Here is a 55,938-nt window from a genome sequence, read left to right on the forward strand (position 1 = left end):
CCCGCAACGAAGGTGGAGACGGTGGTCGATACGACGGGTGCCGGCGATCTCTTCGCTTCCGGCTTCCTCTTCGGTTACACCAATGGCCGAAGCCTGGAGGATTGCGCCCATCTCGGATGTTATGCCGCCGGCATCGTCATCCAGCAGATCGGCCCGCGTCCGATGATGTCCCTGCAGAAGGGTGCCGCGACAGCAGGCCTTATTTGAAGGCCTCGCCCGGATAGGCGCCCCAGATCTCGTTCTGCGAGACCCAGCCGCTGACGCCGCCCGTCTCGGCGCTGCACCAGTTGCCGTTGCATTCGCCGAGCTTCAGCACGACGCCGGGTTCGAGCTTGGCGATGACGGCTGCCGAAGAATTCGAATCACGCCGCATCATCACATAGATGTTCTCGCCATTGCCGCGCATCCACGGCGCAGCGACCGCCGTGCGCTCGCCCGTCAGCAGAGACTGGCTCACCCAGCCCTCGGTCCCATCGGCGTCCCGGATCTGGCGCCAGTTTTCGTATTCGCGGATGATCTCGACCGGCAGGCCGGATTTCAGATAGCGCCAGGACACCGCATAGTCGGTGCTCGGGCCGATACGGAGATTGACCCGCTCCGCCTTGAGGCTGACAAAGCGTGGCAGCGGCAGGCCGGTTGAACCCTTGGTCGTGGATTGGGCATGACCGGCGATCGGGCCAGCCGCGAGAGACAGCGCAAGGACGCTGAAGGCTAGGCTGGCGCGGCACAGATTATGAAACATGGTCATTCCGGGCTAAGCTGTGGAAATGAAGCGCTTTCTGACCGCCCCGTCACGCGTCACGCGAGTTCCGGACAAATCCGCCGCGAGCCGACGAGTTTTGTTTGTCTTCGCCGACGGGTTTGGTAGAAATTGCCTTCCTGAGAAGCGAAGTATCCCGCGACTTGGTTAACGAGTTCTGAAGAAGGCATCGGTCCGGTCCATGACAAACAGGAAAAGACCCAGGGTCTACATCACGCGGAAACTGCCGGATGCCGTGGAAACGCGCATGCGCGAGCTGTTCGATGCCGAGCTGAACGTCGAAGACGGGCCACGCACGCGCGAAGAATTGATCGAGGCCGTTCGCACGGCAGACGTTCTGGTCCCGACTGTCACCGACCGAATCGATGCCGCTCTCATTGCCGAGGCCGGCCCGCAGATGAAGTTGATCGCCAGTTTCTCGAACGGCACTGATCATATCGACATCGATGCGGCGGCGAAGAAGGGCATCACCGTTACCAATACGCCGAACGTTCTGACCGAAGATACCGCCGACATGACCATGGCGCTTATCCTTGCGGTTCCGCGCCGCCTCGTGCAGGGCGCGCGTGTCCTGATGGACAAGCCGGGCGAATGGGAGGGCTGGTCGCCCACCTGGATGCTCGGGCGCCGCATCTGGGGCAAGCGCATCGGTATCATCGGAATGGGCCGCATCGGGACGGCTGTTGCCCGCCGCGCCAAGGCTTTCGGCCTGTCGATCCATTATCACAACCGCAAGCGGGTCAATCCGGCGACCGAGGACGAGCTGGAGGCGACCTATTGGGACAGCCTCGACCAGATGCTCGCTCGCGTCGACATCGTTTCGGTCAACTGCCCCTCCACGCCGGCGACCTTCCACCTGCTCTCGGCCCGACGCCTGGCACTGCTGCAGCCGACCAGCTATGTGGTGAATACGGCCCGTGGCGACATCATCGACGAGGATGCGCTTGTCCAGGCACTGCGTACCGGCAAGATCGCCGGCGCCGGCCTCGACGTCTTCGAGAACGAGCCTGCGGTCAATCCGAAGCTGGTGAAGCTCGCCAACGAAGGCAAGGTCGTGCTTTTGCCGCATACCGGCTCGGCCACCATCGAAGGCCGCATCGACATGGGCGACAAGGTGATCATCAACATCCGCACCTATTTCGACGGCCACCGCCCGCCGAACCGTGTCCTGCCGAGTAGGAGCTGAGGGCCGTCAGGCCAGCGACTTCTGCATCTCGATGAAGGTGGGGCGGTCATAGCCGGCATGGCTTCTCTCGGCGGTGCGGACAAAGCCCCAGGCGGCGAAGCGTCGGTGATTGCCTGTCAGTTCAATTCTTGTCTCGAGCCGGAGTCCCGGCTTTCCCAACTGCCGGGCGATGACTTCGCTCTCCGCAAGAAACCGGGTGCCGATACCGGTGCCCTGGGCTTTTGCCGCGACCGCCAGTTTGCCGACATAGAGGAACTCCGGTTCCGGGCGCAGAAAGGCGCAGCCGGCCAGCCACCCGTCGATTTCAGCAATCAGCCCGATCTCGTCCCTGATCTTGTCCTTGAGCGTGGCGACGGTCAGCCGATGCGCGGAGGAGGGCGGGTCGATCACGCCGTCCATGTAGGCGAAGGAGCCCTTGATCAGCGCCAGCATTTCCTCATGACGCGCAAAGCGCTCGTCGATCCGGCGGATGGTCACGCTCATGCGCCAGCCCGTCGCTTGTAGCGAACCGTGTCGAAGCGGGCCGCCAGCCCGTCATACAGCAACAGGCGCCCGACCAGAGGTTCGCCTATCCCGGTGATCACTTTGATCGCCTCCATCGCCATCAGTGTGCCGATCACGCCGGTGAGCGCCCCGATCACGCCCGCTTCCGCACAGGCGGGTACAAGGCCTTCCGGCGGCGGTTCGGGAAAGAGATCGGTGTAGCGCGGATAAAGCTGCCCATCCGGCGCCGCTTCATACGGCTTGAGCACCGTCACGCTCCCGTCGAACCGCCCCACAGCGCCCGTCACCAGTGGCACCTTCGCCAGCTCCGCGGCATCAGCCGCCGCGTAGCGCGTGGAGAAGTTGTCGGACCCATCGATCAGAAGCGTGTAGCGCGGCAGATAATCCCGTGCGAAGCCGGCATCGAAGCGCGCCTCATACCGCATGATCCGGCAATGTGGGTTGAGCCGCGCCAGGGCCTGGGCGGCACTTTCGGTCTTTCTCTCGCCGAGTGTTCCCGTGTCATGGATGACCTGCCGCTGAAGGTTGGACAACGACACCCCGTCATCATCGACGATCCCGAGCGTGCCGACGCCTGCAGCAGCCAGATATTGCAGCACAGGCGAGCCTAGCCCGCCGGCACCGATCACCATCACGCGCGCGCCCTTGAGCAATTGCTGCCCATGGCCGCCAACTTCCGGAAGCAGGATATGGCGGTGATAGCGAGAGAGTTCTTCGGGTGACAGCGGATCCATGGACGTCACCTTGCCATTCGGGAAAACAGATGAAAAGGCGTCTCAGCCATCGATGTTGCCATCCCGTACCGTGACGAACTGCGCCCGGTCGCCGAGCGCCGAGAACATCGCCTTGTCTGTCCCCGTCATGAAGGCCTGGCCGCCGAGCACGTCGATCCGTTCGAAAAGGGCCGCCCTCCGTCCTTCGTCCAGATGCGCGGCGATCTCGTCGAGCAGCAGGATCGGTGCAAAGCCCGTCATCGTTGCCACCAGGCGCGCGTGGGCGAGCATGAGGCCGATCAGGAGTGCCTTCTGCTCGCCGGTCGAGCAGCGTTCCGCATCCATGTCCTTCTCGATGTGCCGGACGATCAGATCCGCGCGGTGCGGCCCGTCCAGCGTGCGTCCTGCCGCAGCGTCCCGGTACCGCGACTGGGCCAGCAGCTCTATGTAGCGTTCCTCGAACTCGAAGGCCGGCAAATCGGCCAGATCGTCGAGGAAGCCTGTCAAAGCGAGAGAGGCGGAGGGGAAAGCGGATGTCTGCCTGTCCGCTTCGATCAGCCCCGAAAGCAGACCGAGCATCTCGCGCCGGGCTGCCGCCATGGCAATGCCAAGCGCTGCCATCTGCTGCTCGATGCCGGAGAGCCAGGTCGGGTCGAAGCGTCCCTCCGACAGGAGCCGGTTGCGGCTGCGCATGGCCCGCTCGAAGTCGCTTGCCCGCCGTCCATGGGCGGGGTCGAGGGAAAGCACGAGGCGATCGAGAAATCGGCGGCGATCCGCCGAAGGCCCGGTGAAGAGCCCGTCCATGGATGGCGTCAGCCAGAGGATGCGCAGATGATCGGTGAGTTCATCGACCGATTTCGCCGGTGCGCCGTTGATCCTGAGCCGCCGGACGAGATTGCCTTCTTCCGTGGTCTCCGTACCCGTGCCGATATCGGCCTCACCCGCCATCCCGTCGATCGCGGCGAAGACCGTGAAGCTCCCCGAAGCCCCGAGCCTTGGAATGTCGGAGAGCACCGCACGGCGAAGGCCACGCCCGGGGGACAGGAAGGAGATCGCTTCCATGAAGTTGGTCTTGCCCGCGCCGTTGTCGCCGACCAGCACCACATGGCGCCCGTCCAGCGTCAGGCCGGCCTGCGTGTAGTTGCGGAAGTCGCTGAGTTTGAGCCTGTGGATCTGTGTCTTTTGGGTCATCGGTCGGAATCGTTGTCGCCATGAGCTAGGCCGATTGATCGTCGATGGCAAGGCGCAAGCGCCAATCCCTGGTCGTTGGGGGCATGCGACGCTTGGCGACATGGAACTGTACGTTGAACCTGCTAGTTTGAAGGGATCGCCGAGCCGGAGGCCGAGCCATGTCCCTGCATCCTGATGATCTGACACCTGAAGAAGCCCGCCGTGACCATTGGGAGATGCTGGGCTTTCTGGCAATCAATGCCGGTTTCGGCGCGGGCCTTGGTCTCCTGGTCGCCTTCGCCATCTTCTGGTTCGATCTCGGCGGTGTCGGCGCCTCGCTCTCCCGCTCCAGCCGCCCGGTTCTTCCTGCGCTCATGATGGCCGTGCCGCTTGCCCTGACCTTTGCCGCGGCGGTAACGGCATCTGCCGTCATGACCATGCCCTATCGCCGGAAAAAGCAGCGCTGAAAGCATCAAGCCGGACGGCGTTTGACCGCGCCCCCGTCTTGCGGCATCTAGGCCGGATCGAGACGATGGAGAGAGCCATGGACACGCAGGACGAACGCATCACGCGTCTGGAAGAGACCGTTGCGCACCAGACGCGTGTGATTGAGGAACTGTCGGACCAGCTGACGGAACAGTGGAAAGTGGTCGAGCAGACCCGAGCCAAGCTGGATCGGCTCACGGAGCGCTTCCTGTCCCTGGAAGAGCAGGGCCTCGAAGCCCCCGCCATCACCCGCCCGCCGCACTACTGAGCGTGGCTCTCCTTTGATGCGAAGCCTGTCAGCACCGCGTCGACCAGGTGGGCGAGCTGTGCCCGTGATGCATCAAGCCGCCCGGTGAGCAGTCGCTGCCAGCAGAAGCTGGAAAACAGCTCCATGACCAGTGGAATGTCGAGATCGGCCCGGATCTCGCCGCGCGTCACGCCCCGTTCCAGGATGATGCCGCTTGCCCGGCAGCGCGTGACTGCATAGTCCCGCAGCGCCTCCAACGCCGCTGGATCGCTCTGCGCCTCGGCAATGACCGACCGGAACACCTCTCCGCCGTTCTTCTTCCAGAAGCCGAGCAAGCTTTCGAGAAAGGCGATCAGATCGACCCGCGTATTGCCTGTATCGGCATAGAAGGTCTCGCCTTTCTGCCGATGATAGACGTCGAGCAGGAGTGCAGCCTTGGAAGGCCACCAGCGATATATGGTTGGCTTCCCGGCCTTGGCCCGTCGCGCCACCGCTTCGATCGAAAAGGCCGCAAGGCCGCCCTCCGACAGGAGTGCGCCGGCCGCGGTGAGGATGGCTTCCTCGCTGGCGGGGTTCCGTTGCGCGCCAATCGAGGTGCGCTTTGTGATGTCGCTGGTAGTCTTTGTCACATCAGATGCTCCTGTAATTACCTCCTAGCAGAAAAGACTATTGAACGGAACGGCCCGTTTCAATATAAACGAAACGTACCGTTCTGATGGAGTCCCCCATGTCTCAGATTTCCGCATCCCGCCCGACACCGTCCAAGCATCGGCTTGCCCTTTTGATGCTGCTGGCGATCTACCCCTTCGTGACCGCCATTCTCTACGTCCTCATGCCCCTGACCGAGGGCTGGCCGATCTGGGCACGCACGGCGCTTCTCGCGCCGATCATGGTCGTCTCGATCATCTATGGCATCGCACCCACGATCCAGAAGCATTTCGCCTGGTTCATCCTGCGTCAGCCACGCCTGATCGCCTGACGGACATGCAAAAAGGGGCGGGCCTTATCAGCCCACCCCTTCGCATTCTTGATCTCACCTCGCTCAGTCGCTGAGCGTGTCAAAGAAATCCTTCATCCGGGCGAAGAAGCCCGTCGATTCCGGATTGTTCTCCTTTGAAGACAGCTCCTCGAACTCCTGCAACAGTTCGCGCTGCCGCTTCGTCAGCTTCTGCGGCGTTTCGATCTGGATCTGGATATAGAGATCACCCACCTGCGTCGAACGCAGAACCGGCATGCCCTTACCCTTGAGGCGGAACTGCTTGCCGGGTTGCGTACCGTCCGGAACCGTCACGCGAGACTTCGTGCCGTCAAGCGTCACCACGTCGAAGGTGCCGCCGAGCGCGGCCGTCGTCATCGATATCGGCACGGAGCAATAGAGATCGGCCCCGTCACGCTGGAAGAACTCGTGCGGCTTCACCGACAGGAAGATATAGAGGTCACCCGACGGGCCGCCGCGCAGCCCGGCCTCGCCCTCGCCTTGCAGGCGAATGCGCGTGCCGTCTTCGATGCCCGAGGGAATATTGACCGACAGCGACCGTTCTTCGGTCATCCGGCCCTGACCGTGGCACTTCGTGCAGGGATCGGTGATCGTCTGTCCGCGGCCATGACAGGTCGGGCAGGTGCGTTCGATCGAGAAAAAGCCCTGCGCGGCCCGAACACGCCCGGACCCCTGGCAGGTCGTACAGGTCTTGGGCTGTGTGCCGGGCTTGGCGCCCGAACCGGTGCAGACATCGCAGGTGATCGAGGTCGGGACCCGGATCTGAGCCGTCTTGCCGGTATAGGCCTCTTCGAGGCTGATCTCCATATTGTAGCGCAGGTCGGCTCCGCGTTCGCGACCTCCGGTCGAGCGGGCCCTGCCGCCACGACCGCCACCCATCATCTCGCCGAAGATGTCCTCGAAGATGTCGGAAAAGCCGCCGCCGCCGGCAAAGCCACCGCCACCACCGAAGCCACCACCGCCCATGCCGCCCTGTTCAAAGGCTGCATGGCCGAAGCGGTCATAGGCCGCGCGTTTCTGGGGATCTTTCAAGGTCTCGTAGGCCTCGTTGATCTCCTTGAACTTCTTTTCGGCTTCGCTGTCATCGGGATTTTTGTCCGGATGAAATTTCATCGCCAGCTTGCGGAAGGCGCTTTTCAGCTCCTTCTCATCCGCAGTCCGGCCGACCCCGAGGGTCTCATAATAATCTGCCTTTGCCATGGTCTTACAAAGCTCTCAAAGCTTTCCCAACGCTCGTGTGGCTGCCCGTCGCCTTGCCGGCCTGCTTGTCACAGGCCTGCATGTCTTTCTGGAAGTCGGATGCGGCGGAGACTGCATCCTGCATCAGGAGCTTGCGCGCATCCCCCTTGCTGATCAGAGCATCGGCCGATGTGACCGCCGCAAATGCCAGAGAATGGGCCGCCATGTCGCAGGAAGAGACTTCGCCACCGCTCTCGCGCCGCTGAAGTGCCGCTTCGATGATGCTGCCGAGTTGATTGCCGAGGCGGGAAAGGGAGTTGCTGTCCTTAGCGGAGATCGCCTTGGCCACCTTGGCCTCGGCGGCACCCACCTGGCGGTGGACGGCGCTGACCTGCCCCTTGTCCTGCGCCATGGCGCCGGTCGTCAGCATCAAAAAAATGGCGGCTGGCCCAAAGGCCAGCCAGCACGTGGAACGGCGTTCGAAGCGACCCTGCATCAGGCCGACTTCTTCGCGTCTTCGTCCTTCACTTCTTCATAATCGGCGTCGACGACATTGCCATCCTGGCCGTCATCGGCGTCGGCTGCGCCACCCTCGGCCTGTTGGGCCTCGTAGATGGCCTGACCAAGCTTCATGGAAACTTCCATGAGGGCCTGCGTCTTGGCGGTGATGTCTTCAGCGTCAGGCTCGGAAGCCTCGGTTGCGGCCTTCAGCGCGGCGATTGCATCTTCGATCGCCTTGCGGTCGGTTTCCGAAACCTTGTCGCCATATTCCTTGACCGACTTCTCGGTGGAGTGGACGAGGCTTTCGGCCTGGTTCTTGGCTTCAACCACGGCACGACGCTGCTTGTCGGCCTCGGCATTGGCTTCGGCGTCCTTCACCATCTTGTCGATGTCCGCGTCGGACAGACCACCGGAGGCCTGGATGCGGATCTGCTGTTCCTTGCCAGTGCCCTTGTCCTTTGCCGAAACCTGAACGATGCCGTTCGCGTCGATGTCGAAGGTCACTTCAATCTGCGGAACGCCACGCGGCGATGGCGGCAGGCCGACGAGATCGAACTGGCCGAGCAGCTTGTTGTCTGCAGCCATCTCGCGCTCGCCCTGGGAAACGCGGATCGTCACGGCCTGCTGGTTGTCGTCGGCGGTCGAGAAGACCTGGCTCTTCTTGGTCGGGATCGTCGTGTTGCGATCGATCAGACGGGTAAAGACGCCACCGAGCGTTTCAATGCCGAGCGACAGCGGTGTCACGTCGAGCAGCAGGACATCCTTGACGTCACCCTGCAGAACACCGGCCTGGATGGCGGCGCCAAGCGCGACCACTTCATCCGGGTTCACGCCCTTGTGCGGCTCCTTGCCGAACAGCTGCTTGACGACTTCCTGCACCTTCGGCATGCGGCTCATGCCGCCGACGAGGACGACTTCGTCGATATCGGCAGCCGTGACGCCTGCATCCTTGAGGGCTGCCTTGCAAGGCGCGATCGTGCGCTGGACGAGATCGTCGACCAGGCTTTCGAACTTGGCGCGGGTCAGCTTCATCGTCAGGTGCTTCGGGCCGGACGCATCTGCCGTGATGAAGGGCAGGTTGATTTCGGTCTGCTGCGAGGACGACAGTTCGATCTTGGCCTTTTCAGCGGCTTCCTTCAGACGCTGCAGGGCAAGCTTGTCGCCCTTCAGGTCGATGCCCTGGTCCTTCTTGAACTCGGCTGCGAGATATTCGACGAGACGCATGTCGAAGTCTTCACCGCCAAGGAAGGTGTCGCCATTGGTCGACTTCACTTCGAAGACGCCATCGCCGATTTCCAGAACCGAGATATCGAAGGTACCACCACCCAGGTCGTAGACGGCGATCGTCTTGCCTTCTGTCTTGTCAAGGCCATAGGCAAGAGCGGCAGCCGTCGGCTCGTTGATGATGCGGAGAACTTCAAGACCGGCGATGCGGCCGGCATCCTTGGTCGCCTGGCGCTGCGCGTCGTTGAAGTAGGCAGGAACGGTAATGACGGCCTTTTCGACCTTTTCGCCGAGATAGGCTTCAGCCGTTTCCTTCATCTTCTGGAGGATCATGGCAGAGATCTGCGAAGGCGAATAACCCTTGCCCTGAGCTTCGACCCAGGCGTCGCCATTGTCACCCTTGATGATCGGGAAGGGAACGAGGCCCTTGTCCTTTTCAACGGTCGGATCTTCGTGACGGCGGCCGATCAGGCGCTTGACAGCGAAGAGCGTATTGGTGGGGTTGGTGACCGCCTGGCGCTTGGCCGGCTGGCCGACGAGGCGTTCGCCATCGTCCGAAAATGCCACCATGGACGGCGTTGTACGAGCGCCTTCCGAATTCTCAATGACCTTTGCATCCTTGCCGTCCATGACGGCGACGCAGGAATTGGTCGTTCCAAGGTCGATACCGATTACTTTTGCCATGTCATTCTCTCCTTGAAGCAGGCCGTCGGAACCCCAATCAGGCATTCCTGATAGCCCCTCGACGTGGATGGTCTGGGATATACTGCAGCGCCGCTGCGGTTATGTCGCGTATATAAGAAGCGGATTTTCCGACTGCAAGGCTGGAAATCCGCCGAAAACCGGTAAAAAAGAACAGATTGGCGCGGCGTGTTGATGTGTTTTGCGCCGCCTGTCCGTTCTTTGTTCGACCGGGTATGCTAGTCAGCCGGCCTTGCGTCAGGCCGACGGCGTCTTGCTGCCCACATGTGGGCTCTATTGTCCGAGGATCAAGTCGAGAAGCGTGGTGCGTCGCGACCCCTGTGCCCCGCCGACATCGGCTGGAGGAACCGGGCCTTGCGCGCCGTTGACGTCCCCAGTTGCCGAGGGTTCCGCGGGATACTGATCCGCATAGACGGGATCCCCGGAATAGCGTTCTTCGCCTCCGCCCTGCAACACGTCGGAGATGATCGTGCCGATCGTCATCGGGTCCTGGGCGGGCGCCGGCTCGATGAAATCGCCGCCCGGGAGCGGGGCAGGGGCAAGGCCCTGATGCGCCGCCGTCATGAACTCATGCCAGGCCTTGGCTGGCAAACCGCCACCGGTGACCTTCTTCATCGATTGCCCGTCGTCATTGCCGAACCAGATGCCGGTGGTCAGATTGCTCGTATAGCCGACGAAGAGGGCGTCGCGGAAAGACTGTGTCGTACCGGTCTTGCCGGCCGCCTCCCAGCCGGAAAGCCGCGCATTCTTTCCCGTGCCGTGGTCGATGACGCTGCGCATCATGGTGTTCATCGCAGCAACCACCCCGTCGTTCAGCACCTTTGGTGGCTCGAGATAATTGTTCTCGTAGAGCAGCGTTCCATCGGCTTTGGAGATCCGGCGCACGATGTGTGGAGTTGCCTTGTATCCGCCGTTCATGAAGGGTGCATAGGCTGCCGTAAGCTCGAGCAGCGAGACTTCCGAAGTGCCGAGTGCGATGGAGGCATTGTTCTGCAACTCCGACTCGATCCCCATGCGATGCGCGACCTTGATCACCTGATCGGGCCCGACTTCCATGACCAGCTGGGCCGCGATCGTATTGAGTGATTCGGCAAGCGCCTGCGTCGCTGTCACCTGTCCCCGATACTTCTGATCATAATTCTCCGGCGTCCAGGAGCCGATCCGGATGGGCGCATCGTTGCGCAGGGAAGTCGGGCGAAGCCCGTTCTCCAGCGCAGCCGCATAGACGAAGGGTTTGAACGCCGATCCTGGCTGGCGCTTGGCCTTGACCGCACGGTTGAACTGGCTCTCCGAATAGTCGCGCCCCCCGACGAGTGCGCGGATCGCGCCCGTCCCGTCGATGGAAACGAGTGCCGCTTGCGAGGCGTTGACCTTTTCGCCCTCCGCGGCCAGCGATTCCGTCAGCGCGGCTTCCGCCTTCTTTTCGAGCGTCATGTCGATCGTGGTCTCGACGAGGATATCTTCGGTCACCTTGCCGATCAGCAGGGTCACCTCGTCGCGCACGAGGTCGGCGACATACTGGCCGGCACCGCTCCAGTAGCGCTTGGCCTTGGTCGGTGGCTGCGACATCGCTGTCGTGATCTCTTCGTCGGTGATGTAGCCCTCTTCCCGCATGGCCTGCAGCACGACCTGCGCCCGCGCCTCGGCAGCTTCCGGATCGCGCGCCGGCGACAGCCGCGAGGGCGCCTTGAGAAGCCCGGCCAGAAGCGCTGCCTCACCCAGGTTCACGTCACGCGCCGACTTGTTGAAATAGCGCCGCGCTGCTGCTTCCACCCCATAGGCGTTGGACCCGAAAAACACCCGGTTCAGATACATCGCCATGATCTGGTCCTTGGTGTATTTCTGCTCCAGCCAGAAGGCGAGCAGCACTTCCTGCACTTTGCGCTCGATGGTGCGTTCCGGCGAGAGGAAGAGGTTCTTGGCCAGCTGCTGCGTGAGCGTCGAGCCACCCTGCACCGCGCGACCGCTGGTCACATTGGTGACGACGGCGCGCGCGAGACCCAGCGGATCGACACCGAAATGGGAGTAGAAGCGCCGATCCTCGATCGCCATCACCGCCTGCGGGATGAAGGGCGACATTTCCTCGAGTGGCAGTGCCTCCCCGCCGGTCGCTCCCCTGTTGGCGATGACGGTGCCCTCGACGGACACGATCTTCATGTTCGGAGGCCGTTCGGGGATCGACCAGCTGCTGGCACTCGGCATCTGCGAGCCGTAATAGGCGACAAGTCCCACAATGCCGATGCCGCACCAGATGGAGATAACGAACCCCCAGTAGATCAGCCGTCCGAGGCCGAAGCCGCCGCGGGCCTTATCCTTCCGGCCTCTGGCGCTTGCCGGCTTTCCACGCTTCGCCGTCGCGCTGGCGCGCTTGGCACCCGTCCGCGCCTGGCGGCTACCGATCACGCGGTCATCTGCGTCGAGGCGCAAATCCTCGTCTTCGCGATCTTCGTCGAAGCTCGGCTCGATGCGGTCTCGGGATTTTCCTCGGCTCACCATTCCGGTGGTCTTGCTCCAGCTATTCGTTGTGAGGCGCCTGCAGCGGCATGCGCGTAAATCGCTTCGAGAAATTGCGATCGGTCGAACTGGCGCCCGGATGGATGATCGCGCAATTGCACAGTAAATGCGGCGATTTAAGGGGTGGTTAAAGCCCCGTAAACAAGCTTTGCAGGGATCCCGCGGTTACTGGCAGAGGTCTGCCCACTCGCCGTTGACCAGCGAAAGCAGGCGTTCCGGGGAAATTCTCACGGCAGCGTTTGTCGCGCCTCCGGCCGGCACCACTTCGTCGAAGGCCTTCAGCGACAGATCGCAATAGACCTTGAGCGGCGAGGGCAGGCCGAAGGGGCACACACCGCCCACGGGATGGCTCGTTGCCTCGACCACCGCCTCGGCGTCCAGCATGCGCGGCTTCACACCGAAGCGATCCTTGAACTTGCGATTGTCGAGCCGCTTCGTCCCCGCAGTCACCACCAGCACCACGTCATCGCCGATCCGAAGGCAGATGGTCTTGGCAATCTGGTCCGGCTCCACGCCATGCGCTTCGGCCGCAAGTGCCACGGTCGCGGAACTCGCTTCGGTGACGATGACGGAGATATCGGGAGCGTGTTCCCGAAGGAACTGGCGGACGGATTCGAGACTCATGAAGAAATCCTATCCGCAGCCGGCCCCGCTTTTCAAGCGCACATACCCTTGAAAGCGTGATCGAGGATCACCATCTTCGGATCACCAGGCGATAGAGCTTGCGTAATCCTGTTTCAGGAAGTTTGCAACGCTTAACCGGTTGTTAAGCATCCAGAGCGATCATCATGATCCGGGATGCGGTTCGCGAAGGCGGGCCAACATCCGACACATCGCATGGCACGTTTCCGTCACTGACCACGGATGTACTGGCAGCAAGTCGTTGAAACGTAAAGGAAAGGCCGGTTTTTGACCGGCCTTTTTGCTTTTTGGACTTCAGCCGTTTGCCAGCCCGTCGAGGATGCGGATCCACGAGCGGATGCCTTTGTGGAACGAGTTGAGGTCATATTTCTCGTTCGGCGAATGGATGCGGTCGTCGGTCAGCCCGAAACCGACCAGCAGTGAATCCATGCCCAGCATCGTCTGGAAATCGCCGACGATCGGAATCGAGCCGCCCATGCCGATGATGACGGCGGGCTTCGGCCATTCGTCCGACAATGCGTTTTTTGCTTTGGTCAGCTCCGGCGAATCATAGGAAAGCTGGATCGCCGGCGAACCGCCATGTTCATGGAATTCCACCTTGCAATCGGCCGGCATGCGGGCCTGCACGAAAGCGCGGAAGCTTTCGCGCACCTTCGCCGGATCCTGCGTGCCCACCAGGCGGAAGGAAATCTTGGCCGACGCCTTGGCCGCGATAACCGTCTTGAAGCCCTCGCCGGTATAGCCGCCGATGATTCCGTTAACCTCGGCCGTGGGGCGCGCCCAGGTCAGCTCCAGCACCGATCTGCCCTTTTCACCCGAAGGCACTGACAGGCCAACTTCTCCGAGGAAACTTTCCGCCGTCCGCCCCAGGCTCTCCCAGGAGGCTTTGATATTGGCAGGCGTCTCTTCGACGCCGTCGTAAAAGCCTGGAAGCGTAACCTTGCCTGTCTCGTCATGCAGATCGGCCAGGATCCTGGTCAGGATATGAACCGGATTGGCAGCCGCACCACCGAAGAGGCCGGAATGCAGATCGCGGTCGGCGGCGATGATGGTGACCTCTTCGCCAACCAGACCACGCAGCGCGGCGGCGATGGCCGGCGTATCGCGATCCCACATGCTGGTATCGCAGACCAGCGCGAAATCGGCCTTCAGTTCGTCGGCATTGGCGGCGAGGAAGGGCTTGAGGGACGGCGAACCGGATTCTTCCTCACCTTCGAACAGGATGGTAATCTCGACCGGCAACGCGCCTTTCACCGCCTTATAGGCACGGCAGGCTTCGACGAAGGTCAGCAACTGCCCCTTGTCATCGGAGGTGCCGCGACCGGTGATGACCTTGCGGCCATCCTTCTCCTTGATCGCAGGCGCGAAGGGATCGTCTTCCCAGAGATCGAGCGGATCGACCGGCTGCACGTCGTAGTGGCCGTAGAATAGCACATGCGGTGCGTCCTCACGATTGGCCGCGTGATGGGCAACCACCATCGGATGGCCGGGCGTGTCGCGCAGCGAAGCGTCAAAGCCAAGCTCGCCCAGTGCGGAAACCAGCCATTCGCCGGCCTTGCGGCAATCGTCCTTATAGGCCGGATCCGTCGAGATCGACGGAATGCGCACGAGATCGAACAGGCGCTCGAGGCTCTGCGGCAGGGCCTCGTCGGCCTTGGCAAGGATGGGGGAGAGATCGGTCATGGTCATGTCCTGCAATTTTGAAAGTGCGGCGGACGATAGACCAAACCTCCTGACGTTTCGAGGCGTCGGAACCGCGAATTTTTCTCAAGGTCCCGTCGACATCTGCTCACAGCTTGCGTGCGTTGGCGATCGCCCAGCGGATATATTCCTTGAGCAATTCCTTCTCGAAGCGCCGGAAGCCGTGAAAGACAGCCTGCTCGGCCTCTTCGGCCGCCGCAAGCGCTTCTTCGCGCATGTCGCGCGCTTTCTCCGTCAGGAAGATCTGCTGTGCCCGCTTGTCCGTGGGGTGTGCGCGCCGCTCGATCAATCCGTCCCGCACCATGCGGGACAAGGTGTTGGCGATCGTCGCCTGCTCGACATCGACCCGGTCGAGCAGCTGCCTCTGGGTCAGGCCCTCTTCCGCCCAGAGTTCGATCAGGATCGGAAACTGCCCGGGCGAAAAACCGAGTTTCCCCGCCCGTGCCTGCAAAGCCCGCGTGAAACCGCGCGCCAGCTGGCTCGCCAGCCATGTGGCGGATTCGGAGCGGTCGGGGATCATACGGTCATGGGCCATGGCGCTCGACACGTCGTCGTGGTTCGTTGTTCGGGAATGATCGCATGCGATCCATTTCCGAGGCTGACTAATTTTGGATTTCTAGGCGGGGGACGGAGGCCGCCGTGGCAACTAGGCGGGGGACTGCCACGACGGCTCCGGAATATGGGGACAAAGGCCCGGAGAGGGGGATAAGGCCTTTGCCCGAGTCTGAAGCGGCGGGGGACGAGCCTCTTTCAGACTACGGCGTGATCAGGCGCCGATGACTGAGATTTGTGATCCGGATTGTGGTTTTTCAAGGGAAAGCGAGATTACAAATCGGTAAGCTTTTCGTGATGTTTCGGTGGAGCACCAGTGACCCGGTTGCCAACGCCATCACCGGCGAATTTGGCGCATTCGCGCCAAACCGTCATGGACGTTTAGCCGCCCTCGCGCTATCCATGCCGACATGAAAAAAGGCGATCATCTCTTCCTCGTCGACGGCTCGGGTTTCATCTTCCGTGCCTTCCACGCCATCCCGGCCCTCAACCGCAAGTCGGACGGCCTGCCCGTCAATGCGGTCTCGGGCTTCTGCAACATGCTGTGGAAGCTCTTGCGCGATGCGCGCAATACCGATGTCGGGGTGACGCCGACCCATCTGGCTGTGATCTTCGACTATTCGTCGACGACCTTCCGCAAGGAAATCTACCCGCTCTACAAGGCGAACCGCTCGGCCCCCCCGGAAGATCTCATTCCCCAGTTTGGTCTGATCCGCCACGCCACCCGCGCCTTCAACTTGCCGTGCATCGAGACAGAAGGCTTCGAGGCTGACGACATCATCGCGACCTATGCCCGCCAGGCCGAGGCAATTGGTGCCGATGTGACGATCGTCTCCTCCGACAAGGACCTGATGCAGCTCGTCACCGCGAATGTGCATATGTACGACGCGATGAAGGACAAGCAGATCGGCATCCCCGACGTCATCGAGAAATGGGGCGTAGCCCCGGAAAAGATGATCGACCTGCAGGCGATGACCGGCGATTCGACCGACAACGTGCCCGGTATTCCCGGCATCGGCCCGAAGACCGCAGCCCAGCTTCTGGAAGAGTTCGGCGATCTCGAAACCCTGCTTGCCCGTGCCGGGGAAATCAAGCAGGTCAAGCGCCGCGAAAACATTGTCGCCAATGCCGAGCTCGCTCGCCTGTCCCGCCAGCTCGTGGAACTGCGCACCGACGTGCCGATCGACATGAAGCTGGAAGACCTGGTGCTGGAACCCCAGAACGGGCCGAAGCTGATCGGCTTCCTGAAGACCATGGAATTCACCACACTGACCCGTCGTGTCGCCGAAGCCTGCGACTGCGATGCCGCTGCCATAGAGCCCGCCATCGTGCCGGTCGAATGGGGTGATGCCGCCCGTGGTCCCGACCTTGATGCCGGCGACGTGCCCGCGCCTTCAGCCCCGGCGCCGGGCTCCGCTGCCGTGACCACTGCCGGCCCCGACGGCACAACGCCGGCTGACCTTGTGGCCAGCCGGGCCAATGCCTTTGCGGGCAAGCCGATCGATGCCACCGCCTATGTCACCATCCGCGATATCGAGACCCTCGAACTCTGGATCGCCGCTGCCCGCGAAACCGGCCTCGTCGCCTTCGATACCGAGACAACGTCGCTCGATCCGATGCAGGCCGAACTCGTCGGCGTCTCGCTGGCCATCCAGGACAACGTGCTGTCGCCAGGCTCGACCGACATTCGCGCCGCCTATATCCCGCTGACACACAGGACCGGCATCGGCGACCTGCTCGGCGGGGGGCATGCGGAAGGCCAGATCCCGATGAAGGAGGCGCTTGCGGCATTGAAGGGGCTCCTGGAAGACCCCTCCGTCCTCAAGGTCGCCCAGAACCTGAAATACGACTACCTGGTGATGAAGCGCCACGGCATCACGCTCCAGTCCTTCGACGACACCATGCTGATGTCCTACGTGCTTGATGCCGGCAAGGGCAATCATGGCATGGACGGCCTGTCGGAAAAATGGCTGGGCCATACGCCGATCCCCTACAAGGACGTTGCCGGCTCCGGCAAGTCCTCCATCACCTTCGACCTCGTCGACATCGATCGCGCCACGGCCTATGCCGCCGAGGATGCCGACGTGACGCTGCGTCTGTGGCTGGTGCTGAAACCGCGCCTCGCAGCGGAGGGCCTGACGCGCATCTACGAGCGTCTGGAGCGCCCGCTGGTGCCCGTTCTCGCGCATATGGAAGAGCGCGGCATCACCGTCGATCGCCAGATCCTTTCGCGTCTGTCAGGCGAACTCGCCCAGAAGGCCGCAGCCACCGAGGACGAGGTCTACGAACTCGCCGGCGAGCGCTTCAACATCGGCTCGCCCAAGCAACTCGGCGATATCCTGTTCGGCCGCATGGGCCTCCCAGGTGGCTCCAAGACCAAGACCGGCCAGTGGTCCACGTCAGCCCAGGTTTTGGAAGACCTTGCGGCAGAAGGTGCTCCGCTGCCTCGCAAGATCGTCGACTGGCGCCAGCTGACCAAGCTGAAATCCACCTATACGGATGCGCTCCCGGGCTACGTGCATCCGCAGACGAAGCGCGTCCACACCGGCTATTCGCTTGCGTCCACCACCACCGGCCGCCTGTCCTCCTCAGAGCCCAACCTGCAGAATATCCCGGTCCGCACGGCTGAAGGCCGCAAGATCCGCACGGCCTTCATCTCGACGCCTGGACACAAGCTCTTGTCGGCCGACTACAGTCAGATCGAGCTGCGTGTGCTGGCCCATGTCGCCGACATCCCGCAGCTGCGTCAGGCCTTCGCCGATGGCATCGATATCCACGCCATGACCGCGTCCGAAATGTTCGGCGTGCCCGTGGAGGGCATGCCGTCGGATGTCCGTCGCCGCGCCAAGGCGATCAACTTCGGCATCATCTACGGCATCTCTGCCTTTGGCCTTGCCAATCAGCTGAGCATAGAGCGGTCGGAAGCCGGCGATTACATCAAGAAATATTTCGAGCGCTTCCCCGGCATCAAGGACTACATGGAATCCACCAAGGCCTTCGCCCGCGAGAATGGATTTGTGGAAACCATCTTCGGTCGGCGCGCGCATTATCCGGAGATCAGGTCGTCCAACCCCTCGTTGCGCGCCTTCAACGAACGCGCCGCAATCAACGCCCCGATCCAGGGCTCGGCTGCCGATGTCATCCGCCGCGCCATGATCCAGATCGAGCCGGCGCTCGCCGCCGCTGGTCTGTCGGAACGTTGCCGGATGCTGCTGCAGGTGCATGACGAACTGATCTTCGAGGTCGAGAACGAAGCCGTCGATACCGCCATGCCCGTCATCGTCGACATCATGGAAAATGCCGCCATGCCCGCCGTTTCCATGCGTGTACCGCTTAAGGTCGATGCGCGGGCAGCCCAGAACTGGGACGAGGCACACTGAGAATTTCCGGCCTCGGCCGGCACCGAAACACGAGGGCTCAGCGCAGCCCCACAGGAGTACGAAACTTGGCTTTCACCACCATCAACGGAAACGTCGTGCATTATGAGCTGATCGGCGAGGCGAAAGCCAAGAACCTGATCGTCTTCTCCAACGGGCTGGGCACCGACTTCCGTATCTGGCTGCCGCTCTTCGACGAACTCGGCGACGACGTCTCGGTACTCCTCTATGACAGCCGTGGCCATGGCCTCTCCGGTGGCGCTGACACGCCCTTCGGCATGTCGGATCTCGTCTCGGATCTGGCCACGCTCTGCGACGAACTCGGCATCCGCAAGGCAACCTTTTGCGGCCTCTCGGTCGGCGGTCTCGTCTGCCAGGGCCTCTGGCAGGAGCGGCCGGATCTGTTCCGCAAGCTCATCCTCTGCGACACCGCCCCCCGCATCGGCACCGCCGAGATCTGGGCCGAACGCATCGCCGGTATCGAGAAGGACGGGATAGAAAGTGCAGCCGATAACGCCATGAACCGCTGGTTTACACCGGCCTTCCATGATGACCGTGCCGACGAGCTGGCTGGCTACCGTCTGATGATGACGCGCCAGTCTCTTTCCGGCTATCTCTCGACCTGCGCGGCTTTGCGCGACACGGATTTCTCCGACGTCCTGCCGACCGTCACCGTGCCCACCCTCTTCGTCGTCGGCGACCAGGATGGCTCCACCCCGCCCGCAACCGTGGAGGCCGGTTCTCAACTTGTGCCCGATGCCCGTTTCGAGGTCATCGACGATTGCGCGCACATCCCTTGTGTCGAGCAGCCAGAGGCCCTCGCGGAGTTGATTCAGGGCTTCATGCGCAAGCAGGCGAACTGACAACAGGACCTGGAAATGCAGAAGCCGCCTCATGGGCGGCTTCTTTCATATCAAGCGTTGACTGTTGCACTCAATGCGCGCCGGACATGTCGCCCAGGACTTCCTTGGAAGCCACGGTCGAATCCGCCTTCAGCTTGTAGACCATGGGAACGCCGGTCGCGAGATTGACGCCGAGGATCTGTTCCTTGGTCAGCTTGTCGAGAACCATCACCAGCGAGCGCAGCGAGTTGCCATGTGCAGCCACCAGGACCTTCTCGCCACGCAGTACGCGCGGCAGGATTTCGGTCATGTAATAGGGCCAGACGCGCGCACCGGTATCGCGCAGGCTTTCGCCGCCTGGAGGCGGGATGTCATAGGAACGGCGCCAGATATGAACCTGCTCCTCGCCCCACTTGGCGCGGGCATCGTCCTTGTTGAGGCCGGAGAGATCGCCGTAGTCACGTTCGTTCAGCGCCTGGTCCTTGATCGTCTCGAGGTCCGTCTGGCCGACGTTTTCGAGGATGATGTCACAGGTCTTCTGCGCACGCGTCAGCACCGAGGTGAACGCGATGTCGAACTTGATGCCATAGTCGGCAAGCGCCTTGCCGCCGGCATTGGCTTCCTGGACGCCGAGCTCCGTGAGATCGGGATCACGCCAGCCGGTAAACAGGTTTTTCAGGTTCCAGTCGCTCTGGCCATGGCGCACGAGCACGAGTGTACCGGTCATCGACAATTCCTCTCTTGACGATCAGGGGGTGGAGTTGAGCTCGAGCACGTCGAGCATGGTATAGCGGCCGGGCTTCTTGTCCCGGGCCCAGACGGCTGCCCGCAATGCGCCGCGCGCAAAGAGAGACCGGTCGGTCGCGCTGTGAGAAAGCGTAACCATCTCGCCTTCGCTGGCAAACAGCACGGAGTGTTCCCCGATGACGGATCCGCCGCGCAGCGTGGCAAAGCCGATCGAGCCCTCTTCGCGTGGTCCGGTATGTCCGTCGCGCACTCTGACCGAATGATCGGCAAGCGCAATTCCTCGCCCTTCCGCCGCCGCTTCGCCGAGCAAGAGTGCCGTGCCGGAGGGCGCGTCAACCTTGTGCTTGTGGTGCATCTCCAGCACTTCGATGTCCCAGCCCGAGGCTTCCAGCGCGCGCGCCGCCTGCTTGATCAGAACCGAGAGCAGGTTGACGCCGAGGCTCATGTTGCCGGACTTCACCACCCGCGCATGCCGCGCGGCGGCATCGATCTTCTCCTCGTGCTCCGTCAGGCAGCCAGTGGTGCCGATGACATGCACGATCCGCGCCTGCGCGGCGAGCGCTGCGAACTCCACGGTCGAAGCCGGCGTGGTAAAGTCGACGACGCCGTCCGCATGCACGAAGGCTGCCAGCGGATCGTCGGTCACGGCAACGCCGAGCTTCGGCACGCCGGCCAATTCGCCGGCATCCTGTCCGAGAACCGCAGAGCCCGTCCGTTCGACCGCCGCATGCAGCACGATGCCCGGCGTCTCGCTGATCAACTTGATGAGCGTCTTGCCCATGCGACCAGCGGCACCAACGACGACGAGCTTCATGGGTGTATCCATGCGGGTCTATTCCTGAATGTTGTGCGGGCCGTTGGACGCGGCCTGCAGGTTGTTGAGGCGAGCGTAAAGACCGCCCGGCTGCTGTGCAAGGCTCTCATGCGTGCCTTCCTCGGCCACTTCGCCCGCCTGCATGACAATGATCTTGTCGGCGTTGACGACCGTGGACAAGCGATGCGCGATGACGATGACGGTGCGCCCGGCCATGGCGGCGTCGAGCGCCTGCTGCACGGCGGCTTCCGATTCCGTGTCGAGTGCGGAGGTCGCCTCGTCGAGCAGCAGGATCGGCGCGTTGCGCACAAGCGCACGGGCAATCGAAAGCCGCTGCCTCTGGCCACCGGATAGCGTCACGCCGTTTTCGCCGACGGGCGTGTCATAACCCTGCGGCTGGGCCAGGATGAAGTCATGCGCATTGGCGAGCCGCGCCGCATCCTCGATCTCCGCATCTGTCGCCTCGGGACGGCCATAGCGGATATTGTCGCGGATCGAGCCTTCGAAAAGGTAGGGCTGCTGCGAGACATAGGCGAGGTGCTGGCGGAGCGACGACTTCGTCACGTCGGCGATGTTCGTCCCGTCGATCAGGATTTCGCCACCTGCCGGATCGTAGAAACGCGGAACGAGCGTGATGACGGTCGACTTTCCGGCGCCCGAAGGACCCACCAGCGCCGTCGTCTGTCCGCCCTCAGCGGTAAAGCTCAATTTGCGCAGGACAGGCGGGTTGGAGCCATAGGCAAAGGTCACGTCGCGGAACTCGATCCGCGCATCCGTCACCGAAAGCGCCGCCGCACCGGTCTTGTCACGCTGATGTGGCTGGGTGTCCAATATCTCGTATATCATGCGGGCGTTGACGGCAGCGCGTTCCATCTGCACCTGCAGGCGCGCGAGCCGCTTTGCCGGTTCGTAGGCGAGCAGCAGCGCAGTGACGAAGGAGAAGAAGGCGCCGGGCAGAACGCCCCCATAGATCGCCTGGTAGGCGGCATAGGCCATGACCCCCGCAATCGAGAAGCCGGCCACCGTTTCCGTCATCGGGCCATTGCGTTCGCTGAGTTGCGCGATCTTGTTGGCGCGGCGTTCCGCCTCGTTGATCGTCGACTGGATCTTGTTCTGCAACTGGGCCTCCATGGTGAAGGCCTTGACGATGGCGATGCCCTGAACGGTCTCCTGGACCGCCCCCAGCACATGGGAATTGAGAATAATGCTCTCTTTCGTGGCGCTGCGCAGCCGCCTGGAGAGATAGCGCAGTCCGATCATCAGCGGAGGCGCCACGGTAAAGACGATGAGCGTCAGAACCAGATCCTGGAACAACATGACCCCGATCAGGGCGACGAGGGTGACCAGATCGCGCGCCAGCGAGGTAACGGTGAGATTGAGCACATCCCGGACGCCGTTGATATTCTCGTTGATCTGGGCAGCGAGGCGGGCGGAGCGGGCTTCGCTGAAATAGCCGACGGAAAGCGACATCAGATGGGCAAACAGCCGACGCTGATAGCGGGCCACGATATTGTTGCCGATCTTCGACAGCGTCACAGCCTGCCCGTAGCCGGCAAAACCGCGGATCACGAAAGCCGCAAAGATGGCGCCGCAGATGATCCAAACGAGGTCGGCCCGCCGATTGGCAAACGCCTCATTGATCACGGCCTCCATGATCCAGGCGGTGAATGCCGTAGTCGCCGCGACCGTCAGCAGGCAGAAGATGGCGAATGTGTAACCCCTGACGTGTTCGCGCCCGTTTTCCGCGATCACGCGCTTCAGGATGGCGGAGACGCTTTCGATATCCGTCTTGCGGGTTTCGGTGTTCCTGGCGGCCAAGAAAAAATGTCCTGTGCGATTGCTCTTTTACGCCCGCGCAGGCGCCGCCGCTCTATAGCCAGTCGCGGCGGCTTTGGCCATAGGCGGACGGCCTTTGCGCTCAGCGCCAGTGACGCCCCTCGGTGGCAAGCCCGAAGTCGGCTGGCGCGGTTGCGAAGGCTGCGAGCCCATGCAGGGCGGCCTGGGGATGGGTCACGACAAAGGTCGGAATGCTGTGCATCAGGGCGTTATGCGGGGCCTTGTCCTCGAAGGCCGCGCGGAATTCGCCGCTCTGCAACGCAGGCAGGATCTTCGGCGAGATTCCGCCGGCAAGAAACACGCCACCCTTGGCCATGAAAATGAGTGCGAGATCGCCCGCGACCCGGCCGAGATAGGTGGCAAAGAGGCTGAGCGCTTCCCCCGCCCTGGCGTCCGCGCCAGAAATCCCGGCAGCCGATACCTCTGCCGGTTCGTCGTAACGGGGCGTCAGATTGCCATCCGCCTTGCAGAGGGCGCGGTAAATGTTCATCAGCCCGCGTCCGGAGAGAAGCTCTTCGGCGGAAACGCGCCCGAGTGCCGCATTCGGGTCACGCACCGGCGTCAGATATGGCCATATCTGGTGATCGCGAAGCGTGCGCGGCCCCACATCCACATGCCCGCCTTCGCCCGGAACCGGGAACCACATGTCCCGCGCCCTGACCAGGCCGGCAACGCCAAGGCCCGTACCGGGCCCGAGCACGACGCGCGAACCGAGCGGCGCCTCGCTGAGCGAGCCGAGATTCTGCCGGTCGCTGGCTTCGAGCGTTGCTGCGGCAAGAGCCTGTGCTTCGAAGTCATTGAGCAGCAAGACTTCGGCAAAGCCGAGATCGGCCATCAGCACCTTCGGCCGGACCATCCAGGGGAAGTTGGTCAGCGGCACCTCGTCGCCTTCGATCGGCCCGGCCAGCGCCAGGATCAGCGACTTCGGCTTGTGGCTCGTGGTTTCCAGAACGCAGGTGCGGATCGCATCGTCAATCGTCGCAAAGTCCTTGTTCACCACGTTCGGAAAGCTGATCCGCTCACCACTTTCGTCGATCAGGATCGAGAAGCGGGCATTGGTGCCACCGATGTCGCCGATCAGGATCGGAAAGGGGAGAGTGTCGTCGCGCTGTGTCTGGGCCATGGTCTGTCCGGTCTTGGCCCCCGCTGCCTCAGGCAGTCAGGGTCTGCATTAGGATGTCGGCGGTTGAGAGGTTCAGCGCCATCGGAATGTCGTAGACGGTCGCAAGCCGCATCAGCGCCTTGACATCCACATCATGGGGCATCGGAGTCAAGGGGTCGACAAAGAAGACGAGCATGTCCACTTCGCCGGTCGAGATCAATGCGCCGATCTGCTGATCGCCGCCAAGCGGCCCACTCTTCAGCCGCGTCACGTCGAGCTCGGATACGGCCTCCTTGATCCGGCCGCCTGTCGTGCCCGTCGCCACGATCCGCCAGCCCATGAGCTTGGCCTTGTGGCGTCTGGCGAACTCCGCCATGTCATCTTTCTTCTGGTCATGCGCGATCAGGGCGATGCAACGGGTGCGGCTCACGACGGGTCCCCCAACTCATTTTAATCGATTTGATAAACCCATCTAGCGCAGCCCGCCGCGCTTGAAAAGGCATCAGGCGTCGGACGTCTCACCAACCGGCGGGGCGAGCGGCGGGCACGGGTACCACTGCAGGAATCTCGAACGACGAGTCGGCTGCGGCCACAGGCGCGACAAAGGCCGAGGCAGCGGTCGGCATGCCTCCGCCCTGGGCCTGGTAGGTCGCCTCGAGTTCGCTCGACGGTCCACCGGCATCCAGCACCATGGCGCAGGCCTTAGGCAGGTCGGACACCTGCATGGCCCGCGGCTTCGGCGCCGGCTTGGCGTTCGGGTCCTTCTTTGGCGCCGCCCAGGGCTCCTTGGTGAACCACCAGGCCAGCGACTTGTCACAGCCGTCGCCCGGCGGCACCGCAGCCTGCGGCTTGCAGCCGCTCGCGCCATCGGGGCAGCGCATGCGGATGTGGAAATGGGCGTCGTGACCGTAGATTGGCCGGATCTTGCCAAGCGCGGAGCGGTCGCCGGTCCAGGTGTCACAGAGCTTCTTCTTGATCGCTGGATTGACGAAGATGCGCTCCACCTGCGGATAGCTGGCCGCCTGCACGACAATCCGGGCATGGGTGTCGGTCCAGAGCCGCCTGTCCACGGTGAGGAACTTGTTCTTTTCCAGCAAGGACGTGAAGGGCATGTCTTCGCGCTGTTGCGGCGACAACGGGTTTACAGGCTTCGGCGTGAACCAGATATCGGCATCAAGGCCGATCTGATGCGAGGCATGGCCCGAAAGCATCGGGCCGCCGCGTGGCTGGGAAATGTCCCCGATCAGGATCCCCGATCCCCAGCCGAGCTGCACCGCATCTCTGGAAAACCGTTCGAGAAGCGCGATCATCTGCGGATGGCCCCAGCGGCGATTGCGCGACAGCCGCATGGCCTGCCAGGTCGGCCCATCGGTCGGGATGGCGACTGCCCCTGCAATGCAGCCCTTGGCATAGGATCCGTACGGCGAGGGGGCAGCCTTGGCCGGCAGTGCCATGCCGCCAAACAACTCCTTGGCGGGGCGCCCTTCGGCAAAGGCCGCGTCGCCGATGACGGTCGCGAAGGCCGCCGCAAGCATCAGTGCCGCGGCGATCGGGCGGCTGCCCCTGGTCGTTTTCATCGTGTGTTCGTCCCCGGTCTGTCCTGATCTCCCAAGGGCGAAGCGCCCCGGGTGAATCACCTGTCAGTCTAGCGTGAAATGGAAATGGGGTGAATCTGCGGATGCAACGCCGCTCACATCTCTGTCAGCTGCCTGTTTTTTGTCGACATTTGCCCTATCCTGCGTCGCAACCATGAAAATCAAGGGGAAATCGGTCGATGGGTCTGAACAAGAAGAGTGCGGTGTTCGGTGGTCTCCTGGCGGTTCTGGCATTCTCGCCGCAGCTTGTGACCGCGCAGGAGCCGGCTGAGCCGTTCGTGCACGGCGTCGCCATCGTGGGCGATGTGAAATATCCGGCAGGCTTCGAACGCTTCGACTACGTCAATCCGACAGCGCCCAAGGGCGGCACGCTTCGCATGTCGTCGACCGGCACCTTCGACAGCTTCAACCCGGTTTTGAACAAGGGAGAGGCGGCCCCGGCGCTTGCTTATGTCTTCGACACCTTGCTCAAGGATTCCAGCGACGAGGTTTCCACCGGATATGGATTGCTCGCCGAGGGTGTCTCTTTCCCCGCAGACTTCTCCAGCGCAACCTTCCGCCTGCGTCCCGAAGCCCGTTTCGCTGACGGTGAACCTGTGAAGCCCGAGGACGTCATCTTCAGCTTCGAAAAGCTGAAGGAGCTGAACCCTCTCTACATGAGTTATTACGGCCACGTGATTTCGGCCGAAAAAACCGGCGAGCGGGACGTCACCTTCCGTTTCGACCAGAAGAACAATCGCGAACTGCCGATGATCCTTGGCCAGTTTCCCGTCATTCCCAAGCACTGGTGGGAAGGAAATGGTCCCGATGGTCAGCCGCGTGACATTTCACGCACCACCCTGGAGCCTGTCTTGGGTTCGGGTCCCTACAGGATTGCCGAGTTCAAGCCCGGCGCCAGCATCCGCTACGAATTGCGCGACGACTACTGGGGCAAGGATCTCAACGTCAACGTCGGTTACAACAACTTCCGGAACGTCACCTACACGATGTTCGGCGACCGCGACGTCGAGTTCGAGGCCTTCCGCTCCGGCAACACAGATTTCTGGCAGGAGACGCGTGCCGCCCGCTGGGCAACCGGTTTCGATTTTCCCGCCGTGAAGGATGGCCGCGTCACGAAAAAGGAATACGAAAACCCCTACCGCGCAACGGGGATCATGCAGGCGCTGGTTCCCAATATGCGGCGTGAGATCTTCAAGGACCAGCGGGTGCGCGAGGCGCTGAACTATGCGCTCGATTTCGAGGAGCTGAACCGGACGGTCTTCTACAACGCCTATCACCGCGTCGCGAGTTTCTTCTCCGGAACCGAGCTCGCTTCCACCGGACTTCCTGAAGGCAAGGAGCTGGAACTGCTGACGGCCCTGAAAGACAAGGTTCCGGCTTCGGTCTTCGACACGCCTTATGAGAACCCGGTCGGAGGCACGCCGCAGGCCTCGCGAGACAACCTCCGTAAGGCGGTCGAACTGTTGAAGGACGCCGGCTACGAATTGCGCGGCAATGCCATGGTGAACGCGAAGACGGGTCAGCCCTTTCGCTTTGAGCTGCTTCTGTCCAGCCCGCAGCTGGAGGTCGTGGCCGTGCCTTATCAGCAGCAATTGCGCAAGATTGGCATCGACATGGCGGTTCGCACCGTCGATGACTCGCAATACACCAACCGCACCCGGACTTTCGACTACGACATGACCTGGACGGTATGGGCCCAGACGCTCAACCCGGGCAATGAACAGCGCGATTACTGGGGATCGACCTCGGTCGATCGCGAAGGTTCACAGAACTATGCCGGCATTGCCGATCCCGCCGTCGATGCATTGATCGAAAAGATCATCTTCCCGGCCGACCGAGACGAACAAGTCGCCGCGACCAGAGCGATGGACCGTGTGCTGCTCGCCCATGACTACGTCATACCTCTCTACTATGGCGGGACGGCCCGTTATGCCTTCTGGGACAAGTTCGAGCACCCGGCTGAACTACCGACCTATTCCACCGGCTTCCCCCTGATCTGGTGGGCGAAGAGCCCGTGACCCGGCCTCGGGGCTTGCGCCTTGGCCCGGAGCCACTAGGAATGAAGGGGACGAATCGCATGAAAGGGAGCGGCTGAGATTGGCGGACGCAATGGGAATGGCCTTGGCCGGCGGGTTTGATCCCGCAACGGAGCGTTTTGCATGATCGCCTATATTTTCCGGCGTCTGCTGCTGATGATCCCGACCATGGTCGGCATCATGGGCATATCCTTCATCGTCATCCAGTTTGCCCCCGGTGGCCCGGTCGAACAGGTCATCGCCCAGCTGAGCGGTCAGGGCGACAGCGCCGATGCGCGTCTGTCCGGCGGCGGCGACATGCTGAACCAGTCGGTCGGCACGGAGGAGAGTGGCTCCCGCTATCGCGGTGCCCAGGGCCTTGATCCGGACCTGATCGCCAAGCTCGAAAAGCAGTTCGGCTTCGACAAGCCGCCGCTTGAACGGTTCATGGAAATGATGTGGAATTACATCCGCTTCGACTTCGGTGAGAGTTTCTTCCGCAACACGTCTGTCATCGACCTCATCATCGAAAAGATGCCGGTCTCGATCTCGCTCGGCCTGTGGGTCCTGTTGATCTCCTATGCGATCTCAATCCCGCTTGGGATCAGGAAGGCGGTCTCAGACGGCTCGCGCTTCGATGTCTGGACCTCTGGCGTCATCGTCATCGGTTATGCCGTTCCGGGCTTCCTCTTCGGCATCTTGCTCATCGTGCTGTTCGCAGGCGGCTCCTTCTTTGACTGGTTCCCGCTCCGCGGCCTGACCTCCGACAATTTCGCCGAACTCTCCTGGTGGGAGAAGATCCTCGACTACTTCTGGCACCTCGCACTGCCGCTGACAGCGCTCCTGCTTTCGGCCTTCGCCACGACGACCCTGCTGACGAAGAACTCCTTCATCGACGAGATCAAGAAGCAGTATGTGGTGACTGCCCGCGCCAAGGGTCTCGGCGAGCGCCAGGTGCTCTACGGCCATGTCTTTCGCAACGCCATGCTGATCGTCATCGCCGGCCTTCCCGCGGCCTTCATCTCGGCTTTCTTCACCGGTTCGCTGCTCATCGAAAACATCTTCTCGCTCGATGGCCTCGGACGCCTCGGCTATCTCGCCGTCGTCAATCGCGACTATCCGATCGTCTTTGCCACGCTCTACATCTTTTCGCTGATGGGTCTTGTGGTCGGCCTCATCTCCGACCTGATCTACACATGGATCGACCCGCGCATCGATTTCGACCGGAGGGATGTCTGATGTCCGCCGTCGAAACCACGTCCATCGCGCCGCCGAAAAAGGCCTGGCTCAAGCCCACCAATCGCCGTCGCCTCGAAAACTTCAAGGCGAATCGGCGCGGCTTGTGGTCCTTCTGGATCTTCATGGTCCTCTTCGTGCTCTCGATGTTTGCCGAATTCATTGCCAATGACCGGCCCGTCATCGCTTCCTACAAGGGCGAGATCCTCTTCCCCGTTGTCGTCGACTACCCGGAGGAAAAGTTCGGCGGCTTCCTCGCTGTCACCGACTATCGCTCGCCCTTCATATCGGACGAGATCAATGCCAACGGCTGGATGATCTGGCCACCGATCCGCTATTCCTACCGCACGGTGAATTCCGAAGTGCCACACTCGGCGCCCACAGCGCCCTTCTGGCTGATGGACAAGGAAACCCGCTGCGCCGCCTATCCGCTGAAGGCCGAGGATCCGAGCTGCGTGCTCGGCAACATGAACTGGCTCGGCACCGACGATCAGGCGCGCGACGTCATGGCCCGCATGATCTACGGCTTTCGCATCTCGATCCTCTTCGGACTGGCGCTGACGCTCGCCTCCGCCGCGATCGGGGTCACGGCGGGGGCCGTGCAGGGTTATTTCGGCGGCTGGACCGATCTCCTGATGCAGCGTTTCATCGAGATCTGGTCATCAATGCCGGTGCTCTACATCCTGCTGATCATCGCAGCCATCCTGCCGCCCGGCTTCTTCGTCCTGCTCGGCATCATGCTGCTTTTCTCCTGGGTCGGCTTCGTCGGCATCGTGCGTGCCGAATTCCTGCGCGCGCGAAACTTTGAATATGTCAACGCTGCCCGCGCGCTAGGCGTTGGAAACGGCACGATCATGTTCCGCCACCTGCTGCCGAACGCCATGGTCGCCACCTTGACCTTCCTGCCCTTCATCCTCTCGGGTTCGATCACCACGCTCACCTCGCTCGACTTCCTCGGCTTCGGCATGCCGCCTGGCTCGCCCTCGCTTGGTGAGCTGATCGCGCAGGGCAAACGCAATCTCCAGGCCCCCTGGCTCGGCCTCACCGCCTTCTTCACCATGTCGATCATGCTCTCGCTCCTGATCTTCGTCGGCGAAGCCGTGCGCGATGCCTTTGATCCGAGGAAGACCTTCCGATGAGCGAACATATGAAGCCTCTCCTCTCCGTGCGAGATCTGTCCGTTGCCTTCCACCAGGGCGGAAGCGAGAGTCTGGCGGTAGACCGGGTTTCTTTCGATATCGGTCGGGGCGAGATCGTCGCTCTCGTCGGCGAATCCGGTTCCGGCAAGTCGGTCTCCGCTGCCTCGATCCTGAAACTCCTGCCTTATCCGGCGGCCAGCCACCCCTCCGGCCAGATCCTCTTCGACGGTCGCGACCTGATGACGGCCAGCGAGCCGGAGCTGCGTGCCGTGCGCGGCAACGAGATCACCATGATCTTCCAGGAGCCGATGACCTCGCTCAATCCGCTCCACACGATTGAGCGGCAGATCGGCGAGATCCTGACGCTCCATCAGGGTCTGGCGGGCGCCCCGGCCCGCGCAAGAGTGCTGGAACTGCTGCATCAGGTCGGTATCCGCGAACCTGAAAAGCGGCTCACAGCCTATCCCCATGAACTCTCTGGTGGGCAGCGCCAGCGTGTCATGATCGCCATGGCACTCGCCAACAGACCGAAGCTCCTGATCGCCGACGAGCCGACTACGGCACTCGACGTCACCGTCCAGGCGCAGATCCTGGAACTGCTCGGCCGCCTGAAGACCGAGCATGGCATGTCCATGCTGTTCATCACCCACGATCTCGGCATCGTCCGCAAATTCGCCGATCGCGTCTGCGTCATGACCAAGGGTGAGATCGTCGAGGCCGGCGCGGTCGAAGAAATCTTCGAGCGCCCGCAGCACCCCTATACGAAGAAACTGCTTGCCTCCGAGCCGCGCGGCGAGCCGCCGCTTCTGGACGCGACAAAAACCGTTGTCATGCAGGGCGAGGACATCCGCGTCTGGTTCCCGATCAAGGCCGGCTTCCTGCGCCGCACGGTGGACCATGTAAAAGCCGTCGATGGCGTGGACCTGACGCTCAGGGCCGGGCAGACGCTCGGGGTAGTCGGCGAATCCGGCTCTGGCAAGACGACGCTCGGCCTGGCCCTCTCGCGCCTCATTGCCTCGAAGGGGCGCATCAGCTTCATTGGCAAGGACATTCACGCTTTCTCTTACAGCGAGATGCGGCCGCTGCGCGATCGCCTGCAAATCGTCTTCCAGGATCCCTTCGGCTCGCTCAGCCCCCGCATGTCGGTCGGCGAGATCATTGCCGAGGGGCTGAAGGTTCATGAAAAGCAGCTCACGGCGGAAGAGCGCGATGCACGCGTTGCCTGGGCGCTTGAGGAAGTCGGCCTCGATCCCACCACCCGCTGGCGTTATCCGCATGAATTTTCCGGCGGCCAGCGGCAGCGCATCGCGATTGCCCGCGCCATGGTGCTCAAACCCCGTTTTGTCATGCTCGACGAGCCGACATCCGCCCTCGACATGACCGTCCAGGCCCAGGTCGTTGATCTCCTGCGCGACCTTCAGGCCAGGCACGATCTCGCCTATCTCTTCATCAGTCATGACCTGAAGGTGGTGAAAGCGCTTGCCAACGAGCTCATCGTCATGCGCGGTGGAAAGGTGGTCGAGAGGGGCCCGGCGGCAGAGGTCTTCGCCTCTCCCAAAGCCGATTACACCCGTGCCCTGATGGCCGCAGCCTTCAATCTCGAAGCCGTCGAGGCCGGTGGCATTCGCCAATAATGTGAGTTTACCATGTCCGACAAACGCCCCGTCGTCATCGACCTCCGCTTCGCGCGCGAGACTGTGGTCTCCGCACTGCGTTCGGCCTTTCCAGATCGGCCTGTCATCGACATGGGCGACCCCGCCAATGCCGACCGAGACCTTTCCGATGCGGAATTCGCCATCGTCTGGAAGCCGGATCCGGCGCTCTTCCGCCGTGCCACGGGGTTGAAGGCCATCTTCTCCGGTGGTGCCGGCGTCGATCACATCCTCTCGGCCTATGAACTCCCCGACCTTCCCATCGTGCGCTTCGTCGATCGCAGCCTGACGGATCGCATGAGCGAGTGGGTTGTTTGGCAATGCCTCCACCATCTGCGCAACGGCATCGCCTATGCCGGGCAACAGCGGGAGCACGTCTGGAATGAAATCGCCGAACAGCCGGAAGCCCGTGACGTCACGGTCGGCGTCATGGGTCTCGGTGTCCTCGGTGCCGATGCCGTCCGCAAGCTGAAGGTCATGGGTTTCGATGTCATCGGCTGGTCGCGTCGTGCCAAGTCGATCGCCGGTCTCGAAACCTTCGATGCCGCAGGCCTCGATGCCTTCCTGGGTCGCACCGACATCCTCGTCGGCCTCCTGCCGCTGACCGAGGACACGCGCGGCATCTACGATTGCGCGCTCTTCTCGAAGCTCCGCAGCACTGGCGCCTTGGACGGTCCCATCTTCCTCAATGCGGGTCGTGGTGGCAGCCAGAACGAAGCCGAATTAATTGAGTGTCTCGCCGACGGTACGCTGAAGGCAGCATCCCTGGACGTCTTCGAAAATGAGCCGCTTGTCACCGACAGCCCGCTCTGGTCGATGCCCAATGCGATCGTGACGCCCCATGCGGCAGCGGCATCGGATGTTCGTGCACTTTTCCGCCATGTAGAGGCGCAGATCGCTCGTCTGGAAAGCGGCAAACCGCTCGAATTCGTCGTCGACCGCACATCCGGCTACTGATCAGCCACCGAATTCGCGGAACAAACCGCGACAGCTTCCGTTTGTCCTGAGGAACGCGCCTTGAGCGCCTCAGAAAATGGGAGCATCACATGAGCAGCAGAACCGATATGCCCGACACATCCGATCGTCGGACCCGTGGCCTGAGGCCTGAGCCCATGACGCCGGTCGAGGCTCGCCAGGGCTTTCGCGGCAAGCCTGTCCTGATTGTCCTCCTGGGAGGGCTCATTCTCGCCATGCTGGTCTGGATTCCCGCTGAATGGTGGGGCAATTCGATTGCGCCGGAAAATCCAGCCAATGAGTCGCAGCAGACAGCTCCAGCGCCGTCCCCGGGGGGCACTTCCGACGGGGCCGAGAACATGCCGCAGTCAAACCCGACGCCGGGCCAGTGATTGCAGCTTGGCCGGTACGCGCACGTCGCTCACTGGACAATCCGAAATCGATTGCCGATAACTGCAGCGGAAGCGACCGAAGTGTTCCGGTCGCCCGCCGCAGCCTCCGCTGCGGAAGTGAAGGCAGTGGATAATGACCAAGACTGATATCGCGACCAGGGTATATAACCACGCCTGGAAGCTCGATCCGATCATCCGCAGCCTTATCGATACCGACTTCTACAAGCTCCTGATGCTTCAGATGATCTGGAAGCTTTACCCGGAGGTCAACGCCACCTTCACCCTGATCAACCGCACCACCTCGGTCCGTCTCGCCGACGAGATCGACGAGCAGGAGCTACGCGACCAGCTCGATCATGTCCGGTCTCTTCGTCTGACCAAGAAGGAAATGATCTGGCTCGCGGGCAATACCTTTTATGGCCGGGCCCAGATCTTCGAACCCGAATTCCTTGCATGGCTCGGCAATCTCCAGCTGCCCGAATACGAGCTTGCCAAGCGCGACGGTCAATACGAGTTGACCTTCCACGGTCCCTGGATGGAAACGACGCTCTGGGAGATTCCGGCGCTCGCAATCATCAATGAACTGCGCTCGCGTGCGGCCATGCGCTCCGTCGGATATTTCACCCTCGATGTGCTATACGCCCGAGCCAAGGCCAAGATGTGGGCCAAGGTCGAGCGCTTGCGCGAACTTCCGGGCCTGCGCATCTCCGATTTCGGTACTCGACGGCGCCACAGCTTCCTCTGGCAGCGCTGGTGCGTCGAAGCCCTGAAGGAAGGCATCGGCCCGGCTTTCACGGGGACAAGCAACGTCCTGCTCGCCATGGATTCGGATCTGGAGGCAGTGGGCACGAATGCCCACGAACTTCCGATGGTCGTCGCAGCGCTTGCCAGAAACGACGAGCAACTGGCAGCCGCCCCTTACCAGGTTCTCAAGGACTGGAACCGTCTCTACGGCGGAAACCTGCTGATCGTCCTTCCGGATGCCTTCGGCACCGCATCGTTTCTCCAGCACGCCCCCGATTGGGTCGCCGACTGGACCGGCTTCCGCCCGGACAGCGCGCCCCCGATCGAAGGCGGTGAGAAGATCATCGACTGGTGGAAGAAGACGGGCCGAGATCCCCGCAAGAAATTGCTGATCTTCTCCGACGGTCTTGATGTCGATGCCATCATCGACACCTACCGCCACTTCGCCGGCCGTGTGCGCATGTCCTTCGGCTGGGGTACGAACCTCACCAATGATTTCGCCGGCTGCGCACCGGTGGAGATCGCCGGCCTGAAACCGATTTCCATCGTCTGCAAAGTGTCGGAAGCCAATGGTCGCCCTGCCGTGAAACTCTCGGACAATCCGCGCAAGGCAACCGGCGATCCGGCCGAGGTTGAGCGATACCTCCGCTTCTTCGGTTCACAGGACCGTGTCGAGCAGGCCGTAATCGTCTGACATCAGCGACGCTCTGATGCTTTAGATGTCTTGCATCCGCCGCCTCTGCCATGCAGTCTTGTTTCCACGGGAGGGAGCCCGTGATCTGCAAGGGAGGAATGCCGAATGGATATGCAGGGAACCGAGCGCATAGAGGCGCCGGTCGAGACCGTATGGCTGGCCCTCAACGATCCTGATATCCTGAAACAGGCGATCCCTGGCTGCGAGAGCCTGGAAAAGACGTCCGACACCACGATGGCGGCCAAGGTCGTTCTCAAGATCGGACCGATCAAGGCGAAGTTTGAGGGCGCCGTCGAGTTGCAGAACCTCAACCCGCCCAATTCCTATACGATATCAGGCGAAGGCAAGGGCGGCCTTGCCGGCTTTGCCAAGGGCGGGGCAGATGTGACGCTGACATCCGATGGCGAAGGAGCGACCGTACTCACCTACACAGTGAAGGCGGAAGTCGGTGGCAAAATCGCGCAGCTCGGCAGTCGTCTGATCGAATCGACATCAAAAAAGCTCGCCGGAGAGTTTTTCTCGAATTTCAGCGCGGCCGTGACAGCGGGTGAGGGAGGACGCGAGGCTTGACCGGACACGCGCGATCGGGTGAAAGCCCGGCGCAAGGATACGTCATCATCGTGGGAACCAGCCGAGATGATTCGGCCTTATGGGGACATGACGATGATGAACGAAGGACCTGATCAGTATTTCGAACAGCAGGACATGGCGGTCAAGCTGATGCTTCTCGAAAACAAGTCCGACGAACTGACGGACATCCTGGTGGAAGCGCTCCAGGATGCGTTGAAGCTCCTTGAAGAAGAGCTCGCAACCGTCCACTGATTGAGCGCAGTCAGAAGCGGTCGGACACCTGGATGCCGGCCGGACCGAGGATGACCGCGACCAGCACGGGCAGGAAGAACAGGATCATCGGGACGGTGAGCTTCGGCGGCAAGGCCGCGGCCTTCTTTTCCGCCTCGTTCATGCGCTCGTCGCGCCCTTCCTGAGCCAGCACCCGAAGTGCCTGGGCGACAGGCGTACCATAGCGGTCCGCCTGGATCAGCGCCTGGACCACGTTCTTGACGCCGTCGAGCTGGGTTCGCGTGCCAAGATTTTCGAGCGCCTGGCGCCGATCGGGCAGGAACGAGAGCTCAGCGGTGGTGAGTACCATTTCCTCGGCGAGTTCGGGTGATTGTTCCCCGATTTCGTCCGATACACGTCGCATGGCGGCCTCGAGGGAAATACCGGATTCCACACAAATCAGCATCAGGTCCAGCGCGTCTGGCCACGCGCGGCGGATCGATTTCTGGCGTTTGCCAATACGGTTCGAAATATAGATGTTCGGCAGATAAAAGCCGACATACCCCCCCACGATGGTCGCAAAGAGCCGGACCGCAGGCGGTTTTTCGGCGAGATTTCCCAGTGCGAAGACCCAGAATGCGGTCAGTGCCAGGGTTGCGAAGGGCAACAGGAAGCGCGCGACGAGAAACATGTTCAGCGCGTTCTGTGAACGAAGCCCTGCAGCCTTGAGCCGGTCGACAGTGCCGACGTCGACAAGCGCCTTCTTCAGATTGAAGCGCTCGACGATATTGCGCACCGACTTGTTATTGTTGGCCCGGAGCGATGCGCGGCTCTGCGTCGCTTCGGCATTGAGCTTCGCCCGCTCACGCGCCCGGATCAGGTCGCGCTCGGTCGAGACTGCACGCATGCGCTTGTTGAGATCGCCGCGTTCCAGGTACGGCATCGCGAACGTGTAGAATGTGCCGAAGACCGCGAGCGCCACCAGCACTGCGATCACCAACGCCGGATCGGTCATTTGTGCGGCCCAGTCCTCGGTCATCCCGCCTATCCTTCAGATCTCGAAATTGATCATGTTGCGCATGACAAGCAGCCCGATACTCATCCACACCGCTGAAATGCCGAGGATCAGGTGTCCTCGCGGATCAGTGAAGAGGATCATGATGTATTGCGGGGATGTCAGGTAAACCAGGAAGGCGACGATGAAGGGCAGGGCGCCGATGATGGCCGCCGAAGCTTTCGCTTCCATCGACAGCGCGCTGACCTTGGCCTTCATCTTCTTGCGGTCGCGCAGCACCCGCGAAAGGTTGGACAGGGCTTCGGAAAGATTGCCGCCTGCCTGTCCCTGGATCGCCACGACGATAGCAAAGAAACTGACCTCCGAGAGCGGCATGGTCTGGTGCATGCGCGCAACCGCATCGGGGACGTTGAGGCCGAGCTGCTGCGATTCGACGATCCGGCGGAACTCGGTCTTGACCGGCTCCTGGCCGTCGGACGCGATCATGCGGATCGCGTCGTTCAGCGGCAGGCCCGATCGGATGGAGCGCACCATCACGTCCAGCGAGTTTGGAAACTCGTTCAGAAACTGCTTCTGGCGACGGCCGACGAGAAAGCCGACGATCCAGCGCGGCAGGCCGAGGCCAGCGACAAAGGTGGCGCCCCCGATGACCAGCGGCGGCATGCCGGTGAGAAAGGTCACGGCGAGCACCACGAGGCTCAGAATGGCACTCAGGATATAGAATTGCGGCAGCGTTACCGGCAGACCCGATTGCACAAGCTTGGCCTTGAGACTGGTGGCATTGGCCTTCTTGGTCTTCTCCTGCTGCTGCTTCTTTTCCAGTTCCTTCAGCGAATCCTGGACAGATTTGCGACGCTTGGAGATTTCCTGCACGCGGTCGCGGGCAGCTTTCACCTGCGAGGTATCGGTTTCGGCAGCACGAACCCTGTTGATGCGGCTGGCGGTCTTCTTGTCGGTCTCGATTCTCGAATACAGCACGCCATAGGCCACGGCTCCGGTCGAGACGGCAACCAGAAGAACGATGGCGAGAATGGTCGGATCGATGCCGAACATGGTGATCAGATCCCCTTCGACTTCTGTTCCATGGAATCAAGCGCGGCAGCGAGCCGGCGATCCTCGTTGTAGTAACGGGCGCGGTCCCAGAAATGCGGCTTGCCGATGCCGGTCGACATGTGCCGTCCGATGATCTTGCCGTTGGAGTCTTCACCGTCCATCTCGTAGCGCATCAGGTCCTGGGTGATGATCACGTCGCCTTCCATCCCGATCACCTCGGTGATGTGGGTGATTCGGCGCGAACCGTCGCGCAGACGGGCGGCCTGGATGATGACGTCGATCGAGCCGGAGATAATCTCGCGCACGGTCTTGGCCGGCAGAGAAAAACCACCCATGGCGATCATCGATTCCATACGGCTGAGGCATTCGCGCGGCGTGTTCGCATGGATCGTGCCCATCGAACCGTCGTGGCCGGTGTTCATGGCCTGGAGAAGGTCGAAAACCTCCGGTCCACGCACTTCGCCGACGATGATGCGTTCGGGGCGCATACGCAGGCAGTTCTTGACGAGGTCACGCATGGTGATTTCGCCTTCGCCTTCGATGTTCGGCGGGCGCGTTTCGAGACGCACCACATGCGGCTGCTGCAGCTGCAGTTCGGCCGTGTCTTCGCAGGTGATGACACGCTCGTCGGTGTCAATGAAGCCCGTCAGGCAATTGAGAAGCGTCGTCTTGCCCGAGCCGGTACCGCCGGAGATGACCACGTTGCACCGGACGCGCCCGATGATCTGCAGAACCTCCGCGCCCTCTGGCGTGATCGCGCCGAACTTGACGAGCTGGGCGAGGGTCAGCTTGTCCTTCTTGAACTTACGGATGGTGAGAGCCGGTCCGTCGATCGCGAGCGGCGGCGCGATGACGTTCACACGGGAACCATCGGGAAGACGCGCGTCGCAGATCGGGCTCGATTCGTCGACGCGGCGGCCGACCTGGCTGACGATGCGTTGGCAGATCGAAAGCAGCTGGGAATTGTCGCGGAAGCGGATCTCCGACTCGATGGTCTTGCCGCCGACTTCGATGAAGGTCTGGCCAGCCCCGTTGACCATGATGTCGGCAATGTCGTCGCGTGCCAGCAGCGGCTCGAGCGGACCGTAGCCCAAGACGTCGTTGCAGATGTCATCGAGCAGTTCTTCCTGCTCCGAGATCGACATCGCGAAGTTCTTGATCGTGATGATGTCGTTGACGATATCGCGGATTTCTTCGCGCGCGCTTTCGCCGTCGAGCTTGGCCAGCTGCGACAGGTCGATCGTGTCGATCAGCGCCGAGAAGACCTGGCTCTTGGTGTCGTAATAATCTTCTGTCCGCGGTGGCTTCTTGCGGCTCGGGGTCTGCATCGAAGGTGCCGCGACCTGCTGCCGGCTGTTGACCTCCGGGCTGCCGGGCTCGATGAGCGTGCTGGAACGGGCCGCAGGTGCGGCAGCAGGCGGCTGTGCCGGGATCGTGCTGACGCCCGCCCCGCCCTTGCCGAAGCCGTCGTTTCCGCGTTTGCCAAACATGAGCTCTACCTGTTCCTGTTACCGGTCTACTTCTTGCGGAGTTTTTCGATGAGCGAGCCGAGGCCCGCCTTCTTGGGTTTCTTGATCGTGGCGCGGCCCGTCACCAGATGCGCCAGCTGCGAAAAGGTCTCCGCTGTCGGGGATTTCCCATCGAGTTCGCTGATCATCCGGCCACTGTTGGCGGCCGTGCCGAAAAGCTGTGCATCAAAGGGTATGATTGCGACCGGCTCGAGTTCGAGCGGTTCGAAGAAATCCGATGGCGCGATTTCGGGACGTTTCGGCATGCCGACCTGATTGAGGATCAGATGCGGCGGCTTGTCCTGCGGCCTGAGTTTCTTCAGTGCATCCAGCATGTTCTTCATGTTGCGCAGATTGGCGAGGTCGGGCGCGCAGGTGATGACGATCTCGTCGACGTCGGACAAGACCGCTCTCGTCCAGTCGGCCCAGGCATGTGGAATATCGAGCACGGTGATTGGCGCTGCTCGCTGCAGGACGTCGAGTATGGGCTGGAAGGTCCCGCGCTCGTAATCATAGCCTCGATCGAGCATCGACGGTGCTGCAAGAAGCGAAAGGTTCTGCCCGCATTTTGTCAGAAGGCGGTCGAGGAAGACCTCGTCCAGCCGCTCCGGCGAGAACACGGCTTCGGCCATGCCCTGTGCAGGATCCTGGTCGAAGTCGATATTGGCCGTACCGAACGGCAGGTCGAGATCCGCCAGGACGGTTTCGGTTGAAAACAGCGAGGAGATCCCGAAGGCACAATTATGTGCAATCGTCGACGAGCCGACACCGCCCTTGGCGCCGATGAAGGCGATGCTGCGGCCGAGCGGCTCGGATTCTGGGTCGACGAAAATGGATGATATCGACCCCATCATGTCCGCCATGGTGAAGGGGGCGACGATATATTCCGAAATGCCGCTGCGAATGAGTTCGCGATAAAGAGCGATGTCGTTATGCCGGCCGACCATGATCACGCGCGAACTCGGATCGCAGACTTCCGCGAGCGGCGCGAGCTCTGTCAGGAGGTCGCGCGGGCCGGCATCGGTTTCGAGAATGATCAGGTTCGGCGTCGGCGTCGAGGAGAACATGTTCGCCGCTGCAGCGACATTGCCATGCGTGATGCGCATGCTGACACGCGCCATGCGACGGTCGGCGGCACATTGCTCCATGGTCCGATGCACTGCATCGCTGATGCAGAAGGCATGGATCGAAATGCGGGGCAGGGGACGCAGGGCCTCGACATCGCCTGCGATCACGCTCTCGGAGGCCCCGCGAAATTCGCCGCCCGTTTCGCCAATTTCATAGTCGATCGCGTTCATGCTCTCATCCTGTCCTCTTGGACCCCTGCCGCATCACTCGGTTGCCGTATTGCTGCCTTCGCGATAGAGGCCGATCACGTTCGACCGCCGGGTCGCGTCGATCGGCGCCATGTCGCGCGGGGTCACCAGATCCATCGGGTTGGCGATCTGCGCGGCGAGGTTGCTCTGAGTCGCGCAGCCGAAATTGTGGTAGTTCTTGTTGCTGAACGTGTTGTTCTGCAGGTCCTCGGGCCACTCGCCGCAAGGGTTGGTCATTGCCGTGATCGCCACATAGCTGATCCGCACCGGCGCTGCATTGCTGTTCGCCTCGGCCTGATAGGAAGTTTCGATGATCCGGTTCGACGGCACGCCGCGCGTGGTCAGAACTTGGCGGATCTGCTTGCGCATGGCGGAGGCTGCCCCCGAATTCGGCGAACCATGCGGCACCATGACCTGGATCGTCCCTGTCGATGCCGACAGATAATCGGCGGCAAAGCCGGCAATGGAATCCTGCACGCTCATCGTCAGCTTCCGGTCGCCCGAGGCGATCGGGACGTCGAGCGTATGCTCGACTTCGCTGAGCATGATCGGATGGCGCGTCCGGTAATCGTCCGGGATGGCCGAGGTGGACATCTGGTCCTTCATGCTGCCGCATCCGGCGAGCACCGCAGCTGCCCCCAGAAGGACGCTGCCGAGAACGAGACGCTGCAAGGAGTGACGTGCGGATGCCATGGCTGGCTGACTTTCCCTGACTTGACGTGTCGAGTTTTCCATCATGATCCTCGCGCCGTTCATTTGTAGATGAAGCCCACGGCGCCGTGGTATTGACCAGGCGCTACAGGGTTCTCGCGACGGCCATAGACCTTGTTCACCTTGTTCAGGAAGAAGGTCGCGCCGTCATTCTCGGGGTTGAAATTGTCATCCGGTCGCGACAGCGCGCCGCGTGCCACGGGACGCACGAGATAGGGCGTGGCGATGATCACGAGTTCGGTCTCGTTGCGCTGGAAGTCCTTGCTGCGGAAGAGCGTACCGAGCACCGGAACCTTTGACAGACCCGGCAGGCCCGAGGTTGCCTGGCGGATATTGTCCTGGACGAGGCCGGCGATCACGATCGAACCACCAGACGGAAGCTCTACCGTCGTCGATGCCTCGCGCTTGCGGATCGACAGGTAGGTGGAGCCGGGCACCTGGTTCAGGATGTTGCCCGTGACCTGCGATGATTCCCAGGTCGGCTCGGACACGTTGGTCTCGATCTGCAGGCTGATGCGGCCGGGTGCGAGGACGACGGGGCGGAAATTCAGCTCGATCCCGTAATCGACGGTTTCGGTCGTCCGCTCGAGCGAAGTGCCCTCTTCGTCACTCGTCACTTCCTGTTGCCCGGCAATCCGGAATTCGCCACCGACATAAAATTTGGCAGCTTCGCCCGAAATGGCGGTCAGGCTTGGTTCGGCCAGCGTGCGCATGACGCCCGCCTGCTCCATCGCATTGATGTAGGTATTGATCCCGAGACCGCCGATTCCGGCAGAAATCGTGGCGGTTCCTGTCGGATCGATGGCATTGCCGAGGTTGGACGGATTGGCATAGCTGATGCCGGTCGAACCGTCTGAAACGCTGCCGGAGAAGCCGAGCTGTTTCAGCACCTGGCGGCTCACTTCCGCGACGGTGACCTTGAGCGTGACCTGATCCTCGCCTTCGATCGTCAGGAGATTGACGATCTGGGACTCCTGCCGATCTTCCGCATAAATCGCCACATCACCGCCATTGTCGCCTCCGGAAGCCGTCTGGTTCCGTGTCGTCGCTTCACCACCCTTGAGGAAGGCCTGTGCGAGGCTCTGGGCGCGGGCGGCGTCCTGCGGCGTGCGCACCGTGCCTGTCAGAACGATATTGTCCGAGACGATTTCGACCTTGATGTCCGATTGCGGGATGAAACGGCGCAGGTTGGCCTCGAGCCCGGCGATGTCGCGTTCGATCTCGATGTCGAGGCTGATAATCTCATTGCCGTCGGCGCCGAAGATGAAGATGTTCGTCTGGCCGACGGTCTTGCCGAAGAGATAGATGCGGCGCGACGAACGGGTCACGGCATCGGCCATGGCAGGATCGGCAACCAGAATGTCATGCGCGTCTGCCGGCAGATCAACGACCAGGGCCTTGTTCAGCCCGAGCTTGACGGTACGGCGAGCACCTGGTCCGGCATTGGTGATTCTGAGTACGGTCTGTTGCGCGGCCTCGGCGGCCGGAAAGAGACTGCCGTGAGGCGGGAAGGATGCCGGTGATCCCGTGAACGTCATGGCGAAGACGATGCCACCGGTCAGGGAAACTCTGAATTTGTGCGTCAGGCTGGCCACGATGTGTCCCCACTCACTGCATGGAATTGGCGGTCGAGGAGGTCGACTTGACGACCTCGCCGGACTTGATGACCTGAATGGTCGGCTGACCGTCCCCGCCGCTCAGCAGGTGGTCGGCGGCCGAGGTGTCTTCCTCCTGGGCATCGGCGACGGAACGCAGCGCGAGGGACAAACGGTCGGCCATCTGCTGGGCGACGGCCATGACCTTGGTCTGTTCTGGCGTCAGCTCCAGCGTTGCTGTCGTACCGATGACTGATCTGGAGCCATCAGGTGCTTCTTCGATCTGCTGGTCGATGGCGAGGATACGCACGTTGGACAGGATGGTTTCCGTGAGGAAGTTGTCCTCGTCACCTTTGCGCACCATGATCACGTCGACGCGGTCGTTCGGCAGGATGAAGCCGCCCGCACCTGTCGCGACAGAGATCTCGGTCGAGACCGCGCGTTTTCCGGATGGCAGAAGCGCGGAGAGGATGCGGGAGGAGGAATCGGCGATCTTTTCGCGGCGCAGTGGCTCGCCCTCGAACACTGGCAGGCGGACAACGACGCCCGTGAGCTCGGTCAGAGCATCCGGCCGCGTGGAGGAGGTGATGAAGCCATCGACGACACTGCCTTGCGGCCAGGGCATCCAGCGCATGGAGGTTTCATCGAGACGCGCGCCAACCGGCAGGTTTTTAGCCGAGACCAGAACATCGATGCTCGGCTCCTTCTCGACGATGGAATCCTGAACGATGACGGTCTGGTTGCCGCTCAGCCGCATGGCGAGGAGACCGGCCATACCGGCGGCCACTACGGCAACGGCGAGTATGATGAGACGGGCGGGTTTCATGATCGATCCTCGGGCGACGCAATAGGTTCTGCCCAAGAGATTGATCAGGAATTGGTGTACTTATAGTTAATGAGCCGCTTACAATCGTAGTTAACGGAAGGTTTCTTCGCGCCCGATCAGTGCGTGCTCCGAATAGCGGCCTGCACCAATGGAGAATCCGGATAGGTCAAAAGCCCGGCAGCTCCGATGGCGATCGCATAGGGGACTTTCTTGGCAACCATGAGAGTCTGGGGCAGCCTCATCCCGACCGTTTCCAGTTTATCCCAGTTTGCCCGCAGCAGGATCACTGCAACCGTCAGAAGGCCGCCGAGATAGCAGGTGAACATCAGGAACTCGAAGAGGGAGGTGTTGAAGCCGAACCAGAGTGCAGAGGCGGTGAGGATCTTGGCGTCTCCACCACCCATGACATTGAAAGCAAAGAATGCAAAACAGATGGCGAACACCATTAGTGCGGCTGCCAGATGCCAGCCGATCTCGACGAGCTCGAGGCCGCTGAACGGTATGATCAGCGCAAACGATGCAGCGAGGAGAGCAGGAATCCCGTTCGGGATTTTCATCTCCAGGAAGTCCGTCAAGGCTGCCAGCACGAGGCAGATAGGAAGGATGAGAAAGACGGCTGCATTATACATGTGAAGCTCCCCAGTCAGATCGCCACTCTGCCTGAAATCTGTTTGCAATTGGCAAACGGCGAATGCTTCAAATTATCCAGAAACTGGAAAAGCCGCCATGCGCTGGCGGCTTTCCCTGATCTCGACAGATCCGCCAGTATATTACTGGCTAGCCGTCACGCCCTGGCCCATCTTGGCGCCGACGTTGACGAACGTGTTGTTCAGAGCGCCACCGAGGGTCGAGGCGCCAGTGATCAGGGCGACCGAGATCAGGGCGGCGATGAGGCCGTACTCGATGGCGGTTGCGCCGGACTCGTCCTTGATGAAACGTGCGAAAAGCTTGGTCATGTTATTCTCCTACTCCGCGAGGTTGATCAGCACTGCCGGCAACTGTTTACCGCTGCTCGGATGTCGCAAACCTAACCGGCGCCGTGTTGCCATCGACTTAAGAAAAACGGTTACCAGATCGTGAAGCAGCCTTAGCCGTTGCTGTGGTAAACGAATGCTGCAGGAGGTCGCTAAGATGCGACTGAAGCCCCCGGATTTTCGGTGTTTTGGCCCTGTTGACGAAGTCGTGGCCGGACGTGCGCCATGCAACGGACGGCACTCCGGTGATCGAATTCATGGGTGCGATCCCCTCTTGAGGCTCGATCTGTCCCGGATCGAGGCAGTCGGGGTTTGAGCCGGCAGATGGACGTGCACATTTTCAGTCGGTGACGCATGCACGACCGCGTCCAGCCGCCCGCACAGCGCGCCGCTTTCCGGTTTAACCCTTCATTCACCTAAGCCGGGCATCCTCTCGGCACCTCTTCACGCGCGTATTCAAGGGCATGTCCATGTCAGATCGTCATTTTGCCGTAGCTGCCGTCATGTTCCTGGCGCTGGCCATGTTGTCACCGGCGCCTGCCGTTCAGGCGGAAGACGAGGGCATTTTGCGCGTCTATATGAACAGCGCCCGCGTCCTGAAGCTCGACCGGCCCGTCAGCAAGGTGATCGTCGGCAACTCGCAAGTCGCCGATGCGACTGTCGCGGATGCCCGCACGATTGTTCTCACCGGGCGCTCATACGGCACGACCAACCTCGTCCTTCTTGATGCCGACGGCAATGCCATCGTCGACGAGCGCATCCTGGTGTCGATCGACGAATCGAGCACGGTGCGCGTGTTCAAGTCGACGGAACGCACGGTCCTTTCCTGTACGCCGAACTGCGAAGAACACGCGACGACGGGCGCCACGCCATAAAGTGTACGAGATTTCCGTTGAGCGGGTTCGGCAAAGTGTAAAGATTCGGGAAACGGAAAATCAACATTTGACCCGTAGCCTTTGTCCATCTTTGGGGATGAACAGGCCATGACGAGCCACGACACAGATCGACATCATCAGGCTGAAAACAGCCGGCGGCCACGGTTCCGTCTGTGGCGGAAGCTCGCGCGATCCAGGGATGGTGCAGCAGCCATCGAATTCGCGATCCTCGCAATCCCCTACTTCATGATCATCTTCGCGATCATCGAAACCTTTGTGGCCTTTGCCGCCGAACAACTGGTGACCAACGCGGTCAACACACTCGGACGACAGTTGCGTACCGGGCAGATCACCTACCAGCTGAACCGGCCTGATACCGACATGGACGTGCTGAAGTTCCGCAAGGCTTTCTGTGATGAAGTCGACATCATGATCCAGTGCTCGGAAACAGAGATCTCGACCCCGAGCAAGCTCTACATCGATGCCAGAACCTTCGCGACCTTCGGCGCCATCCCGAAGACCATCCCGCGGGCCTCGACGGACACCTTCTCCGACATCGATCCGACCAGTTTCAAATTCACGCCCGGCGGCCCTTCCACGATCAACATGCTGCGTGCCTATTATCGCTGGCAGGTGATCACCGATCTCATCCGCCCCTACATCACGACGATCCGACCATCTGACGGTTCGCTGCCGTCCGACTTCCTGATCGTGGCCACAACCGCGTTCCAGAACGAGAATTACCCATGACCGCAAGAGGCAGAGAGATATCCCTGTTCGCTCGTCTTCGGTTTGCGGGAGCAGCCGTCTCCGACACGCTGCGCCGCCTCGCTCGCGACCGGCAGGGCGTTGGCGGCGTCGAGTTTGCGATCATCGCGCCGATGCTCATCGTTCTCTATCTGATGGCCTTCGAGCTCACCATGGGCCTCAGCGTCGCCAAGAAGGCCTCGCTGGCGAGCAGCACGGTGGCAGATCTCGTCGCGCGCCAGGATACGGTGACCAAGACCTTTCTCACGACGATGTCCGACGTATCAGGCGCGATCTTCGTGCCCTATCCTTCCAACAACCTGGTGATCAAGATCAGCGGGATCAAGATCAACTCGGCCAAGGCAGCCAAGGTGGCCTGGTCCTGGTCGACGACCGGCATCGCACCCTATGCGGTCGGAACCGACGCGCCTGTCCCCTCCGACATGCTGGTGGAAGACACTTTCCTCATCCGCAGTGAACTCAGCGTGTCGCACGAGTTGATGATGTATCTTCCCGGTCTCACGGGTACCGAGACGAAGAGCCTGACGCTCGCCCGGGAGTTCTATTTCCGCCAGCGTCTGGGCAAGGATGTTGCCTGCAGCGGCTGCTGAAGGGCATGTTTGCCAAGATCCCGGCAAGGCGCTAAGGATGCTGGCGAAGGCCGGCAGACCAGCAAACCAGACCCGGCCGTGGGTTCCACATGGCACGCGCTTTCATATTCGTTCTCGATTCCTTCGGCATCGGTGGTGCTCCCGATGCGCCCGCCTATGGCGATGATGGCTCCGATACGCTTGGGCACATCGCCGAATTCTGTGCCGCCGGCGCCGGTGATCGCCAAGGCCTTCGCCAGGGCCCATTGACCCTGCCCAACATGTCCGCGCTCGGCCTCCTGGCGGCCGCCAGGCTCGCAACCGGCAAGACGCCGGACGCCATGCCGATCCCCGAGCGGGTCTTCGGCCTCCACGGTGCTGCCAGTGAGGTCTCCAAAGGCAAGGACACGCCCTCCGGTCACTGGGAAATCGCCGGCACGCCTGTCATGTTCGATTGGGGTTACTTTCCGGAAGGCGACGAAGCCTTCCCCTCCGATCTCGTCGAGGCGATCTGCCGGGAGGCAAATCTGCCCGGCGTCCTCGGCAATTGCCACGCTTCGGGCACGGAAGTGATCGCCCGCTTTGGTGAGGAACACATCCGCACCGGCAAGCCGATCTGCTACACGTCGACCGACTCCGTTTTCCAGATCGCAGCCCACGAAACCCATTTCGGCCTGCAACGCCTGCTCGACCTCTGCCAGATCGTACGCAAGCTTCTCGATCCCCTGAATATCGGCCGTGTGATTGCCCGACCCTTCATCGGCGAAACCGTCCAGACTTTCGAACGCACCGGCAATCGTCGCGACTATTCCGTCCTGCCCCCCGAGCCGACCCTGCTCGATCGCCTGGTGGAAGCCGGCCGCAAGGTGCATGCCGTCGGCAAGATCGGCGATATCTTCGCCCACCAGGGTGTCTCGCGCGTCATCAAGGCCAATGGCAACATGGCTTTGATGGATGCGACCCTGAAGGTCATGGACGAGGCGGAAGATGGCGATCTCGTCTTCACCAATTTTGTCGATTTCGACATGCTCTTCGGTCACCGTCGCGATGTGCCGGGATATGCTGCAGCGCTCGAAGCCTTCGATCGCCGCCTGCCGGAAGTCCATCGCAAGCTGAAGCCCGGCGACATTGTTCTCATGACGGCCGACCACGGCTGTGATCCCACCTGGCGCGGCACCGACCATACGCGCGAACGCGTTCCGATAATGTGCTTCGGCCCCGGCGTGCGCTCGCGCAACATCGGTGTCCGCAACACCTATGCCGATATTGGCGAAACCATCGCGGCGCATCTGGGGATCGCTCCTGGCCGCTACGGACGGAGCTTCCTGTGACGAAACGACTGAAAAAGGCCGAACTGCACTGTCATATCGAGGGTGCAGCACCACCGGCGCTGGCCCTGGCTCAGGCGCAAAAATACGGCGTTGACGCTGCGACCTTCATGCATAAGGGCATCTATGCCTGGACCGATTTTGCCGAATTCATCAAGGCTTATGACCGTGTCGCCGCGCTCTTCCGCACCGAGGAGGACTATGCCCTTCTGACGGAGACCTATCTGCGCGAACTTGCAGCCGTCGACACGATCTACAGCGAGCTCATCGTCTCGCCTGATCACGGCGACCGCATTGGCCTCGGCGCTGACACCTACCTCTCCGGCATCACCGCCGGCATCGAGGCCGCAAAGGCTGCAACCGGCATCGAGGCCCGCATCATCGTCACCGGCGAACGCCATTTCGGCCCTGAAAGCGTCATCGCAGCTGCCGCATATGCCGCCCGCAGCAACAACCCGCTCGTCACGGGCTTCAACTTGGCCGGCGAGGAGCGCATGGGCCGCGTCGCGGATTACGCCCGTGCCTTCGATATCGCCCGCGAGGCCGGCCTTGGCCTCACCATCCATGCCGGTGAAGTTTGCGGCGCCTTCAGCGTCACGGATGCCCTCGACATCGTGAAGCCCGCGCGGATCGGACACGGCGTCCGCGCCATCGAGGATCCGGACCTCGTCAGCCGCCTCGTCGATCTCGGCACAGTCCTCGAAGTCTGCCCGGGCTCCAACATCGCGCTCAATGTCTTCCCGGATTTCAAAAGCCACCCGTTGCGCAAGTTCCACGCGGCAGGTGTGAAAGTCTGCATCAATTCCGACGATCCACCCTTCTTCGGCACGTCGCTTGCCCAGGAATATGATTGGGCATCGAGCGAATTCGGCTTCACCGACGCGGAGATCGATGGCATGACGCGTACCGCGATCGAGGCGGCCTTTGTCGATGAGGAGACAAGGACGCGGCTTCTCGCCCGCCTGTGAGCCCGCGCCTGTTGAAGACCTGGCAAAATCCGGCATCGCTCTTGCAGGCGTCCAAGAGAATGTGAAAATAGAAACAAATCAGAAAACAAGAAAAGAAGGCTCGACCATGGACGGCGTAACAGTCATCGATCACCCCCTCGTGCAGCACAAGCTGACGATCATGCGCCGGAAGGAAACGTCGACTTCGAGCTTCCGCCGCCTCTTGCGGGAAATCTCCACGCTGCTCTGCTACGAGGTCACCCGCGATCTTGAGCTCACCATGGAGACGATCGAGACTCCGTTGACCGAGATGCAGTCGCCGATCCTCGAGGGCAAGAAGCTGGTCTTCGCCTCGATCCTGCGCGCCGGCAACGGCCTTCTGGAAGGCATGCTGGAACTGGTGCCTGCTGCCCGCGTCGCTCATGTCGGCGTTTACCGCGATCACGAGACACTGCAGGCCGTCGAATATTACTTCAAGGCGCCCGAAGCTCTGTCGGAGCGTCTGATCATTGTCGTCGACCCCATGCTCGCCACCGGCAATTCCTCGATCGCGGCGATCGAAAAGCTCAAGGAACGCGGCGCGAAGAACATCCGTTTCCTCTGCCTGCTGGCAGCACCGGAAGGCATCAAGAACTTCCACGCCGCCCATCCGGACGTGCCGATCTTCACCGCGTCGATCGACAGCCATCTCAACGAGAAGGGATACATCATGCCCGGCCTCGGCGATGCCGGCGACCGCATGTACGGGACGAAGTGATTTCTTAACCAGATTACAAGCTTTGGCGGCCCGAAACCCTGGTTTCGGGCCGTTTTGCATCGCCTGTTATCCCGTTTCTCGCGGCTGGCTGCTACGATCGGCGCATCGCTCAACGGGGGGTCGCTGATGTTCGCTCGCACGCTGTTCACCGTCCTGACGCTCGCTCTGTCCGCCAGCCAGTGGCCGACGATCGCGGAGAAGGTCCAGGCAATGCTGGTCGAACGCGAGGCAACCGCTCCCCAAGAGATTGCGGCCAAGCCTTCGGCGACGCAAGCGGGTCAGACGGTCCTCACAATGGGACCGGGCGGTCACTACGCAGGCACGTTCAAGATGAACGGCAAGCCTGTCGACGCCATGGTCGATACCGGCGCCTCGCTGGTTGCAATCAATGTTTCCACCGCCCGCCGCCTGGGTTTCAGCCCCGCCGCGCTCGACTTCCGCTATCAGGTGAATACGGCCAACGGCTCCATCAAGGCCGCCCATATCGTGCTGGACCGCGTTGAGATCGGCAGCATCCGGGTTCGTGATGTCGACGCCTTTGTACTCGGCGACGAATCCCTGTCCTCAACATTGGTCGGCATGAGCTTCATGAAGAAGCTCAAGTCCTACACAGCCGAGAAGCAGACGCTGCGGATGATCCAGTAAGGCAATATGGCCCTTACTCTGCGCCGATCCTGAGCCCGATCACCGGCGCGTCGGCCGGCTTCTTGTCCGATATGCGATAGCACGCGGCCACTGTTTTCGCGGCTTGAGTGGCTGCCGCCTCGTCATTTGCGTGAGCGAAGGCGATCGGCTCACCCTTTGCAACCTTGGTTCCCAGTGGCTTGAAGCCGGCGAGGCCCATGCCGTGGTCGATCTTGTCGCTCGGACGCTGGCGACCACCACCGAGCGAGACTACGGCGAGACCGAGCCCGCGCGTGTCGCAGGCGCTCAGATAACCGTCCTGCTCTGCAAGAACGGCCACCTCGACCTTGGCGCGGGGAAGGTAGGTCTCCGCCCTCTCCATGAAATCGGCAGGTCCGCCAAGTTCGCTGACCATTTGGCCGAAGATCTCCGCAGCCTTTCCGGACGTGAGAACCTCGCGGCAACGGCGCAGCGCCACCGTCTGATCGGTCTCCACGCCGGCATTGACCAGCATTTCGGCGCCGAGTGCCAGGGTGACCTCTTCGAGCCGCGTACCGCTCTTCTGGCCTTTCAGAAAATCGACGGCATTCTGAACCTCGATGGCATTGCCGGCACAGTCGGCAAGTGGCTCGTTCATGTCGGTCAGAAGTGCCGTGGTCTTGACGCCAGCCCCATTGGCCACCCTGACCAGAGAGCGCGCCAGCGCCTCGGCATCCTCGGCCTTCGCCATGAAGGCACCATTGCCGACCTTGACGTCCAGCACGAGGCTTTCGAGCCCGGCGGCCAGTTTCTTGGAAAGGATGGAGGCGGTGATGAGGGGGATGGATTCGACCGTCGCCGTCACGTCGCGGATCGCATAGAGACGCTTGTCGGCCGGTGCCAGATCCCCCGTCTGGCCGATGATCGCGCAGCCGGCGCGATCCACCGTCCGGCGGAAGGTGACATTGTCGGGCATCACATTGTAGCCGGGGATCGACTGCAGCTTGTCGAGCGTCCCTCCGGTATGGCCAAGGCCACGTCCAGAAATCATCGGTACGGCAAGGCCGCAGGCTGCGACGATCGGTGCCAGCATCAATGAGACATTGTCGCCCACACCACCGGTGGAATGTTTGTCTGCGACGGGTCTTCCAACGCCGGCCCAGGACAGCACCTCGCCCGAATCGCGCATCGCAAGAGTTAGCGCCACGATCTCGTCCGGCGTCATGCCCCGAACGAACACCGCCATGGCGAATGCCGCGACCTGTCCCTCGGAAATCGTCTCTCGGGAAAGCCCCTCGATGAAGCCGGTAATCTCGTCCCGGCTGAGGGTCCCGCCATCACGCTTGCGCCGGATGATCTCTTGGGGAAGCATGGTTCAATACCCCGATGCCACGGTAGGTGACTGCGCGCCGGAGAGAACGGCCAGAATGTCGTCGAGCAGGCCCGAAGCCCCGAAGCGGAATGTCGATGGCATCACCCAGTCCTCACCCATGATCGTATCGGCGAGCCTCAGGTAATGGCCGGCATCCGCCACCGTCGAAATGCCACCGGCCGGTTTGAAACCCACCTTCCGGCGGCTGTCGCGGATCGCCTGCAGCATGATGTCGGCCGCTTCGAGCGTCGCATTGACGCCAACCTTGCCGGTCGAGGTCTTGATGAAGTCGGCCCCGGCCGCGATCGAAAGATCGGAGGCACGGCGGATCAGAGAGATATCCTTGAGTTCACCCGTTTCCAGGATCGTCTTCAGGATCGCCGGGCCACAGGCGCCCTTGACCGCCGAAACCATGTCGGTCACAGCCTGCGCGTCGCCCTTGGCGAGCGCCCGGTAAGGGATCACGAGGTCGATGTCGTCGGCACCGTCCGCCACGGCATCCCGCGTTTCTGCCAGCACGTCTTCTGTCTTCATCCCTCCTGAGGGAAAGTTGACGACGGTCGCGATACGGATCGGGCTATCGGGGCCGAGCAGCGTGCGGGCCTGCATGACGAAGCGCGGCCAGATGCAGATCGCAGCCGTTGGGCCGAAGGCGCTCTGGGCGCGCGCGCACAGCGTCACAATCTGGTCGGGCGTGCAGTCGTCCTTCAGGTTGGTGAGGTCGAGCAGCGAAAGCGCCCGCGATGCGACAGCGCGCAATTCCTGATTATTCAATGTCATTTCCTCCGCCGATCATCCGCTTCAGGATGGTGGCCAGACGGGTGCCGCCGATCGGCGCCATGTCCTTGGTTTCGTCGTGGCTCAGCTCGCCACCTGTCATGCCTGCCCCATAATTGGTGATCACGGAGGCGGCCGCAACCCTCATGCCGTAGAAACGGGCGAGAATGACTTCCGGCACGGTTGACATGCCAACCGCGTCGGCACCGAGCACGCGTGCCATCCGGATCTCTGCCGGTGTTTCGAAGCTCGGGCCGGAGAACCACATGTAGACACCCTGAGATAGCGGCACGCCCTCCGCTTCCGCTGCCGCCCGCATCGCTGTCTGCAGCTCGACATCATAGGCCGAGGTCATGCCCACGAAGCGCCCGTCGCTCGGCTCGCCGATCAGCGGGTTCTTGCCCGAGAAGTTGATGTGATCGGTGATCTGCATGACGGAGCCCGGGGGCATGTCCTCGCGCAGAGACCCGGCCGCATTGGTCAGGATCAGCGTTGTCACGCCAAGCCCCTTCAGCACGTCGATCGGGATGCGCATCGCGGTCGGATCGCCATGTTCATAATAGTGCACGCGGCCCGCCATCATGATCACAGGCGTCTGGCCCAGCATGCCGGCGACCAGCTCGCCCGCATGGCCGGAAACTGCACTCAGGGGGAAGCCGGGCAGCTCCGAATAGGGAACACGCACGGCATCCCGCACCTCGTTCACCAGCGAGCCCAGGCCGGATCCGAGCACGATTGCATGGCGCGGCATGAGCCCCTTGAGGCGCTCCACGAGCAGATCCACCGCGGGCTTCATCCGAGCACGTCCGTCTTGAAGCTGAGCGGCAGAAGTTCGTCCATGGTCATGGCCTTCTGTACGCCGGCCTCATCGCAGAGATAGATCTTGGTGTCGGCGGATGCGAATTCCGAGATCTTCTGCCGGCAGCCGCCACAGGGCGGGCAAAGGGCCAGCTTCTCGGCAATCACGGCCATTTCGACGATCTTTCTGCCCCCGCCCATGATCATGCAGCCGATTGCGGTCGGCTCGGCACACCAGCCCTGCGGGAAGGAGAGGTTCTCGATATTGGCGCCGGTATAGATGCGGCCGTCATCCGCACGGATCGCAGCGCCCACCGGAAATTTGGAATAGGGCGCATGCGCATGTTTCATTGCGTCGCGCGCAGCTTCGAAAAGATCATGCGCCATGATCAACGCTCCTTGGAATAGGCCACGCCACCAGCCTTCGGCGGATTGGCAGAGCCGATGAAGCCTGCAAGCAGAATACAGGTGAGGATGTAGGGCAGCGCCTGGAAGAGCTGGACCGGCACTTCGCCGATGACCGGGATCTCCTTGCCCTGCATGAAGTTTGCAAGCGCATCGAGGAAGCCGAACAGCAGGCAGGCGAACATGACGGGCACCGGCTTCCACTTGGCAAAGATGAGGGCCGCGAGCGCGATGAAGCCCTTGCCTGCCGACATGTCCTTGATGAAGGCTGCCGACTGGGCGATCGCAAGATAGGTGCCGGCAATTCCGCAGAGAAGGCCGGCCATCAGAACGGCCCGGTAGCGCAGGAAGGTGACGGAAATGCCGGCCGTATCGACGGCACCCGGGTTTTCACCGACGGCGCGAAGGCGCAGGCCGAAGCGCGTGCGATAGAGCACCCACCAGGAGATCGGTACTGCCAGGAAGGCGATGTAGGTGAGGATATTGTTGCCCGAGATGACGTTCGAATAGAGCGGCCCGACAAAGGGCACGTCGCGCATCACGTCGGCACCCGGCAGGATGATCGGTGAAAAGCGGGCGTCACCCGAAATCTGCGGGGTGCGGCCACCCTGGCCGAACCAGGCCTGCCCAAGCACGACGGTGAGGCCTGCTGCGACGAAGTTGAGCGCCACGCCGGAAACAATCTGGTTGCCGCGATTGGTGATCGAGGCAAAGCCGTGGATCAGCGAGAAGACGAGCGATATGGCAATACCGGAGAACAGGCCGAGCCAGGCCGAACCGGTGAGATAGGCAACGCAGGCCGCCGCGAAGGCCGCCGCCAGCATCTTGCCCTCGAGCCCGATGTCGAAGACGCCGGCCCGTTCGGAATAGAGGCCGGCGAGCGCAGCCAGGATCAGCGGGATCGACAGACGGATCGTCGAGCCGAGGATGCTGATGAGCATGTCGAATGATTCCATGGTCGCGTCCTCAGGCCTTTGTCAGTGTCTGGTAGATGCGCACGATCATCGGACGGCACATGAATTCGAGTGCGCCGGCAAACAGGATCACCAGACCCTGGATGACCACGATCATCTCGCGGGTGATGTTGGGCATATCGAACGAAAGCCAGGCTCCGCCCTGGTAGAGAATGCCAAACAGGATGGCAGCAAGCACGATGCCGAGCGGATGGTTGCGTCCCATCAGCGAGACTGCAATGCCGACGAAACCGGCGCCCGCCACAAATTCCACCTGCAGGCGGGCCGAGGCCCCGAGCACAGGGTTGAGCGCCATCATGCCGGCGAGACCACCCGAGATCAACATGGTGATGATAACGATCTTCACATAGGGGATGCCGGCATAGGCGGCGGCCGACCGGCTGATTCCGAGTGTACGCATCTCGTAGCCGAGTTTGGTGCGCCAGATCAGCACCCAGACCAGAACGCACATCACGAGTGCGATCAGGAACGACACGTTGAACGGTGCAGGCCCGAGCTTGCCACCGAACATGGCGATCAGCCAATCGAGCTTTGGCAACTGGCCACCCTCGAGGAAGGTGCGGGTCTCGGGCGCCATCTTGCCAGGAACGATCAGCACGTTGACCAGCAGGTAAACCATCAGCGCTGCGCCGATGAAATTGAACATGATGGTCGTGATGACGATATGGCTTCCACGTTTGGCCTGCAGCCAGGCCGGGATCAGCGCCCAGGCCGCGCCGAAAAGGGCGGCTGCCATGATCGCGAACGGCATGGTGACATACCACGGGACGTACTGGTCGAGTGCCAGAGCGGCAAGCGCCGCCCCCAGGCCGCCGAGATAGGCCTGGCCTTCGGAGCCGATGTTGAACAGGCCGGCATGATAGGCAACCGCGACGGAGAGCCCGGTGAAGATGAAGTTCGTCGCATAGAACAGGGTGAAGCCAATGCCTTCGCCGCTGCCAAGTGCGCCTTCCAGCATCAGCTTGAGCGCCTCCCAGGGGTTCTCGCCGATGATCCACACCACCAGGCCCGACACCAGGAAGGCGAGCGTGAGGTTGATCAGCGGCAGCAGCGCATAATTGATCCAGTTCGGAAGGGGTACGGATGCAGTGCTCATCAAATCCTCAAGCGGCAATACCGGCCATCATCAGGCCGAGTGTCTGTTCGCCTGTGTCAGGCGTCTTCTCTCCGACGACCTTGCCGGCAAACATGACCAGGATACGGTCGGAGAGCGAGCGGATTTCGTCCAGTTCGACGGAGACGAGCAGCACGGCCTTGCCGGCGTCGCGCGTCTCGACGATCCGCTTGTGAATGAATTCGATCGCACCGATATCGACGCCACGGGTCGGCTGGCCGACGATCAGGAGCTTCGGGTCGCGCTCGATCTCGCGGGCAACAACGATCTTCTGCTGGTTGCCGCCGGAGAAATTGGCGGTCTTAAGCCGCGGGTTTGGCGGCCGGATGTCGTATTTCTCGATCTCCTCGGCCGCCCCCTTGCGGATCAGGTCGGGGTTCAGGAACGGGCCTTTGCCATAGCGCTCGTCGCGGTGATAGCCGAGGATGGCGTTCTGGCTTTCCTCGAAGGGAAGCACCAGGCCCATGTGATGGCGGTCTTCCGGAATATGAGCAATGCCGATGCCACGCAGCTCCGCCGGATCAAGTCCGGCAACATTCTGGCCGTTGATCCAGATCTCGCCGGAGGTGGGCTTGCGGATGCCGGTGATCGCCTCCAGCAATTCGCTCTGACCATTGCCGGCCACGCCCGCGATCCCGACGATTTCGCCCGAGCGA

The 55,938-nt window shown here is 61.9% G+C and carries 57 protein-coding genes (2 of these 57 cut by a window edge); 23 read left to right on the top strand and 34 right to left on the bottom strand.

Annotation, left to right across the window (positions count from 1 at the left end; translation table 11 throughout):
• Positions 1-207, top strand: the 3' portion of a protein-coding gene (locus QTL56_RS16155; RefSeq protein ID WP_245134099.1) for an adenosine kinase. 786 nt of this gene lie to the left of the window's left edge; 207 of the gene's 993 nt are visible here — the last part of the coding sequence; the start codon falls outside the window, past its left edge; it ends in the stop codon at positions 205-207.
• Here the strand turns inward: QTL56_RS16155 and QTL56_RS16160 are convergent.
• A complete protein-coding gene (locus QTL56_RS16160; RefSeq protein ID WP_229573650.1) occupies positions 200-742 on the bottom strand; it encodes an SH3 domain-containing protein in 543 nt (180 codons plus the stop codon). The two genes, QTL56_RS16155 and QTL56_RS16160, sit on opposite strands and share 8 nt — an antisense overlap.
• A gap of 199 nt (positions 743-941) precedes the next feature.
• Here QTL56_RS16160 and QTL56_RS16165 point away from each other — a divergent pair, with 199 nt between their 5' ends.
• Entirely contained in the window at positions 942-1,946 is a 1,005-nt protein-coding gene (locus QTL56_RS16165; RefSeq protein WP_229573649.1) for a 2-hydroxyacid dehydrogenase, read from the top strand.
• Positions 1,947-1,952: 6 nt separating this feature from the next.
• Here the strand turns inward: QTL56_RS16165 and QTL56_RS16170 are convergent, their stop codons facing one another.
• The 3 genes from QTL56_RS16170 to recF are packed head-to-tail and all read right to left on the bottom strand — an operon-like array spanning position 1,953 to position 4,354.
• Positions 1,953-2,429 carry a GNAT family N-acetyltransferase gene (locus QTL56_RS16170; RefSeq protein WP_245134101.1) on the bottom strand — a complete coding sequence of 159 codons (477 nt, stop codon included), beginning with the start codon at positions 2,427-2,429 and terminating at the stop codon, positions 1,953-1,955.
• A complete protein-coding gene (locus QTL56_RS16175; protein WP_229573646.1) occupies positions 2,426-3,184 on the bottom strand; it encodes a molybdopterin-synthase adenylyltransferase MoeB in 759 nt (252 codons plus the stop codon). The genes QTL56_RS16170 and QTL56_RS16175 overlap by 4 nt, the downstream gene beginning before the upstream one ends.
• 42 nt (positions 3,185-3,226) lie before the next feature.
• Entirely contained in the window at positions 3,227-4,354 is a 1,128-nt protein-coding gene (recF, locus tag QTL56_RS16180) for a DNA replication/repair protein RecF (RefSeq protein WP_245134102.1), read from the bottom strand.
• A gap of 158 nt (positions 4,355-4,512) precedes the next feature.
• On the opposite strand from recF, the gene QTL56_RS16185 reads away from it, so the two are divergent.
• Positions 4,513-4,800, top strand: coding sequence for a hypothetical protein (locus QTL56_RS16185; RefSeq protein ID WP_245134104.1), 288 nt, complete (start codon positions 4,513-4,515; stop codon positions 4,798-4,800).
• A gap of 77 nt (positions 4,801-4,877) precedes the next feature.
• The gene (locus QTL56_RS16190; RefSeq protein ID WP_054149513.1) at positions 4,878-5,087 is read left to right on the top strand and encodes a SlyX family protein; all 210 of its coding nucleotides are present in this window, start codon (positions 4,878-4,880) and stop codon (positions 5,085-5,087) included.
• Here QTL56_RS16190 and QTL56_RS16195 read toward each other — a convergent pair.
• Positions 5,081-5,695 carry a TetR/AcrR family transcriptional regulator gene (locus tag QTL56_RS16195; RefSeq protein ID WP_245134107.1) on the bottom strand — a complete coding sequence of 205 codons (615 nt, stop codon included), beginning with the start codon at positions 5,693-5,695 and terminating at the stop codon, positions 5,081-5,083. The genes QTL56_RS16190 and QTL56_RS16195 overlap by 7 nt on opposite strands.
• A gap of 98 nt (positions 5,696-5,793) precedes the next feature.
• On the opposite strand from QTL56_RS16195, the gene QTL56_RS16200 reads away from it, so the two are divergent.
• Positions 5,794-6,045: a putative antibiotic biosynthesis monooxygenase gene (locus tag QTL56_RS16200; RefSeq protein ID WP_229573640.1), complete on the top strand. Its 252-nt coding sequence runs from the start codon at positions 5,794-5,796 to the stop codon at positions 6,043-6,045.
• 63 nt (positions 6,046-6,108) lie between these two features.
• Here QTL56_RS16200 and dnaJ read toward each other — a convergent pair whose 3' ends face one another.
• The 7 genes from dnaJ to QTL56_RS16235 form a co-directional block, all read right to left on the bottom strand.
• Positions 6,109-7,263, bottom strand: coding sequence for a molecular chaperone DnaJ (gene dnaJ, locus QTL56_RS16205; RefSeq protein ID WP_229573639.1), 1,155 nt, complete (start codon positions 7,261-7,263; stop codon positions 6,109-6,111).
• 4 nt (positions 7,264-7,267) lie between these two features.
• A complete protein-coding gene (locus QTL56_RS16210) occupies positions 7,268-7,738 on the bottom strand; it encodes a hypothetical protein (protein WP_245134109.1) in 471 nt (156 codons plus the stop codon).
• Positions 7,738-9,651, bottom strand: coding sequence for a molecular chaperone DnaK (gene dnaK / locus QTL56_RS16215; protein WP_245134110.1), 1,914 nt, complete (start codon positions 9,649-9,651; stop codon positions 7,738-7,740). The genes QTL56_RS16210 and dnaK overlap by 1 nt, the downstream gene beginning before the upstream one ends.
• A 291-nt stretch (positions 9,652-9,942) precedes the next feature.
• The gene (locus QTL56_RS16220) at positions 9,943-12,165 is read right to left on the bottom strand and encodes a transglycosylase domain-containing protein (RefSeq protein WP_245134112.1); all 2,223 of its coding nucleotides are present in this window, start codon (positions 12,163-12,165) and stop codon (positions 9,943-9,945) included.
• 183 nt (positions 12,166-12,348) lie between these two features.
• Entirely contained in the window at positions 12,349-12,807 is a 459-nt protein-coding gene (locus QTL56_RS16225; protein WP_245134114.1) for a YbaK/EbsC family protein, read from the bottom strand.
• A 312-nt stretch (positions 12,808-13,119) separates the two neighbouring features.
• Positions 13,120-14,508: a dipeptidase gene (locus QTL56_RS16230; protein WP_245134118.1), complete on the bottom strand. Its 1,389-nt coding sequence runs from the start codon at positions 14,506-14,508 to the stop codon at positions 13,120-13,122.
• Positions 14,509-14,614: 106 nt separating this feature from the next.
• Entirely contained in the window at positions 14,615-15,046 is a 432-nt protein-coding gene (locus QTL56_RS16235; protein WP_245135455.1) for a MarR family winged helix-turn-helix transcriptional regulator, read from the bottom strand.
• Positions 15,047-15,488: 442 nt separating this feature from the next.
• Here QTL56_RS16235 and polA point away from each other — a divergent pair, with 442 nt between their 5' ends.
• Together polA and pcaD are read left to right on the top strand one after the other, a co-directional pair.
• A complete protein-coding gene (gene polA, locus QTL56_RS16240) occupies positions 15,489-18,458 on the top strand; it encodes a DNA polymerase I (protein ID WP_245134120.1) in 2,970 nt (989 codons plus the stop codon).
• Between the two features lie 65 nt (positions 18,459-18,523).
• On the top strand, positions 18,524-19,318 hold the full coding sequence (pcaD, locus tag QTL56_RS16245) for a 3-oxoadipate enol-lactonase (protein ID WP_229573632.1): 795 nt from the start codon (positions 18,524-18,526) through the stop codon (positions 19,316-19,318).
• Positions 19,319-19,388: 70 nt separating this feature from the next.
• Here pcaD and QTL56_RS16250 read toward each other — a convergent pair whose 3' ends face one another.
• The 6 genes from QTL56_RS16250 to mepA form a co-directional block, all read right to left on the bottom strand.
• Positions 19,389-20,024: a 2,3-bisphosphoglycerate-dependent phosphoglycerate mutase gene (locus QTL56_RS16250; RefSeq protein ID WP_229573631.1), complete on the bottom strand. Its 636-nt coding sequence runs from the start codon at positions 20,022-20,024 to the stop codon at positions 19,389-19,391.
• Positions 20,025-20,045: 21 nt separating this feature from the next.
• Positions 20,046-20,870 (bottom strand): 4-hydroxy-tetrahydrodipicolinate reductase, encoded by an 825-nt coding sequence (dapB, locus tag QTL56_RS16255; protein WP_370660301.1) that lies wholly within the window; start codon positions 20,868-20,870, stop codon positions 20,046-20,048.
• Between the two features lie 6 nt (positions 20,871-20,876).
• Positions 20,877-22,676, bottom strand: coding sequence for an ABC transporter ATP-binding protein (locus QTL56_RS16260; RefSeq protein ID WP_245134122.1), 1,800 nt, complete (start codon positions 22,674-22,676; stop codon positions 20,877-20,879).
• Positions 22,677-22,776: 100 nt separating this feature from the next.
• Positions 22,777-23,817 (bottom strand): glucokinase, encoded by a 1,041-nt coding sequence (locus tag QTL56_RS16265; RefSeq protein WP_245134123.1) that lies wholly within the window; start codon positions 23,815-23,817, stop codon positions 22,777-22,779.
• Positions 23,818-23,845: 28 nt separating this feature from the next.
• Positions 23,846-24,172, bottom strand: a complete 327-nt coding sequence (locus tag QTL56_RS16270; RefSeq protein ID WP_370660367.1) for a methylglyoxal synthase — start codon at positions 24,170-24,172, stop codon at positions 23,846-23,848.
• 142 nt (positions 24,173-24,314) lie between these two features.
• Positions 24,315-25,373: a penicillin-insensitive murein endopeptidase gene (gene mepA, locus QTL56_RS16275; protein ID WP_370660302.1), complete on the bottom strand. Its 1,059-nt coding sequence runs from the start codon at positions 25,371-25,373 to the stop codon at positions 24,315-24,317.
• A 197-nt stretch (positions 25,374-25,570) separates the two neighbouring features.
• On the opposite strand from mepA, the gene QTL56_RS16280 reads away from it, so the two are divergent.
• From QTL56_RS16280 to QTL56_RS16320, 9 genes are all read left to right on the top strand, one after another.
• Positions 25,571-27,409 (top strand): extracellular solute-binding protein, encoded by a 1,839-nt coding sequence (locus QTL56_RS16280; RefSeq protein WP_245134126.1) that lies wholly within the window; start codon positions 25,571-25,573, stop codon positions 27,407-27,409.
• A 141-nt stretch (positions 27,410-27,550) separates the two neighbouring features.
• Positions 27,551-28,645, top strand: a complete 1,095-nt coding sequence (locus QTL56_RS16285) for a microcin C ABC transporter permease YejB (RefSeq protein WP_245134134.1) — start codon at positions 27,551-27,553, stop codon at positions 28,643-28,645.
• Entirely contained in the window at positions 28,645-29,781 is a 1,137-nt protein-coding gene (locus QTL56_RS16290) for an ABC transporter permease (protein ID WP_245134136.1), read from the top strand. The genes QTL56_RS16285 and QTL56_RS16290 overlap by 1 nt, the downstream gene beginning before the upstream one ends.
• Complete coding sequence (locus QTL56_RS16295) at positions 29,778-31,415, top strand: ABC transporter ATP-binding protein (RefSeq protein ID WP_245134139.1); 1,638 nt, start codon at positions 29,778-29,780, stop codon at positions 31,413-31,415. The genes QTL56_RS16290 and QTL56_RS16295 overlap by 4 nt, the downstream gene beginning before the upstream one ends.
• A 12-nt stretch (positions 31,416-31,427) precedes the next feature.
• Positions 31,428-32,390, top strand: coding sequence for a 2-hydroxyacid dehydrogenase (locus QTL56_RS16300; protein ID WP_245134141.1), 963 nt, complete (start codon positions 31,428-31,430; stop codon positions 32,388-32,390).
• Between the two features lie 89 nt (positions 32,391-32,479).
• The gene (locus QTL56_RS16305) at positions 32,480-32,779 is read left to right on the top strand and encodes a hypothetical protein (RefSeq protein WP_229573621.1); all 300 of its coding nucleotides are present in this window, start codon (positions 32,480-32,482) and stop codon (positions 32,777-32,779) included.
• Positions 32,780-32,912: 133 nt separating this feature from the next.
• Entirely contained in the window at positions 32,913-34,217 is a 1,305-nt protein-coding gene (gene pncB / locus QTL56_RS16310) for a nicotinate phosphoribosyltransferase (RefSeq protein ID WP_229573620.1), read from the top strand.
• 105 nt (positions 34,218-34,322) lie between these two features.
• Positions 34,323-34,787 (top strand): SRPBCC family protein, encoded by a 465-nt coding sequence (locus QTL56_RS16315; protein ID WP_245134143.1) that lies wholly within the window; start codon positions 34,323-34,325, stop codon positions 34,785-34,787.
• 93 nt (positions 34,788-34,880) lie between these two features.
• On the top strand, positions 34,881-35,039 hold the full coding sequence (locus QTL56_RS16320; RefSeq protein ID WP_229573926.1) for a hypothetical protein: 159 nt from the start codon (positions 34,881-34,883) through the stop codon (positions 35,037-35,039).
• 10 nt (positions 35,040-35,049) lie between these two features.
• Here QTL56_RS16320 and QTL56_RS16325 read toward each other — a convergent pair whose 3' ends face one another.
• The 9 genes from QTL56_RS16325 to QTL56_RS16365 form a co-directional block, all read right to left on the bottom strand.
• On the bottom strand, positions 35,050-36,036 hold the full coding sequence (locus QTL56_RS16325; protein WP_229573618.1) for a type II secretion system F family protein: 987 nt from the start codon (positions 36,034-36,036) through the stop codon (positions 35,050-35,052).
• A 12-nt stretch (positions 36,037-36,048) separates the two neighbouring features.
• Positions 36,049-37,065: a type II secretion system F family protein gene (locus QTL56_RS16330; protein ID WP_229573617.1), complete on the bottom strand. Its 1,017-nt coding sequence runs from the start codon at positions 37,063-37,065 to the stop codon at positions 36,049-36,051.
• A 5-nt stretch (positions 37,066-37,070) separates the two neighbouring features.
• Positions 37,071-38,555, bottom strand: coding sequence for a TadA family conjugal transfer-associated ATPase (locus QTL56_RS16335; RefSeq protein WP_229573616.1), 1,485 nt, complete (start codon positions 38,553-38,555; stop codon positions 37,071-37,073).
• A 26-nt stretch (positions 38,556-38,581) separates the two neighbouring features.
• Entirely contained in the window at positions 38,582-39,871 is a 1,290-nt protein-coding gene (locus QTL56_RS16340) for a CpaE/TadZ family protein (protein WP_229573615.1), read from the bottom strand.
• 33 nt (positions 39,872-39,904) lie between these two features.
• Positions 39,905-40,582 carry a CpaD family pilus assembly protein gene (locus QTL56_RS16345; protein WP_245134145.1) on the bottom strand — a complete coding sequence of 226 codons (678 nt, stop codon included), beginning with the start codon at positions 40,580-40,582 and terminating at the stop codon, positions 39,905-39,907.
• A 59-nt stretch (positions 40,583-40,641) separates the two neighbouring features.
• On the bottom strand, positions 40,642-42,138 hold the full coding sequence (locus QTL56_RS16350; protein ID WP_245135459.1) for a type II and III secretion system protein family protein: 1,497 nt from the start codon (positions 42,136-42,138) through the stop codon (positions 40,642-40,644).
• A 70-nt stretch (positions 42,139-42,208) separates the two neighbouring features.
• Complete coding sequence (gene cpaB / locus QTL56_RS16355; RefSeq protein ID WP_229573613.1) at positions 42,209-43,021, bottom strand: Flp pilus assembly protein CpaB; 813 nt, start codon at positions 43,019-43,021, stop codon at positions 42,209-42,211.
• Between the two features lie 116 nt (positions 43,022-43,137).
• On the bottom strand, positions 43,138-43,650 hold the full coding sequence (locus tag QTL56_RS16360) for an A24 family peptidase (protein ID WP_245135461.1): 513 nt from the start codon (positions 43,648-43,650) through the stop codon (positions 43,138-43,140).
• Positions 43,651-43,791: 141 nt separating this feature from the next.
• On the bottom strand, positions 43,792-43,977 hold the full coding sequence (locus tag QTL56_RS16365) for a Flp family type IVb pilin (RefSeq protein ID WP_229573611.1): 186 nt from the start codon (positions 43,975-43,977) through the stop codon (positions 43,792-43,794).
• Positions 43,978-44,498: 521 nt separating this feature from the next.
• Here QTL56_RS16365 and QTL56_RS16370 point away from each other — a divergent pair.
• From QTL56_RS16370 to QTL56_RS16400, 7 genes are all read left to right on the top strand, one after another.
• Positions 44,499-44,870 carry a pilus assembly protein N-terminal domain-containing protein gene (locus QTL56_RS16370; protein WP_229573913.1) on the top strand — a complete coding sequence of 124 codons (372 nt, stop codon included), beginning with the start codon at positions 44,499-44,501 and terminating at the stop codon, positions 44,868-44,870.
• A gap of 108 nt (positions 44,871-44,978) precedes the next feature.
• The gene (locus tag QTL56_RS16375; protein WP_229573610.1) at positions 44,979-45,620 is read left to right on the top strand and encodes a TadE/TadG family type IV pilus assembly protein; all 642 of its coding nucleotides are present in this window, start codon (positions 44,979-44,981) and stop codon (positions 45,618-45,620) included.
• A complete protein-coding gene (locus QTL56_RS16380) occupies positions 45,617-46,228 on the top strand; it encodes a TadE/TadG family type IV pilus assembly protein (RefSeq protein WP_229573609.1) in 612 nt (203 codons plus the stop codon). The genes QTL56_RS16375 and QTL56_RS16380 overlap by 4 nt, the downstream gene beginning before the upstream one ends.
• A gap of 89 nt (positions 46,229-46,317) precedes the next feature.
• Positions 46,318-47,538: a phosphopentomutase gene (locus tag QTL56_RS16385; protein ID WP_245134147.1), complete on the top strand. Its 1,221-nt coding sequence runs from the start codon at positions 46,318-46,320 to the stop codon at positions 47,536-47,538.
• Entirely contained in the window at positions 47,535-48,503 is a 969-nt protein-coding gene (locus QTL56_RS16390) for an adenosine deaminase (RefSeq protein ID WP_245134149.1), read from the top strand. The genes QTL56_RS16385 and QTL56_RS16390 overlap by 4 nt, the downstream gene beginning before the upstream one ends.
• A 106-nt stretch (positions 48,504-48,609) precedes the next feature.
• On the top strand, positions 48,610-49,239 hold the full coding sequence (upp, locus tag QTL56_RS16395; RefSeq protein ID WP_113458212.1) for a uracil phosphoribosyltransferase: 630 nt from the start codon (positions 48,610-48,612) through the stop codon (positions 49,237-49,239).
• Between the two features lie 126 nt (positions 49,240-49,365).
• Complete coding sequence (locus tag QTL56_RS16400) at positions 49,366-49,884, top strand: TIGR02281 family clan AA aspartic protease (protein WP_245134151.1); 519 nt, start codon at positions 49,366-49,368, stop codon at positions 49,882-49,884.
• 13 nt (positions 49,885-49,897) lie between these two features.
• Here QTL56_RS16400 and deoA read toward each other — a convergent pair whose 3' ends face one another.
• The 7 genes in view from deoA to QTL56_RS16435 are tightly spaced (at most 10 nt apart) and all read right to left on the bottom strand, a layout consistent with a single transcriptional unit that may run on beyond the window.
• Entirely contained in the window at positions 49,898-51,214 is a 1,317-nt protein-coding gene (gene deoA / locus QTL56_RS16405; RefSeq protein ID WP_245134158.1) for a thymidine phosphorylase, read from the bottom strand.
• Between the two features lie 3 nt (positions 51,215-51,217).
• Positions 51,218-51,988 (bottom strand): deoxyribose-phosphate aldolase, encoded by a 771-nt coding sequence (gene deoC, locus QTL56_RS16410; RefSeq protein WP_245135463.1) that lies wholly within the window; start codon positions 51,986-51,988, stop codon positions 51,218-51,220.
• Positions 51,981-52,787, bottom strand: coding sequence for a purine-nucleoside phosphorylase (locus tag QTL56_RS16415; protein WP_245134159.1), 807 nt, complete (start codon positions 52,785-52,787; stop codon positions 51,981-51,983). The genes deoC and QTL56_RS16415 overlap by 8 nt, the downstream gene beginning before the upstream one ends.
• Positions 52,784-53,176 (bottom strand): cytidine deaminase, encoded by a 393-nt coding sequence (locus QTL56_RS16420; RefSeq protein ID WP_229573602.1) that lies wholly within the window; start codon positions 53,174-53,176, stop codon positions 52,784-52,786. The genes QTL56_RS16415 and QTL56_RS16420 overlap by 4 nt, the downstream gene beginning before the upstream one ends.
• 2 nt (positions 53,177-53,178) lie before the next feature.
• A complete protein-coding gene (locus QTL56_RS16425; RefSeq protein ID WP_229573601.1) occupies positions 53,179-54,150 on the bottom strand; it encodes an ABC transporter permease in 972 nt (323 codons plus the stop codon).
• 10 nt (positions 54,151-54,160) lie between these two features.
• Positions 54,161-55,264, bottom strand: coding sequence for an ABC transporter permease (locus QTL56_RS16430; RefSeq protein ID WP_229573600.1), 1,104 nt, complete (start codon positions 55,262-55,264; stop codon positions 54,161-54,163).
• A 7-nt stretch (positions 55,265-55,271) separates the two neighbouring features.
• A protein-coding gene (locus QTL56_RS16435) for an ABC transporter ATP-binding protein (protein WP_245134161.1) crosses the window boundary here: on the bottom strand, positions 55,272-55,938 show its 3' end. It continues 854 nt past the right edge of the window; only the last 667 of its 1,521 coding nucleotides appear in the window; its start codon lies beyond the right edge, outside the window; the stop codon is at positions 55,272-55,274.

Origin of the sequence: Peteryoungia algae, assembly GCF_030369675.1 — a bacterium.
Taxonomy (GTDB): Bacteria; Pseudomonadota; Alphaproteobacteria; order Rhizobiales; family Rhizobiaceae; genus Allorhizobium; species Allorhizobium algae.

What these genes read in the sequence shown, in the direction of transcription:
- QTL56_RS16305 (WP_229573621.1), top strand. Translation starts at nt 32,480, where the DNA reads ATGAGCAGCAGAACCGATATGCCCGACACATCCGATCGTCGGACCCGT.
- QTL56_RS16280 (WP_245134126.1), top strand. Translation starts at nt 25,571, where the DNA reads ATGGGTCTGAACAAGAAGAGTGCGGTGTTCGGTGGTCTCCTGGCGGTT.
- QTL56_RS16265 (WP_245134123.1), bottom strand. Translation starts at nt 23,817, where the DNA reads ATGGCCCAGACACAGCGCGACGACACTCTCCCCTTTCCGATCCTGATC.
- QTL56_RS16430 (WP_229573600.1), bottom strand. Translation starts at nt 55,264, where the DNA reads ATGAGCACTGCATCCGTACCCCTTCCGAACTGGATCAATTATGCGCTG.
- QTL56_RS16420 (WP_229573602.1), bottom strand. Translation starts at nt 53,176, where the DNA reads ATGGCGCATGATCTTTTCGAAGCTGCGCGCGACGCAATGAAACATGCG.
- QTL56_RS16375 (WP_229573610.1), top strand. Translation starts at nt 44,979, where the DNA reads ATGACGAGCCACGACACAGATCGACATCATCAGGCTGAAAACAGCCGG.
- QTL56_RS16340 (WP_229573615.1), bottom strand. Translation starts at nt 39,871, where the DNA reads ATGAACGCGATCGACTATGAAATTGGCGAAACGGGCGGCGAATTTCGC.
- QTL56_RS16365 (WP_229573611.1), bottom strand. Translation starts at nt 43,977, where the DNA reads ATGACCAAGCTTTTCGCACGTTTCATCAAGGACGAGTCCGGCGCAACC.
- QTL56_RS16190 (WP_054149513.1), top strand. Translation starts at nt 4,878, where the DNA reads ATGGACACGCAGGACGAACGCATCACGCGTCTGGAAGAGACCGTTGCG.
- QTL56_RS16250 (WP_229573631.1), bottom strand. Translation starts at nt 20,024, where the DNA reads ATGACCGGTACACTCGTGCTCGTGCGCCATGGCCAGAGCGACTGGAAC.
- QTL56_RS16400 (WP_245134151.1), top strand. Translation starts at nt 49,366, where the DNA reads ATGTTCGCTCGCACGCTGTTCACCGTCCTGACGCTCGCTCTGTCCGCC.
- QTL56_RS16370 (WP_229573913.1), top strand. Translation starts at nt 44,499, where the DNA reads ATGTTCCTGGCGCTGGCCATGTTGTCACCGGCGCCTGCCGTTCAGGCG.
- pncB (WP_229573620.1), top strand. Translation starts at nt 32,913, where the DNA reads ATGACCAAGACTGATATCGCGACCAGGGTATATAACCACGCCTGGAAG.
- QTL56_RS16230 (WP_245134118.1), bottom strand. Translation starts at nt 14,508, where the DNA reads ATGACCGATCTCTCCCCCATCCTTGCCAAGGCCGACGAGGCCCTGCCG.
- QTL56_RS16325 (WP_229573618.1), bottom strand. Translation starts at nt 36,036, where the DNA reads ATGACCGAGGACTGGGCCGCACAAATGACCGATCCGGCGTTGGTGATC.
- upp (WP_113458212.1), top strand. Translation starts at nt 48,610, where the DNA reads ATGGACGGCGTAACAGTCATCGATCACCCCCTCGTGCAGCACAAGCTG.
- cpaB (WP_229573613.1), bottom strand. Translation starts at nt 43,021, where the DNA reads ATGAAACCCGCCCGTCTCATCATACTCGCCGTTGCCGTAGTGGCCGCC.
- polA (WP_245134120.1), top strand. Translation starts at nt 15,489, where the DNA reads ATGAAAAAAGGCGATCATCTCTTCCTCGTCGACGGCTCGGGTTTCATC.
- QTL56_RS16175 (WP_229573646.1), bottom strand. Translation starts at nt 3,184, where the DNA reads ATGGATCCGCTGTCACCCGAAGAACTCTCTCGCTATCACCGCCATATC.
- QTL56_RS16345 (WP_245134145.1), bottom strand. Translation starts at nt 40,582, where the DNA reads ATGGCATCCGCACGTCACTCCTTGCAGCGTCTCGTTCTCGGCAGCGTC.
- QTL56_RS16200 (WP_229573640.1), top strand. Translation starts at nt 5,794, where the DNA reads ATGTCTCAGATTTCCGCATCCCGCCCGACACCGTCCAAGCATCGGCTT.
- QTL56_RS16235 (WP_245135455.1), bottom strand. Translation starts at nt 15,046, where the DNA reads ATGATCCCCGACCGCTCCGAATCCGCCACATGGCTGGCGAGCCAGCTG.
- QTL56_RS16300 (WP_245134141.1), top strand. Translation starts at nt 31,428, where the DNA reads ATGTCCGACAAACGCCCCGTCGTCATCGACCTCCGCTTCGCGCGCGAG.
- recF (WP_245134102.1), bottom strand. Translation starts at nt 4,354, where the DNA reads ATGACCCAAAAGACACAGATCCACAGGCTCAAACTCAGCGACTTCCGC.
- QTL56_RS16330 (WP_229573617.1), bottom strand. Translation starts at nt 37,065, where the DNA reads ATGTTCGGCATCGATCCGACCATTCTCGCCATCGTTCTTCTGGTTGCC.
- QTL56_RS16225 (WP_245134114.1), bottom strand. Translation starts at nt 12,807, where the DNA reads ATGAGTCTCGAATCCGTCCGCCAGTTCCTTCGGGAACACGCTCCCGAT.
- QTL56_RS16380 (WP_229573609.1), top strand. Translation starts at nt 45,617, where the DNA reads ATGACCGCAAGAGGCAGAGAGATATCCCTGTTCGCTCGTCTTCGGTTT.
- QTL56_RS16220 (WP_245134112.1), bottom strand. Translation starts at nt 12,165, where the DNA reads ATGGTGAGCCGAGGAAAATCCCGAGACCGCATCGAGCCGAGCTTCGAC.
- QTL56_RS16160 (WP_229573650.1), bottom strand. Translation starts at nt 742, where the DNA reads ATGTTTCATAATCTGTGCCGCGCCAGCCTAGCCTTCAGCGTCCTTGCG.
- dnaK (WP_245134110.1), bottom strand. Translation starts at nt 9,651, where the DNA reads ATGGCAAAAGTAATCGGTATCGACCTTGGAACGACCAATTCCTGCGTC.
- QTL56_RS16315 (WP_245134143.1), top strand. Translation starts at nt 34,323, where the DNA reads ATGGATATGCAGGGAACCGAGCGCATAGAGGCGCCGGTCGAGACCGTA.
- QTL56_RS16270 (WP_370660367.1), bottom strand. Translation starts at nt 24,172, where the DNA reads ATGGCGGAGTTCGCCAGACGCCACAAGGCCAAGCTCATGGGCTGGCGG.
- QTL56_RS16165 (WP_229573649.1), top strand. Translation starts at nt 942, where the DNA reads ATGACAAACAGGAAAAGACCCAGGGTCTACATCACGCGGAAACTGCCG.
- mepA (WP_370660302.1), bottom strand. Translation starts at nt 25,373, where the DNA reads ATGAAAACGACCAGGGGCAGCCGCCCGATCGCCGCGGCACTGATGCTT.
- QTL56_RS16350 (WP_245135459.1), bottom strand. Translation starts at nt 42,138, where the DNA reads ATGACGTTCACGGGATCACCGGCATCCTTCCCGCCTCACGGCAGTCTC.
- QTL56_RS16295 (WP_245134139.1), top strand. Translation starts at nt 29,778, where the DNA reads ATGAGCGAACATATGAAGCCTCTCCTCTCCGTGCGAGATCTGTCCGTT.
- QTL56_RS16360 (WP_245135461.1), bottom strand. Translation starts at nt 43,650, where the DNA reads ATGTATAATGCAGCCGTCTTTCTCATCCTTCCTATCTGCCTCGTGCTG.
- QTL56_RS16335 (WP_229573616.1), bottom strand. Translation starts at nt 38,555, where the DNA reads ATGTTTGGCAAACGCGGAAACGACGGCTTCGGCAAGGGCGGGGCGGGC.
- QTL56_RS16320 (WP_229573926.1), top strand. Translation starts at nt 34,881, where the DNA reads ATGATGAACGAAGGACCTGATCAGTATTTCGAACAGCAGGACATGGCG.
- dapB (WP_370660301.1), bottom strand. Translation starts at nt 20,870, where the DNA reads ATGGATACACCCATGAAGCTCGTCGTCGTTGGTGCCGCTGGTCGCATG.
- QTL56_RS16425 (WP_229573601.1), bottom strand. Translation starts at nt 54,150, where the DNA reads ATGGAATCATTCGACATGCTCATCAGCATCCTCGGCTCGACGATCCGT.
- dnaJ (WP_229573639.1), bottom strand. Translation starts at nt 7,263, where the DNA reads ATGGCAAAGGCAGATTATTATGAGACCCTCGGGGTCGGCCGGACTGCG.
- QTL56_RS16285 (WP_245134134.1), top strand. Translation starts at nt 27,551, where the DNA reads ATGATCGCCTATATTTTCCGGCGTCTGCTGCTGATGATCCCGACCATG.
- QTL56_RS16385 (WP_245134147.1), top strand. Translation starts at nt 46,318, where the DNA reads ATGGCACGCGCTTTCATATTCGTTCTCGATTCCTTCGGCATCGGTGGT.
- QTL56_RS16290 (WP_245134136.1), top strand. Translation starts at nt 28,645, where the DNA reads ATGTCCGCCGTCGAAACCACGTCCATCGCGCCGCCGAAAAAGGCCTGG.
- QTL56_RS16415 (WP_245134159.1), bottom strand. Translation starts at nt 52,787, where the DNA reads ATGAAGCCCGCGGTGGATCTGCTCGTGGAGCGCCTCAAGGGGCTCATG.
- deoA (WP_245134158.1), bottom strand. Translation starts at nt 51,214, where the DNA reads ATGCTTCCCCAAGAGATCATCCGGCGCAAGCGTGATGGCGGGACCCTC.
- QTL56_RS16170 (WP_245134101.1), bottom strand. Translation starts at nt 2,429, where the DNA reads ATGAGCGTGACCATCCGCCGGATCGACGAGCGCTTTGCGCGTCATGAG.
- QTL56_RS16210 (WP_245134109.1), bottom strand. Translation starts at nt 7,738, where the DNA reads ATGCAGGGTCGCTTCGAACGCCGTTCCACGTGCTGGCTGGCCTTTGGG.
- QTL56_RS16185 (WP_245134104.1), top strand. Translation starts at nt 4,513, where the DNA reads ATGTCCCTGCATCCTGATGATCTGACACCTGAAGAAGCCCGCCGTGAC.